The 56,538-nt window shown below is 71.6% G+C and carries 50 protein-coding genes (2 of these 50 only partly in view); 25 read left to right on the forward strand and 25 right to left on the reverse strand.

The features are described from left to right. Positions 1 to 1,026 carry the 5' portion of a helix-turn-helix domain-containing protein gene (locus ABZS37_RS01540; RefSeq protein ID WP_355164840.1) on the reverse strand. 204 nt of this gene lie to the left of the window's left edge, so 1,026 of the gene's 1,230 nt are visible here — the first part of the coding sequence; its start codon is at positions 1,024 to 1,026; the stop codon falls past the left edge of the window. 257 nt (positions 1,027 to 1,283) lie between these two features. On the opposite strand from ABZS37_RS01540, the gene ABZS37_RS01545 reads away from it, so the two are divergent. From ABZS37_RS01545 to ABZS37_RS01565, 5 genes are all read left to right on the forward strand, one after another. Continuing rightward, positions 1,284 to 2,201: a dihydrodipicolinate synthase family protein gene (locus ABZS37_RS01545; protein ID WP_355164841.1), complete on the forward strand. Its 918-nt coding sequence runs from the start codon at positions 1,284 to 1,286 to the stop codon at positions 2,199 to 2,201. A gap of 176 nt (positions 2,202 to 2,377) precedes the next feature. Beyond that, positions 2,378 to 4,423 (forward strand): M6 family metalloprotease domain-containing protein, encoded by a 2,046-nt coding sequence (locus ABZS37_RS01550; protein WP_355164842.1) that lies wholly within the window; start codon positions 2,378 to 2,380, stop codon positions 4,421 to 4,423. Between the two features lie 85 nt (positions 4,424 to 4,508). Beyond that, a complete protein-coding gene (locus ABZS37_RS01555; protein ID WP_355164843.1) occupies positions 4,509 to 4,955 on the forward strand; it encodes a hypothetical protein in 447 nt (148 codons plus the stop codon). Beyond that, complete coding sequence (locus tag ABZS37_RS01560; RefSeq protein WP_355164844.1) at positions 4,952 to 5,533, forward strand: TlpA disulfide reductase family protein; 582 nt, start codon at positions 4,952 to 4,954, stop codon at positions 5,531 to 5,533. The genes ABZS37_RS01555 and ABZS37_RS01560 overlap by 4 nt, the downstream gene beginning before the upstream one ends. Positions 5,534 to 5,759: 226 nt before the next feature. Further along, entirely contained in the window at positions 5,760 to 7,655 is a 1,896-nt protein-coding gene (locus tag ABZS37_RS01565; RefSeq protein ID WP_355164845.1) for a CocE/NonD family hydrolase, read from the forward strand. Between the two features lie 179 nt (positions 7,656 to 7,834). Here the strand turns inward: ABZS37_RS01565 and ABZS37_RS01570 are convergent, their stop codons facing one another. From ABZS37_RS01570 to ABZS37_RS01590, 5 genes are all read right to left on the reverse strand, one after another. Then, the gene (locus tag ABZS37_RS01570; RefSeq protein ID WP_355164846.1) at positions 7,835 to 8,449 is read right to left on the reverse strand and encodes an OmpA family protein; all 615 of its coding nucleotides are present in this window, start codon (positions 8,447 to 8,449) and stop codon (positions 7,835 to 7,837) included. Then, the gene (locus ABZS37_RS01575) at positions 8,433 to 9,035 is read right to left on the reverse strand and encodes a hypothetical protein (protein WP_355164847.1); all 603 of its coding nucleotides are present in this window, start codon (positions 9,033 to 9,035) and stop codon (positions 8,433 to 8,435) included. The genes ABZS37_RS01570 and ABZS37_RS01575 overlap by 17 nt, the downstream gene beginning before the upstream one ends. A 317-nt stretch (positions 9,036 to 9,352) precedes the next feature. After that, a complete protein-coding gene (locus ABZS37_RS01580; protein WP_355164848.1) occupies positions 9,353 to 10,030 on the reverse strand; it encodes a DUF2306 domain-containing protein in 678 nt (225 codons plus the stop codon). Between the two features lie 119 nt (positions 10,031 to 10,149). Beyond that, positions 10,150 to 10,812: a response regulator transcription factor gene (locus ABZS37_RS01585; RefSeq protein WP_355164849.1), complete on the reverse strand. Its 663-nt coding sequence runs from the start codon at positions 10,810 to 10,812 to the stop codon at positions 10,150 to 10,152. After that, the gene (locus ABZS37_RS01590; RefSeq protein WP_355164850.1) at positions 10,809 to 12,107 is read right to left on the reverse strand and encodes a sensor histidine kinase; all 1,299 of its coding nucleotides are present in this window, start codon (positions 12,105 to 12,107) and stop codon (positions 10,809 to 10,811) included. Before ABZS37_RS01590 ends, ABZS37_RS01585 begins: the two co-directional genes overlap by 4 nt. 72 nt (positions 12,108 to 12,179) lie before the next feature. Here ABZS37_RS01590 and ABZS37_RS01595 point away from each other — a divergent pair, with 72 nt between their 5' ends. From ABZS37_RS01595 to ABZS37_RS01610, 4 genes are all read left to right on the forward strand, one after another. Beyond that, positions 12,180 to 13,244, forward strand: coding sequence for an N-acetylmuramoyl-L-alanine amidase (locus tag ABZS37_RS01595; protein WP_355164851.1), 1,065 nt, complete (start codon positions 12,180 to 12,182; stop codon positions 13,242 to 13,244). Between the two features lie 477 nt (positions 13,245 to 13,721). Beyond that, on the forward strand, positions 13,722 to 14,465 hold the full coding sequence (locus tag ABZS37_RS01600) for an alpha/beta hydrolase (protein ID WP_355164852.1): 744 nt from the start codon (positions 13,722 to 13,724) through the stop codon (positions 14,463 to 14,465). Between the two features lie 209 nt (positions 14,466 to 14,674). Next, positions 14,675 to 15,910, forward strand: coding sequence for a low temperature requirement protein A (locus ABZS37_RS01605; RefSeq protein WP_355164853.1), 1,236 nt, complete (start codon positions 14,675 to 14,677; stop codon positions 15,908 to 15,910). Between the two features lie 70 nt (positions 15,911 to 15,980). Continuing rightward, positions 15,981 to 17,348, forward strand: coding sequence for a pyridoxal-dependent decarboxylase (locus ABZS37_RS01610; RefSeq protein ID WP_355164854.1), 1,368 nt, complete (start codon positions 15,981 to 15,983; stop codon positions 17,346 to 17,348). Positions 17,349 to 17,385: 37 nt separating this feature from the next. On the opposite strand, the gene ABZS37_RS01615 is transcribed toward ABZS37_RS01610, so the two are convergent. Then, positions 17,386 to 17,976: a TetR/AcrR family transcriptional regulator gene (locus tag ABZS37_RS01615; RefSeq protein ID WP_355164855.1), complete on the reverse strand. Its 591-nt coding sequence runs from the start codon at positions 17,974 to 17,976 to the stop codon at positions 17,386 to 17,388. Between the two features lie 68 nt (positions 17,977 to 18,044). Here ABZS37_RS01615 and ABZS37_RS01620 point away from each other — a divergent pair, with 68 nt between their 5' ends. Beyond that, positions 18,045 to 18,818, forward strand: coding sequence for an oxidoreductase (locus ABZS37_RS01620; RefSeq protein WP_355164856.1), 774 nt, complete (start codon positions 18,045 to 18,047; stop codon positions 18,816 to 18,818). Between the two features lie 29 nt (positions 18,819 to 18,847). Further along, the gene (locus ABZS37_RS01625) at positions 18,848 to 19,216 is read left to right on the forward strand and encodes a VOC family protein (protein ID WP_355164857.1); all 369 of its coding nucleotides are present in this window, start codon (positions 18,848 to 18,850) and stop codon (positions 19,214 to 19,216) included. A gap of 118 nt (positions 19,217 to 19,334) precedes the next feature. Here ABZS37_RS01625 and ABZS37_RS01630 read toward each other — a convergent pair whose 3' ends face one another. After that, complete coding sequence (locus ABZS37_RS01630) at positions 19,335 to 19,943, reverse strand: TetR family transcriptional regulator (protein WP_355164858.1); 609 nt, start codon at positions 19,941 to 19,943, stop codon at positions 19,335 to 19,337. A 105-nt stretch (positions 19,944 to 20,048) separates the two neighbouring features. Between ABZS37_RS01630 and ABZS37_RS01635 the strand changes: the two genes are divergently transcribed. Then, a complete protein-coding gene (locus tag ABZS37_RS01635) occupies positions 20,049 to 20,609 on the forward strand; it encodes a hypothetical protein (protein WP_355164859.1) in 561 nt (186 codons plus the stop codon). 81 nt (positions 20,610 to 20,690) lie between these two features. Here ABZS37_RS01635 and ABZS37_RS01640 read toward each other — a convergent pair whose 3' ends face one another. After that, the gene (locus ABZS37_RS01640; protein WP_355164860.1) at positions 20,691 to 21,950 is read right to left on the reverse strand and encodes a glycoside hydrolase domain-containing protein; all 1,260 of its coding nucleotides are present in this window, start codon (positions 21,948 to 21,950) and stop codon (positions 20,691 to 20,693) included. A 185-nt stretch (positions 21,951 to 22,135) separates the two neighbouring features. Here ABZS37_RS01640 and ABZS37_RS01645 point away from each other — a divergent pair, with 185 nt between their 5' ends. Further along, positions 22,136 to 23,314 carry an aminotransferase class I/II-fold pyridoxal phosphate-dependent enzyme gene (locus tag ABZS37_RS01645; RefSeq protein ID WP_355164861.1) on the forward strand — a complete coding sequence of 393 codons (1,179 nt, stop codon included), beginning with the start codon at positions 22,136 to 22,138 and terminating at the stop codon, positions 23,312 to 23,314. A gap of 257 nt (positions 23,315 to 23,571) precedes the next feature. After that, a complete protein-coding gene (locus ABZS37_RS01650) occupies positions 23,572 to 25,653 on the forward strand; it encodes a PQQ-dependent sugar dehydrogenase (protein ID WP_355164862.1) in 2,082 nt (693 codons plus the stop codon). A gap of 142 nt (positions 25,654 to 25,795) precedes the next feature. Here ABZS37_RS01650 and ABZS37_RS01655 read toward each other — a convergent pair whose 3' ends face one another. Both ABZS37_RS01655 and ABZS37_RS01660 read right to left on the reverse strand, forming a co-directional pair. Then, entirely contained in the window at positions 25,796 to 26,458 is a 663-nt protein-coding gene (locus ABZS37_RS01655) for a response regulator transcription factor (RefSeq protein WP_355164863.1), read from the reverse strand. After that, positions 26,455 to 27,597, reverse strand: coding sequence for a sensor histidine kinase (locus ABZS37_RS01660; protein ID WP_355164864.1), 1,143 nt, complete (start codon positions 27,595 to 27,597; stop codon positions 26,455 to 26,457). The genes ABZS37_RS01655 and ABZS37_RS01660 overlap by 4 nt, the downstream gene beginning before the upstream one ends. Before the next feature lie 202 nt (positions 27,598 to 27,799). Between ABZS37_RS01660 and ABZS37_RS01665 the strand changes: the two genes are divergently transcribed. Further along, positions 27,800 to 28,309, forward strand: coding sequence for a DUF1772 domain-containing protein (locus ABZS37_RS01665; protein ID WP_355164865.1), 510 nt, complete (start codon positions 27,800 to 27,802; stop codon positions 28,307 to 28,309). A gap of 14 nt (positions 28,310 to 28,323) precedes the next feature. Here the strand turns inward: ABZS37_RS01665 and ABZS37_RS01670 are convergent, their stop codons facing one another. Further along, positions 28,324 to 28,908, reverse strand: coding sequence for a DUF899 family protein (locus ABZS37_RS01670; protein ID WP_355164866.1), 585 nt, complete (start codon positions 28,906 to 28,908; stop codon positions 28,324 to 28,326). Positions 28,909 to 28,947: 39 nt separating this feature from the next. Then, complete coding sequence (locus tag ABZS37_RS01675) at positions 28,948 to 29,652, reverse strand: AAA family ATPase (protein WP_355164867.1); 705 nt, start codon at positions 29,650 to 29,652, stop codon at positions 28,948 to 28,950. Between the two features lie 260 nt (positions 29,653 to 29,912). On the opposite strand from ABZS37_RS01675, the gene ABZS37_RS01680 reads away from it, so the two are divergent. Beyond that, entirely contained in the window at positions 29,913 to 31,310 is a 1,398-nt protein-coding gene (locus tag ABZS37_RS01680) for an FAD-dependent oxidoreductase (protein ID WP_355164868.1), read from the forward strand. Positions 31,311 to 31,386: 76 nt separating this feature from the next. On the opposite strand, the gene ABZS37_RS01685 is transcribed toward ABZS37_RS01680, so the two are convergent. After that, positions 31,387 to 32,205: an NAD(P)-binding domain-containing protein gene (locus ABZS37_RS01685; RefSeq protein ID WP_355164869.1), complete on the reverse strand. Its 819-nt coding sequence runs from the start codon at positions 32,203 to 32,205 to the stop codon at positions 31,387 to 31,389. Positions 32,206 to 32,502: 297 nt separating this feature from the next. On the opposite strand from ABZS37_RS01685, the gene ABZS37_RS01690 reads away from it, so the two are divergent. The 8 genes from ABZS37_RS01690 (at position 32,503) to ABZS37_RS01725 (ending at position 44,815) form a co-directional block, all read left to right on the forward strand. Further along, the gene (locus ABZS37_RS01690) at positions 32,503 to 34,116 is read left to right on the forward strand and encodes a hypothetical protein (RefSeq protein ID WP_355164870.1); all 1,614 of its coding nucleotides are present in this window, start codon (positions 32,503 to 32,505) and stop codon (positions 34,114 to 34,116) included. A gap of 71 nt (positions 34,117 to 34,187) precedes the next feature. Further along, the gene (locus ABZS37_RS01695; protein WP_355164871.1) at positions 34,188 to 35,216 is read left to right on the forward strand and encodes a DUF916 domain-containing protein; all 1,029 of its coding nucleotides are present in this window, start codon (positions 34,188 to 34,190) and stop codon (positions 35,214 to 35,216) included. Then, entirely contained in the window at positions 35,213 to 36,409 is a 1,197-nt protein-coding gene (locus ABZS37_RS01700; protein ID WP_355164872.1) for a hypothetical protein, read from the forward strand. Before ABZS37_RS01695 ends, ABZS37_RS01700 begins: the two co-directional genes overlap by 4 nt. Beyond that, positions 36,406 to 37,764 carry a hypothetical protein gene (locus tag ABZS37_RS01705; protein ID WP_355164873.1) on the forward strand — a complete coding sequence of 453 codons (1,359 nt, stop codon included), beginning with the start codon at positions 36,406 to 36,408 and terminating at the stop codon, positions 37,762 to 37,764. The genes ABZS37_RS01700 and ABZS37_RS01705 overlap by 4 nt, the downstream gene beginning before the upstream one ends. Next, on the forward strand, positions 37,751 to 39,844 hold the full coding sequence (locus ABZS37_RS01710) for an ABC transporter ATP-binding protein (protein WP_355164874.1): 2,094 nt from the start codon (positions 37,751 to 37,753) through the stop codon (positions 39,842 to 39,844). Before ABZS37_RS01705 ends, ABZS37_RS01710 begins: the two co-directional genes overlap by 14 nt. Beyond that, positions 39,841 to 42,660, forward strand: coding sequence for an ATP-binding cassette domain-containing protein (locus ABZS37_RS01715; RefSeq protein ID WP_355164875.1), 2,820 nt, complete (start codon positions 39,841 to 39,843; stop codon positions 42,658 to 42,660). The genes ABZS37_RS01710 and ABZS37_RS01715 overlap by 4 nt, the downstream gene beginning before the upstream one ends. Further along, positions 42,657 to 43,430, forward strand: coding sequence for a neocarzinostatin apoprotein domain-containing protein (locus ABZS37_RS01720; protein ID WP_355164876.1), 774 nt, complete (start codon positions 42,657 to 42,659; stop codon positions 43,428 to 43,430). Before ABZS37_RS01715 ends, ABZS37_RS01720 begins: the two co-directional genes overlap by 4 nt. Next, on the forward strand, positions 43,427 to 44,815 hold the full coding sequence (locus ABZS37_RS01725; protein WP_355164877.1) for a hypothetical protein: 1,389 nt from the start codon (positions 43,427 to 43,429) through the stop codon (positions 44,813 to 44,815). Before ABZS37_RS01720 ends, ABZS37_RS01725 begins: the two co-directional genes overlap by 4 nt. Before the next feature lie 70 nt (positions 44,816 to 44,885). Here ABZS37_RS01725 and ABZS37_RS01730 read toward each other — a convergent pair whose 3' ends face one another. Genes ABZS37_RS01730 through ABZS37_RS01770 form a run of 9 tightly spaced genes read right to left on the reverse strand, consistent with a single transcriptional unit; the run spans position 44,886 to position 53,577 of the window. Continuing rightward, positions 44,886 to 45,629 carry an arylmalonate decarboxylase gene (locus tag ABZS37_RS01730; RefSeq protein WP_355164878.1) on the reverse strand — a complete coding sequence of 248 codons (744 nt, stop codon included), beginning with the start codon at positions 45,627 to 45,629 and terminating at the stop codon, positions 44,886 to 44,888. After that, a complete protein-coding gene (locus ABZS37_RS01735; RefSeq protein ID WP_355164879.1) occupies positions 45,626 to 46,309 on the reverse strand; it encodes a hypothetical protein in 684 nt (227 codons plus the stop codon). Before ABZS37_RS01735 ends, ABZS37_RS01730 begins: the two co-directional genes overlap by 4 nt. Positions 46,310 to 46,328: 19 nt before the next feature. After that, positions 46,329 to 47,153 carry an SDR family oxidoreductase gene (locus tag ABZS37_RS01740; RefSeq protein ID WP_355164880.1) on the reverse strand — a complete coding sequence of 275 codons (825 nt, stop codon included), beginning with the start codon at positions 47,151 to 47,153 and terminating at the stop codon, positions 46,329 to 46,331. Next, positions 47,150 to 48,151 (reverse strand): hypothetical protein, encoded by a 1,002-nt coding sequence (locus tag ABZS37_RS01745; protein ID WP_355164881.1) that lies wholly within the window; start codon positions 48,149 to 48,151, stop codon positions 47,150 to 47,152. Before ABZS37_RS01745 ends, ABZS37_RS01740 begins: the two co-directional genes overlap by 4 nt. Beyond that, positions 48,144 to 48,866 carry a hypothetical protein gene (locus ABZS37_RS01750; RefSeq protein ID WP_355164882.1) on the reverse strand — a complete coding sequence of 241 codons (723 nt, stop codon included), beginning with the start codon at positions 48,864 to 48,866 and terminating at the stop codon, positions 48,144 to 48,146. Before ABZS37_RS01750 ends, ABZS37_RS01745 begins: the two co-directional genes overlap by 8 nt. Next, positions 48,863 to 50,134, reverse strand: a complete 1,272-nt coding sequence (locus ABZS37_RS01755) for an aromatic ring-hydroxylating dioxygenase subunit alpha (protein ID WP_355164883.1) — start codon at positions 50,132 to 50,134, stop codon at positions 48,863 to 48,865. The genes ABZS37_RS01750 and ABZS37_RS01755 overlap by 4 nt, the downstream gene beginning before the upstream one ends. A gap of 6 nt (positions 50,135 to 50,140) precedes the next feature. After that, positions 50,141 to 51,130: a dienelactone hydrolase family protein gene (locus ABZS37_RS01760; RefSeq protein ID WP_355164884.1), complete on the reverse strand. Its 990-nt coding sequence runs from the start codon at positions 51,128 to 51,130 to the stop codon at positions 50,141 to 50,143. Then, positions 51,127 to 51,933, reverse strand: a complete 807-nt coding sequence (locus tag ABZS37_RS01765; protein WP_355164885.1) for an oxidoreductase — start codon at positions 51,931 to 51,933, stop codon at positions 51,127 to 51,129. Before ABZS37_RS01765 ends, ABZS37_RS01760 begins: the two co-directional genes overlap by 4 nt. A gap of 3 nt (positions 51,934 to 51,936) precedes the next feature. Then, positions 51,937 to 53,577 (reverse strand): nitrilase-related carbon-nitrogen hydrolase, encoded by a 1,641-nt coding sequence (locus tag ABZS37_RS01770; protein WP_355164886.1) that lies wholly within the window; start codon positions 53,575 to 53,577, stop codon positions 51,937 to 51,939. A gap of 79 nt (positions 53,578 to 53,656) precedes the next feature. Here ABZS37_RS01770 and ABZS37_RS01775 point away from each other — a divergent pair, with 79 nt between their 5' ends. Beyond that, entirely contained in the window at positions 53,657 to 53,932 is a 276-nt protein-coding gene (locus ABZS37_RS01775; RefSeq protein WP_355164887.1) for a Dabb family protein, read from the forward strand. 27 nt (positions 53,933 to 53,959) lie between these two features. On the opposite strand, the gene ABZS37_RS01780 is transcribed toward ABZS37_RS01775, so the two are convergent. Together ABZS37_RS01780 and ABZS37_RS01785 are read right to left on the reverse strand one after the other, a co-directional pair. Beyond that, complete coding sequence (locus ABZS37_RS01780) at positions 53,960 to 55,420, reverse strand: aldehyde dehydrogenase family protein (protein ID WP_355164888.1); 1,461 nt, start codon at positions 55,418 to 55,420, stop codon at positions 53,960 to 53,962. After that, positions 55,417 to 56,538, reverse strand: partial view of an NAD(P)/FAD-dependent oxidoreductase gene (locus ABZS37_RS01785; RefSeq protein WP_355164889.1) — the 3' portion only. The gene runs 72 nt beyond the window's last position; 1,122 of the gene's 1,194 nt are visible here — the last part of the coding sequence; its start codon lies beyond the right edge, outside the window — the gene reads right to left on this strand; it ends in the stop codon at positions 55,417 to 55,419. The genes ABZS37_RS01780 and ABZS37_RS01785 overlap by 4 nt, the downstream gene beginning before the upstream one ends.

Consider the following 56,538-nt stretch of genomic DNA (forward strand, 5'->3'; position numbering starts at 1 on the left):
CAGCAGCACCTGGTGTGCGTCGTCGCGCAGCAGCCGCTCCAGCCCAGGATGGACGCCCGCGACGTCGAGGTGCTGGCTGTCCAATTGGGACAGCACCCGGTAGATGCCCAGGCCGGCCCAGGAGACCACCCGGCCCAGCGCGGGCAGTTGCGTACCGACCCGGGCCGCCTGCGCGGCCTCCTGGTAGGACTCGACCGCGCTGGACAGCCCGGCGCGGGGCTGGCCGATCCCGGTCACGGTCCGGTCGACCGAGGCCAGGCCCCGGGTCGCGGTGCCCAGCGCCTCGTTCAGGTGCCCGGCGGACGCCTCCGGCGAGGGGCGGCCGGCGACCCGGTCGCCGCAGACCAGCAGCACCCCGTGGTCGTGCCAGACCAGGTGCAGCGTCTCCCGCACCCCGATCCACCGGCGGGTGGTGACCAGTGCCTGTTCCAGGGCGATCCGGGCCACCTCGTCGGGCTGCCGTCCGCCGGCCGGCACGAGCTGGGCGACGAGCGCGACGGTCGACCCGTCGGCGGCCACCATGCCCTCCTCCAGCAGCGCCCGCGCCGCGTGCTCGCGCGCCTGCCGGCTCTCCACCAGTAGGGTGCGGGTGGCCTCGGTCTCCCGCTGCGAGGCGAGCTCACCGAGCAGGTTCTCCCGGTACAGGGCTAGCGACAGGTCGGTGAAGGCGCCGGTCGCGGTGGCGATGTCGGCGTCGGTCATCGAACCGTCCGCGTCGATGAACCAGACGAACCCGAGCAGCAGGTCGTGGTGCCGGATCGGCACGCAGACCCTTGCCAGCAGGTCCAGCTCGGCGCACGCGGGGGTGCGGACCGGCGCGCGTGCCGTGAGCACGCCCATGCCCCGGAACCAGGCGATCACCTCCGGCGTCGTCTGCCGGCGCAGGATCGACATCCGGCGGACGTCGTCCATCGGCCCGTCGTGCTCGCTGTAGGCGACCACCCGCTGCCGCCGGTCCTCGATGAGGGCGGGTCGCCCCACCCGGGCGGCGACGGCGTCGACGATTCGCTGGAGCTCACCGTGCATGTATCTCCCCTGGTTGCGCTGCGTCACAGGGGTCGCGCGACCGCCAGTCCTTACCCTCCGGTGCGGGTGGGTCATCGCGCAAGGTCCACTGTCGAAGTCGCGACAAAATGACGGGCGGCGACGCGACTGTTCCGGCAACTGTCCGAAGACCGGAGGCGACAGACGTTCCTAAGGTTCCGGTATGGACCGCGCCAGCGGCACTGCGCACAGTGCGGGTGGGATGACGGGCGGTGCCGGCGCGGAGAGGGGATTCCCGAGTGGGAACTGGTAGGCCCTGGCGGGGCGTGCTGGTCGCCATCACCACGCCGTTTCGCGCCGACCTGTCGGTCGATTTCGACCAGCTCCAGGAACACGTCCGTTGGCTCGCCGCCGAGGGGTGCAACGGGGTCGCGCCGTGCGCATCGATGGGGGAGTACCGGGCCCTCTCCGACGACGAGCGGGCCGCCGTGGTGCGGGCGACGGTGCAGGCCGCGCCGTCCGGCTGCGCGGTGGTGCCCGGAGTCGGCGGCTACGGCAGCAGGCAGGCCCGCCGCTGGGCGGAGCAGGCCGCCGATGCCGGCGCCCACGGCGTGCTCGCGCGGCCACCCGACGGGCCCGCCGCCCGCACCGCCGACGTGGTCGCCCACTACCGGGAGGTGGCGGCGGTCGGCCTGCCGGTGGTCGCCCACAACGAACCGTACGACACCCGGCTGGACCTCACGCCGGACCTGCTGGCGACCGTCGCCGAGATCGACGGGATCGTCGCGGTCAAGGAGGTCACCGGCGACGTACGCAGGCTGCACCGCCTGCGGGACCTCTGCCCGCACGTCGACGTGCTGGTCGGCGCCGACGACGTGGTGCTCGAACTGGTGCTGTGCGGCGCCACGGGATGGGTCGCCACCCTGCCCAACGCGCTGCCCCGCCAGGCCGTGCGCCTGTACGAGCTGTGCGTCGCCCGCGACCTGGGCCGGGCGCTGCCGCTCTACGCCGAGCTGCACCCGATCCTCGGCTGGGCGTCCCGGCCCGAGTCCGTGCAGGCCGTCAAGCTCGCCATGGAGTGCGCCGGGCGGTTCGGCGGCCGGTGCCGCCCACCGCGCGGACCCCTGTCCGGGCCCGCCGCCGACCAGGTGCGCCGGGACGTGCTGCGGGCCCTCGCGGCGACCACCGAACCGGCTTCCGGGGCCCGCGCTGGCTGATCCGCCGGTGGACGGTCCTTCAGGTGTCGGAAGTCGCAGGCCCACCTGCCGACATCTGCACGGTGACCGGCACCGGCCCGCCCTCCTAGATTCGCTGCGTGGCTTGCTGACAGGTGTTCCGCGATACCCCCCACCGGGACGCCAGCGCCGCGTTTCCTCCGACGAGAGGTGGTTCCGTGCACCGTGCTACCCCCAACCGAACCCGACTGAGGCGGGCCGTGCTGGCCGCAGTCGTGGTGACCACGCTCGTGGCGACCGGGGCGGCGCAGGCCGCCGCGGCCCCGGCCAACCCGGCCGGCGGCACCGCGCCGTTCCAGGTCCTCGACCCGCAGGCCTGGCAGAACCCGGACACGATGACCTGGAACGACTACAAGGCCGTGCCCGGCAGGAACTGGGCCGACCCGAGCGTTTCGGGCTCGGTCCGCAACTTCAAGATCGCCCTGGTGGCGCTCGACTATCCCGACCAGACGTTCGCGGTCTCCCAGCGGGCCCGCTCGACGGTCTTCGGCAACCCCCAGTCCGTCGCGACCAACATCCCCCGGGCGGACGTGCCGACGTTCTACCAGGACTTCCTGAACACCCCGAACACCCTGAACAAGGGCCACACCCTGCACGAGTACTGGATGCAGGACTCCAACGGCCGCTACGGCGTCGACCTCGCCGGGTTCGGGCCGTACGAGATGCCGGCCAAGTCCTACCAGTACGGGCTGGACAACGGGTTCAACCCGGGCGCCTGTCCGAGCGGGGACGTGTGCGGCAAGAACATCCGCACCGACGGCCTGGGCGCCTGGCGGGCGGCCGTCGGCGAGGAGGTCGCCAACCAGTACGAGTTGGTGTTCATCCTCAGCGCCGGCCAGGACGAGTCGTCGACCTGGCAGGAGTTCGGGCAGATGATCTTCCAGAACAAGGAGGACGTGCCGGACGCCTGGGGCCCGCCGGACCCCAACCTGCCCAACTGGGCGAAGACCCGCTACGTGGACTGGACCTCGTGGAAGGCGGCGGCGACGCTGTGGCCGAACGCGGGCGGTGGCTCCTCGACGCAGGGGGAGAGCTCCGGCATGGGCGTCTACGCCCATGAGTTGACCCACCTGCTGGGCATCGGCGACAACTACAACAACCCGTACGGCGAGCCGCTGCGCAGGGCGTACACCGGCATCTGGAGCATGATGTCGCGCGGGTCGTTCAACGGCCCGGGCGGTCCGCACACCCGCTGGCAGATCCCGCCGACCAACGGCGGCTCGATGGGTTCGCTGCACACCGTGCGGGACAAGATCAAGATCGGCCTGCTCGGTGAGGAGCACGTGCTACGGCTGTCCCGGGAGTCGCTCGCCTCGTCGGGCATGGTGGTCGCGCAGGTCACCGCCCGCGCGGTCGACGCCGGCCCGAAGGGCCTGACCGGCGTGAACATCGCGCTGAACAAGGACCTGTCGCCGACGTGCGGCGTCAGCACCGACCCGCTGTGCGACGGCGGCAACTTCAACAACTACACCGTCGAGGTCGTCGACCGGATGGGCGCGGACTCCTTCACCCCGGACAGCGGCGTGCTGCTGAGCAAGACGAAGAACGCCGACAGCGCGCCGTTCCAGTGGGTGGTGGACGCCAACCCGCAGGACATCGACATGATCGACTTCTACCGTCCGGACGGCACCCCGCAAAAGATCACCATGGGTGACTACCGGCAGCTCTCCGACGCGCTGTTCCACGCCGGCGCGGACACCGGCAGTCAGTACGAGTACGTCGACGAGGCCAACCGGCTGCACTTCTACATCATCGACCTCAAGCGGGACTCGGCCGGCTCGCTGTCCTACACCGTGGCGGTGCGCTCGCTGGACGGCACCGGCGGGCCGAGCAGCCACGGCGTGACGCTGGGCAAGGGCGAGGTGACCAGCGGCGGCAAGCCGACCAACCGTGGGGCGACCTGCTCGTTCGAGCTGACCAACACCGGTTCGTACTCGGCCGGCGGGCAGCAGCACCCGGAGAACGTCAGCGCGTACCTGAAGTCGGACGTCTACCGCCTGTCAGCGGAGGTGGCCGGCAAGGGCTGGCGGACCTGGCTGCCCAACCAGCTCGCCACCGCGCAGTTCGGCAAGGCCACCACGGTCAAGGTGTCGGTGGGCGCCACCACCGCCGCCGCGGACACCGGCTTCGTGAAGCTCACCGCGACCTCGGAGAGCGACCCGACGAAGACGGTGACCAAGCAGTGCCGGGTCGAGAAGTCCTGACCGGCGCCCGAGGTTGACCCCGTTCCTGCCGGGTCCGCGGCGGCCTGCCGCCGCGGACCCGGCAGGCGGACGAGAGGAGGACGACGTGCGGCGAAGCACCATGACACTTCTGCCCCTGCTTCTGCCCCTGCTGCTGGCCGGCGCGACCGGCTGCGGCGCCGTCGGCGCCGCCCAGGAGGCGGTCTCCCCGACGACCGTCCGGGTTCTGGTACGCGACATCAACATCCGGGCCGCCGGCGTGGACTGCGCCGGCACCGGCCCGTACCTGCACTTCCACAACCAGGCGCCGTTCCGCGTGCTCGACCCGGACGGTGCGGCGCTGGCCACCGGGCAGCTGCCGGCGGGCACCGCGGTGGCCGCCTTCGCCGAGGACCTCGGGGTCGAGCGGGTACCCACCTACTGCGAGTTCGCCGTCGGTGTGCGGGTGCCGCAGCGGGCCTCCTACCGGCTGGAGGTGGACGGCCGGCCGGCGCTCGACCTGACGCCGGACAGCAGCGAGGGCCCGGCGCTGGTGGCGGTGGTCCCGTCATGAGGCAGGCCCTCCTGCCGCTGTTGCTGGCGGCGGCGCTGCTGGGCGGATGCAGCACGCGTCCGCCCGAGCCGCCCGCGCCGGCGCCCGCCGGAGGCGCGGCGGGCCTGCCCGGGCCGGTCCCCGCCGACCTGGTGTTGCGCCCGGCGCCCGGCACCGCCCCGGCCGCCCCGGCGTTCACCGGCACGCTTACCGACGGCACCCCGCTCGCCGCCGCCGAGCTGTGGGCGCAGCGTCCGGTCGTGCTCACCTTCTTCAGCTCCTGGTGCACCACCTGCGCCAGCCGCCAGGCCGCCCTCAGTGAGCTTGCCCGCAGCTATCGGGACCGGGTGGTCTTCGTCGGCGTGGCCGGCGCGGACCAGGCCGACGAGGTCCAGGACTATCTACGCGCTCACCAGGTGGAGTATCCGGTCGTCCTGGACGACCAGCAGACGATCTGGCGTTCGTACGCGGTGCGGGAGCCGCCGGCCGTCGTGCTGGTGGCCAAGGGCGGCGCCCTGCTGCGCGGCTGGCCGGGCGGCCTGGACGCCCCGGCACTCGACCAGCGGCTGCGGGAGCTGGTGCTGGCTGACCAGCCGTAGTCCCGTCGCCCAGGCACCTCGGTGCGGCCCGACCCGGCACCGGTCGGCGTCGCACCGAGGCCTCCCGAGTCGCCGCGACAGGGGGGCTACCGGGACTGCCCGCTCGCCGCCGGGCGAGGGGCCGCACCCCGTCGAACCACACCCGGTGAAGTTCCTACACGTGCAGGTGGTGCCACAGGCCACCGGCTCGTAGCGTACGCAGCCTCGGACACATCAAGGAGACTGCATGGCTACAGTGGGAACGCGTTTGCGCACAGGCGTGGCCGTACTGTCCGCGACAGTGCTCGCCGCCCTCGGCGCGGCGCCGCAGGCGCAGGCGGCGGACGGCCCGCCGTCGATCGTCGTCCAGGACGGCGTCACCCAGCCGGTGTTCGGCTACGCCGACGCCATCCGGGAACGCCTCTTCATCGACTCCACCTTCGACAGCGACAACGACGGTCTGCGCGACATCATCGCGTTCGACCTGATGCGGCCGGCGGCCACCGCGCAGGGTCTCAAGGCCCCCGTGGTGATGGACGCCAGCCCCTACTACTCGACGGTCTGCCGAGGCAACGAGTCCGAGTGTAAGGCGGACCTCGACGGCGACGGGCTGCTCGACAAGTGGCCGTTGTTCTACGACAACTACTTCGTGCCACGCGGCTACGCGGTCATCCTGCTGGACATGGTCGGTACCAACAACTCCACCGGCTGCCCGACCACCAACGCCAACCAGGACAACCTGAGCGCCAAGCAGGCCATCAACTGGCTCAACGGCCGGGCCACCGCCCGTAACGCCGCCGGTGAGATCGTCAAGGCGGACTGGCACAACGGCAAGACGGGGATGATCGGCAAGTCGTACGACGGCTCGCTGGCCATGGCCACGGCGGTAACCGGCGTGAAGGGCCTGACCACGGTCGTGCCCATCAGCGGACCGACCGAGTACTACGACTACGTGCGCAGCAACGGCGTGGTCACCCGTGGCAACAGCTACGTGGCGTCGCTGGCCAACACGGTCACCAACCCCGAGCGCCGGGAGTACTGCAAGCCGGTGCGCGACGCGATTGCCGCCGCCGACGGCGACGAGCACGGCGACTACACGGCCTTCTGGAACGAGCGCAGCTACGTCAAGAAGGTCCCCAACGTCACCGCCAGCGTGCTGCTCTACCACGGCCTCAACGACGACAACGTCCGGCCGGACCACTTCAGCAAGTTCTGGTACGCCCTGGCGGAGAACAACGTGCCGCGCAAGCTGTGGCTGTCGCAGGAGGGCCACGTCGACCCGTTCGACTCGCGCCGCGCGGTGTGGGTGTCGACGCTGCACCGGTGGTTCGACTTCTGGCTGCAGGGCGTCGCCAACGGCATCATGGACGAGCCGCGGGTGGACCTGGAGCGGTCCGCCGACGTGTGGGAGACCCACGCCGACTGGCCGATCCCCGGCAAGGCCGACACCGAGGTGTTCCTCCAACCGGGCACCACTGGCGCGGGCGGTCTCGGGCTGGTGCCCACCGCGAAGCCGGCGACCGGGGCGTTCCAGGACAGCCGCACGCAGAGCCAGAACACCATGATCCTCAACCCGGACGTGGTGCAGCCCAACCGGCTGGCCTTCCTCTCCGCGCCACTCTCCGCGCCGCTGCACATCTCCGGCACCCCGACCGTGCAACTGCGGGCCTCCGCCGACCAGACCGACACCAACCTCGGGGCGATCCTGGTCGACTACGGCACCGACGAGCGGGTCGCGCACCGGGCCTCCGGCGAGGGAATCATCACCCTGACCACGGAGGACTGCTGGGGCGAGAGCAGCCCGACGGACGACGGCTGCTACAAGCAGACGACGAAGCGGGTGGCCACGGCCGACTACGAGCTGGTCACCAAGGGCATCATGGACGCCCAGAACCGGCAGTCGATCCGCGTCGCCGTGCCGCTGGTGCAGGGGGAGTCGTACAACTTCAGCTTCCCGCTGCTGCCGGAGGACTATGTCTTCAAGCCCGGCCACCGGATCGGCGTGATCATCGTGGCCAGCTACCCGCAGTACTCCAGCCAGGCGGACACCACCGCCGCGAACCTGCAGGTCGCCCTGAAGAGCAGCAAGATCGTCCTACCCGTGGTCGGCGGCACCACCGCCGCGCACGCCGCCGGCCTCTGACCGGCTGATCGGCGGGCCGCTCAGCGCGGCTCAGCACCGGGGCGGCCCGGCGATCGACCCTCCGCGGAGGAACGTCGATCGCCGGGCCGCCCCGCTGCCCCGCACCTGGCTAACCTTGCCGGGGAAGCCAGGTGCGGGGAGGGCTCAGCCGAGTGCGACGAGCCGAGGGATGCGCTGGCTCATTTGTCGAACCGGATTTCGACGCGTCGGTTGCTGGCCCTGCCCTTCGGGTTGTCCTTGCCGTCCACGGTGTTCGCCGCGACGGGTCGGGTCTCCCCGAGGCCGTTGATCTCGTAGGTGATCCCACTGTCGGTGAGTGCTGCGGTCAGCGCGTCTCGGACCGCCTGGGCCCGTCGGCGGGACAACGTCAGGTTCTGCGCGTCGTCACCGACCGAGTCGGTGTGCCCGTCGATCTGAACCTTGCCCTTGGCCTGGCTACGCAGCCGTCCGGCTATCTCATCCAGCCGGGCACGGGCAGCCGGGGACAGATCGGCCTTACCGAAGGCGAAGAGCACATCCGCCGCGAGAGTCAGCTCGATCCGCCTGCTGGACTCGGCCTGCATGCTGGTGCCGTCAGGTTCCTCGGTGAGCAGAAAGATGTCCTGCACCGGCCCCTGGATGTCCACGATCGGTGCGCTCACCTGCTCGCCGGACACGATCTGTGGTCCAGGCACGACGGTCGGCGGCGGTGGCGTCGGTATCGGCGCGGACCAGGCGACCGCCGGTTCGCTGACCAGCAGACAGATGGTCAGCGTGGCGGCCAGCGCCGTCCGCCGGCTAACCGACCGGTACATTTTCGAAGACCGGCACGCGGGGGATGACGACATCAACGGCGGTGACGTCGTCCGGTGGGGCTCCGAGCATGGCGTAGAGGTCGACCGACTGGCCGGCCTGGACGAACACCGAGGCGAGGCCCGACGAAGCGAGATAGTTCACCTGGCCGGGCCTCGCGTCCTGGTCTCCGCTCCGGGCCACCAGGTGTCGCTTCCGGTTCTTCCGGTCGATCATCGTCACGCCGGAGAAGGCCAAGGAGATCGTGTCACCTTGGAACGCGCTTGAGATCTGCCAACGGCCCGAGTTGCCGGTGGTGTCCGTGCGGGTCAGCCGGACGTTGACAGTCACAAAACCCTGGTCGCGTCGGAGCGGGTACAGCTCGACCTTGACCAGGAAAAGCTTGCCACTGTCGCTGATCTGAATGTCCCGGCTCCCAATCGGTGCACCGAGTTTCTCGGGCGCGCCCGCTGTGGCGGCAACGGTCTCCTTCAACTCCTTGGTGCCACCTCCGGGATCGCGCGACCTGCCGAGGCTGCCGCACGCCGTGAGGGCCATCGTCACCGCGATCGCGAGCGAACCGGCGGTGATCGTGATGCGTGAACCCACGATTTTCTCCGTTACTGGTCGCGGTCTGCCAGACACTCCGCACCGCCCGGCAGCCACAAACCACGTCCGATAGATCGGTCAAAAGGTTTCTGAGCCAGGGCCGCTGGCCGCTGCCAGCGGGAACCGACTGACCGACTGTCGGCGGTACCGCCTGCAAATCGTCTGCAGGGTACTTGCAGCGGACACATCGGTGAGAGGGCCGCGACGACATTCATGACGCTGTGCTGGTCCAGTCCATGGTGGTCACGCGGAGTGCCAGCAGAGGCGGCGCCGACATCGGCAGAAGGTCCGCTCGATCCTGGTCTTCGCGTAGCGCTCTAACCTGTCGTCACATTCGGTGATGATCGTCTGGGCTGCTGTGGCGAGTGGTGGTGGTTGGTTCGGTGGCTGGGCCGACGCAGGTACCACTCGGCCACGGCAAGGTTGATCAACCAACCGGCGAGCACCAGGCCGGCCCGAACGTTCCCCTCGGGCTGTTCGCCGGTGGCGGCGAAATACGGCGCGTGCGTGAACGCCTGGGTGCCGGCGCCGAGGCCGATCGCGTAGCCGCGCACCATCCACGCACGGTGGCGGGGGAAGTGCCGGCGTAGCGCGGCGGCGAGGCCGAGCAGGATCGAGCCGGCCATGGCCGAGCCGAAGACGAGCCGCATGCCGGCGAGCACGTCGTTGTCATGGGCCGGCAGGTCGTACGCGAACGTCATCCACAGGCCGGAGAGCGCGACCGTCAGTCCGCAGGGGACAAGCACCCGGCCGGCGAGGCGGTGCCAGCGGCGGCGGCGCAGACTGGGTACGAACTGGAAGGCGCCGAGCGTCGTGTAGACCACCGCGCCGACGATGTGCAGCACCACCGGCAGCGGCTCGGCGACGAAGCGAGCGTTCGCCGGGGTGACCTCCGGTCCGGTGCCCAGTTCGGCAAGCCTTCCCGCACCAGCGATCATCGGTATCAGGCCCAGCAGGATCAACGCTGCCGGTAGCCGCCACTCGCGCATTGTCATGCCATCGATGGTGGACGCCGGACCCGCCCCGGCTCATCGGCACATGGGCCGCAATCGGGCCGGCCCATGGTCGTACGCCGTCGTCGTACTTATGCCGGTCATGGGTCGACGCCCACCCCTCACCAGCGGGCCCGTCTGCGGTTGGTCTCGTACGCCCACATCGCCACCTCGACCCGGTTACGCACACCGAGCTTGGTCATCAGGCTGGTGATGTGCGACTTGACCGTGCTCAACGTGATGTAGAGCTCGTCGGCGATCTCCTTGTTGGTGCGTCCCCGCGCGACGGCGACCAGCACCTGCTCCTCCCGGTCGGTGAGCGCCTCGATTGGCTGCTTCCGCGGGGCGGCCGGACCCGCGTCGGCGAACGCCTTCAGCAGCCGCGTGGTGACGCTCGGCGCGATCAGCGCATCCCCGTTGGCGGCCGCGTGCACGGCCTGGCTGAGCAGGTCGGGGCCAGCCTCCTTGAGCAGGAAGCCGCGGGCGCCGGCACGCAGTGCCGCGTACACGTACTCGTCGAGGTCGAAGGTCGTGATGACGACCACCGCGAGCGGCTCCGGGACCGATGGCCCGGCGAGCGCCCGCGTGGCCTCGATGCCGTCCATGCCGGGCATGCGAATGTCGAAGAGGCACACGTCGGGGCGGAGCCGCTGGGCGAGCTCGACCGCCTGACGGCCGTCGCCAGCCCCACCGACGACCTCGATGCCGGGTTGAGTGTTCAAGATGATGGTGAGGCCGGTACGGACGATCTCCTGGTCGTCCGCGATGAGCACACGCACCGTCATGCGCCGACCCCCTCGCGCGGGAGCACGGCCGTGACGGTCCACCCACGGTCGGGATTGGGGCCGGCCTCGCAGGTGCCACCGAGCAGATCGGCGCGCTCCATCATGCCCACGAGGCCGAAACCGTGCGAGCCGCTCGGGCGGGCGGTGCCGGCCTCGCCGTCGTCGCTGACCCGCAGGCGTACGGAGGTGTCGTCGGCAGCGACGCTGACCTCGATGCGGGTGGCGTGGCGGGCGTGGCGACGGGCATTGGTGACCGACTCCTGAGCCAGGCGGTAGAGCGCGGAGCCGACCGTGGGCGGAAGGTTGCCGAAATCGCCGCGGAAATCCACGTCGATGGCCGGCCCGGTGCGGAAGCGGCCAGCGAGCCGCTCGATGTCGGCGACCTGCGGGCTGGGCCCCAGGTCGGCGGGCTGGTCGCGGCGCAGGACGCGGACCATGGCGCGCATCTCGGCAAGCGCACGGGACGCCTCGGCCTCGATGACGCGGAGCGCCTCGACGGCGGCGCCCGGTTGGCTCGCCGAGGCGGCGATGCCGGCCTGGGCGCGGATCGCCATGGCCGACACATGGTGGGCAACCGTGTCGTGCAGGTCACGGGCGAGCCGCTCACGCTCCAACAGCTTCACCTGATCGAGCTCGCGCAGCCGGGTGGCGGCGCGGAAGCGGATCGCGACGCCCAGCGTGGCGGCCGCGAACATCACCGCGAAGCCGGCGACCAGCTCGCCGCCGTTGATCGAGCCGGCCAGGCCGGCGGCGGCCACCTTGGCCACCACGAAGAACGAACCGATCACGGCATCCCGGCCGGAGCCCCAGCGGAACAGCGCGGAGACCAGGAGGACCAGGAAGCTCGCCGTGAACATCTGGCAGGCATCGCCGGGCAGCACGAATGGGCCGACCGTCGTGAAGCCGAAGGCGATCGCCACCATCGCGAGCGGCTTCGTACGCCGCCACAGGAGCGTGGGCAGCAGTGCGAGCGCGACGACGACGCAGCCCACCCGCCACGGCAGATCGGGCCGGAGGATCCCTTCCACCACGATCGCCGGCGCGATGACTGCGATCAACGCCCAGTCGCGCCACACGCGGGACGGGACATGTGGGACGCGCGGCTCGGCCAACACTGCGTGCAGGCGAGAGTGCATAGGACCATCGTACGAACGGTGATGCGACTCCAGATCGTCCCAAAGTACGACTGATTTGTGACTCCTGTCGGAGACCGCCTCGTTGGGGTGGACGGAGGCGGAGGGCCGGGCGGCGCGGCGGCAAAAACCTCCGGCGATCAGATCGCGAGGCGTAGACATCTTTCAACACCATCGATGGTCCGCTATATTTCGAACATCGTTGATCTCTTCGGTTTCCCTTGAGAGGTGCACATGTTCGACGACTTGGCGCTGCGGCGGCGTACCCTCCTGGCGGCCCTCGCTGGTGCCGCGGCGGTCCCCATTTTCGGAGGCCCCGCGTGGGCCGCGTTGCCCAAGGTCTACATCGACCCCGGCCACGGCGGCACCGACTCCGGGGCGGTCGGCAACGGGTTGCAGGAGAAGGCCCTGACGCTCGACATCTCCCTGCAACTGCGCAGTATCCTGCTGGCCAACTGGAACGTCGACGTCCGCATGTCCCGAACGACCGACATCACTCGCAGCCTGGCCTACCGCACCGACGACGCCAACGCCTGGGGCGCTGACCTCTTCGTCAGTGTGCACATCAACTCCGGGGGCGGCACCGGCTTCGAGAGCTACCGGTATCTGACGGCGGACGCCGCCAACATCAACCTGCACAACGCGTTGCATCCGAGAGTGATCGCCGGTATGCGGTCGGTCGGTTCAGTCACCGACCGAGGGCTGAAGAGCGCCAACTTCCATGTGCTGCGCGAGACGACCATGCCCGCGGTGCTCACCGAGAACCTCTTCATCGACACCGTGGCGGACGCGAACCTGCTCAAACGGGCCGACTTCATCACTGCCACCGCCCGCGCGCACGCTCAGGGCATCGCCAGCTATCTGGGGCTGGGCAGCACCACCCCGCCCACCTTCAGCGTCATTGTGGACAACGCCACCGCAGGGCGGTTCACGGCGAGCACCAACTGGGGGAGTTCGGCCTACTCCAGCCAGCGCTACGGCGCTGACTACCGTTTCGCCAGCCCCACCCCCGCCAGCGACGCCGCCTGGTTCAAGGTCGACATCCCGGCGGCTGGGACCTATCGCATCGAGGTGCGGCACCCGGCCGACCCGGGTTACAACAGCACCACCCCGCACGTCATCGTCACCGCCTCGGGCAACCAGACGCTCAACCTGGACCAGCGCTCCAGCGGTGGCGTATGGCGTTCGCTCGGCACCTTTGCGCTCGCTGCCGGTGACCGCAACCTGGTCGCGGTGAGCCGGTGGACCAGCGCCGCAGGCTACGTCGTGGCCGACGCCGTCCGGGTCACCCGAGTCTAAGGCGTGTTTCGTAAGTCAGGCCGGCAGCGCCGAGGTCACGGGCCTGTTCCGCCGATGGCGGAGGACGGGACCTGGGACAAGATCCTGTCCGTGTTGCAGGCGGCTGGCGACGCGACCGGCCGGCGCCGTTCCCTCAGGCCGAGGTGGGAGCCAACGCCTGGTTGGACGGCGGCAAGCGGACTCCCGGCCGGACCGTCCAACCGCGTGATCGGATGCGCGGGAGGTGCTCAGCGGTAGTTGGTGCACGGGGCCTTCTCGGGCCGCTGCCCGTCGGCGAGCGTCTCGCGGAACGCGGGGTCGCCGGATCGGCACCGACCGGGCATGATTCTCTTCGCGTCGAATCCGGCGGACCCTTCACGCGCGACGAGATATGCGAAACCCGGCTCAACTGGCCTGGCGAAATCTCGGCCGCGCCGCTCAGGAGAACACACCGATATCCCCGCGCCTGAGCGCCGCCCGTGTGGGAGGCTCGTCGCCATGGGGCAGTTGATCAATGTGAGGGACGGGTCTGTCTGGGCCGAGGACACCGGGGGCGACCTGCCACCGGTCGTGCTACTGCACCCGGGCGTGGGCGACTCTCGCATCTGGAACCCCGTCTGGGAGCGACTCGCCGGGCAGCACCGGCTGATCCGGTACGACGCGCGGGGCTTCGGCCGCTCCGCGCCGCCGGCCGGGCAATTCTCCCGGGTGGACGACCTGCGTCGGGTGCTTGACCGGCTCGCCGTCGGGCCGGCATTGTTCGTCGGTTGCAGCATGGGCGGCGGTACAGCGCTCGACCTCGCCCTCGCCGAGCCGGATCGGGTTCGCGGGATGGTGCTGGCATGCCCCGGCATTTCCGGCGCCCCGCCCTCCCACGATCCCGACGACGAGCCGGACAGCGCCGACCCGGAGACCTTCGTCGAGCAGGGTGTCGCCCGGTGGGCCCGGGCCGGCCGCGACCCGCTCGTCGTCGATCTGCTGCGTTCGGCGGTCCGGTTCTGGCTCAACTGGGGCGATACCTTCGTCGATGACGGCGACGCGTGGTCCCGGCTCGAGGACGTTGCTACTCCCTGCGTGCTGCTGCTCGGCGATCTCGAACGCCGGTCGTTCGTCCCGTCCTGCGTCGAGGCCGCGCGGCGCATTCCCGGCTGCCGCCTTGTGCGAATACCCGGCGCCGACCACTTCGTGCCGCTGCGGGCGCCCGACGCCGTGGTGGATGCGCTGCGCTCGCTGCCGCGCTGACCGGACCGGCTACCAGTTGCTCAGATCGCCCGACAGGGCTGCGGGAAAGCGGGTCGCGATCAAGATCCTAGCGATGGTCCGTGCCCAGTTGAGGTTCCGGTGGTTGGCGAGTGTCGATGCGGCGCGGGCGAGGGGGACACCGTCGTGGACTGACGCAACTCCCTTGGCGCCGGCTCGTTGGTGCGGCAAGGGGCGAACGGAGGCGGACGATGGCGGCGGGGAGGGGTGCCGAACTGCTGCGCCCTCCCACGAGTTCGGGCCGCGCAACGTTCCTGGAGCTCTTCTTCGACCTGGCCTTCGTTGTGGCCCTCACCCGGGTCACGCAACGATTCGCCGACCTGAGCGATGACACTGGCTGGGCGCTCGTCACAGGGTTCGGTCGTACCCTGCTGCTCTTCTTGGCACTCTGGCTGATCTGGTCGCACACCGCCTGGATCACCAGTCGCTACGAACCAGAGCAGCCGATCATCCAGGCCGTCGTGGTCGGCACCATGTTCGCCGGCCTGGTCATGGCGGTGACGCTGCCCCGCGCCATGGAGGAGCGAGCACTGCCGTTCACGGTCGCATACCTGATGGTGATGGTGGTGCGGCCGCTGGTGGTCGCCGCCGCGCTGCGTGGCCATCCGCGACGGCTCGTGCCGATCCGGCTTGCCGTATGGGCTTCGGCGAGCGCGCCGCTGTGGCTGGCCGGCGCGTTGGGTCCGGACCATCTTCGCCTGCCGCTGTGGGCGGCCGCCCTCGCTGTCGACTACCTCGCCTGGGCCCTGGGCTGGCCGCTGCCGTGGCTCGGGGCATCCAGGGTGGGCCGCTGGCGGATCGCTGGGACGCATCTTGCCGACCGTTACCAGCAGATGTTTCTCATCGCACTCGGTGAGTCGATTTTGGTCATCGGTGTGGTTTTCGGCGGCACGGACTACTCGGGGGAGCGGGCCGCCGCCTTCGCGGTCGCGTTCGCCACCAGCGCGCTGCTCTGGCGGATCTACTTCCACCGCGCCGGTCTGCTGCTGACCGAGGCGTTCGATCGGGCGGGTATGCCCGGCCGGCTGGGCGCGGTGTCGGAACGGACGCATCTGCTGATCGTGCTCAGCGTGCTCGTCACCTCGGTTGGCTACGAGCTGGTGATCGATCAGCCGTACGGGCCGCCGCGGCCCAGTTGGCTTCTGTTCGTGGTGGGCGGTCCAGTGCTCTTCCTCGTCGCTCGTATGCGGCTGGAACACGAGATCTTCGGTCGGGTTTCACGACCCCAGATGATCGGCTTGGCGGCCATACTGCTGTTCACGCCAGCGTTGGCCCACTGGGCGCCGATGGTCGGGCTGAGCGTGGTGGCCGGAGTGCTGGCGCTGGTCACGCTGCTCGACGCGCTGCGAAGCCGGGGACGGCCGCTCGAGACGTCCGCCTCGCCGATTGGGCGGGAGGCATCCGGCGATCGCGACTCCGAGGCGTGATCGCGCGGCTGTGCACCGCTACCAGCCCCGGCGACTCGATGGCGCGATGGCTCCGGGATAGGTTGGGTCGGTGGCAGACTTCGGGCACCTGTTCCGCTCGGCCGCCGAGCATGTAGCCGACTACCGAGCGTCGCTATCGGAGCGCCCGGTCGGAGTTCCCGTCGACCAGGCGGCGCTGACCAGGGCCTTCTCCGGCCCACTGCCCTCCGCGTCGCGCCCGCCGGAGCAGGTGCTTGCGGACCTGATCGCCGCGGCCGAGCCGGGGCTGGTGGCCAGCGCCGGCCCGCGGTACTTCGGGTTCGTGGTCGGCGGCGCGTTGCCGGCGGCGACCGCGGCGGACATCGTCGCCGCTGGTTGGGACCAGCTCGCGACCAACGCCGTCACGTCGCCGGCCGCCATCGCGGCCGAAGCTGCCGCCGGTGGTTGGTTGAAGGAATTGCTGGGGATCCCGGCGTCGGCGTCGGTCGGGTTCGTCACCGGTGCCCAGGCGGCCAACACCGCCGGGCTCGCCGCCGCCCGGCACCAGGTGCTGGCGGACGCGGGCTGGGACGTGGAACGGCGCGGGCTGCTCGGGGCGTCACCGATCCGGGTGATCGCTGGTCAGGAGCGGCACGGGACCATCGACCGGTCGCTGCGTCTGCTCGGCCTCGGCACCGACGTGGTGCACCAGGTGTCCCCAGGGCCTAACGGCGCCATCGACCTCAACTCGCTACGGGAGGCGCTGCGGGCCGGCTCGTCCGGCCCCACCATCGTGTGCCTGCAGGCCGGGAACGTGAACACCGGCGCCTGCGACCAGCTCCGGGAGGCCTGCGAGCTGGTCCAGCGGCACGGTGGATGGGTGCACGTGGACGGGGCCTTCGGGCTGTGGGCGGCGGCGAGCCCTGCGACCCGGCATCTGGTGGACGGGCTGGAGCTGGCGGATTCGTGGGCCTGCGACGGCCACAAGTGGCTCAATCTGCCGTACGACTCGGCGTTCGCGTTCTGCTCCCGGCCGGACGTACACGCGGCGGCGATGTCCTACAGCGCCGCGTACCTGGTCGGTTCCGGTGGCGCACCGGCAGGAGCCGATTTCACTGCCGAGTCCTCACGGCGGGCCCGTGGGTTCGCCGTCTGGGCCGGGCTGCAGGAGCTGGGCAGCGACGGGGTCGCCGCGCTGGTCGACCGCTGCTGCGAACTGGCTCGCCGGTTCGCAGCTGGCCTGAGCAGGGCCGGGTTCGAGGTGGCGAACGAGGTGGTCCTCAACCAGGTGCTGGTCGGCTTCGGCGACGACGCGCGCACCGACCGGGTGGTGGCCGCGGTCCAGGCTGACGGCACCTGCTGGGTAGGCGGGACAACGTGGCGAGGACGGCGGCTGATGCGAATCTCGGTATCGAACGCCACCACGACCGAAGCAGACGTAGACCGATCGATCGCCGCGATCGCCCGCCTCGCCGCGTAACACCGACGCGCACCTCGGCAGCGCGGTGTGCGTCGACTCAACCTGGATTTCTTACGCCACACCGCAGCCCGTCGAAGAGGATCGCCGTGATGCGCACGGCTTCGTCCGTCCAGCCGTCCGTGGCGTGCATTCCGCAGATGGCGCCCAGCGCACGAAGCAGGGTACGCCCGCCGACATCGCCGCGGATGGAACCAGCCACCGAGCCTGCGTCGAGCAGCCGATCGAGAGCTTGTGCCATCTGTCGGCGGGCGTCGTCGAAGACTGGCGAGTCCGTCGCCATGATGCTCCCCAAGGCGACCGCCATCCCCTTGCCGACGGCGGCATGCTCTACCAGTAGCAGTAGGAAGCGCCGCAGGGCCTCGTCCGGGGCGTGCCGGTCAAGGAGCTCCGCGGGCGCGGCGCAAAGCTCGTCGACCTCCTGGCGGTAGACCTCCTCGATGAGGGCTTCACGGGTCTCGAAGTGGCGGTAGAGCGTTCCGACCGCAACGCCGGCGCTGCGGGCGATGTCCTCGACGTGCGCGTCGGCCTCCTTGCTGAGGAACGCCTCGCGCGCCGCGGTCAGGAGAGCTTCGCGGTTACGCCGCGCATCAGCGCGCAGCGGACGTGACGACGACAACACGGCCTCCATAAGATGAGTCTGACTCCGCTTATGCTAGTTTTCCGGAGTCAGCTTCACCTTACTGGACGGGATGACTCATGACGTTCTCGGACGACGGCCTCAGCGGCCTTCGAGTGCTGGTCACCGGCGGCAGCCGTGGCCTGGGCGAGGCGACGGCCCGCCGCTTCGCGGCAGCCGGCGCGACGGTGCTGACCGCCTCCCGCAGCACACCCCCAGCGGATCTGCGGGCCACCTTCATCCCCGCCGACCTCGCCACCGAGGAAGGTGTCGCGCAGCTCGGCCGGCGAGTCCTCGACAGCGTCGGCGGGGTGGATGTCCTGGTGAGCAATGCGGGCGCTGCCAGCGCCCCGGCGCCGACGCTGCAGCGGTCCGACGGATCGTGGCATGCCGACCTGGCAATGAACCTGTTGAGTGCCGTCCGGCTCGACCGGGCACTGGTCCCGGGAATGGTCGAGCGCGGGTCCGGTGTCGTCGTGCACGTCTCGTCGATCGCGAGCCGCCTACCGCAGCGCGCCGAGGCGTCCTACGCCGCAGCGAAAGCAGCCCTCAACGCCTACAGCCGCGAACTGGCGACGGAGGTGGGCGAGCACGGGGTGCGAGTGGTGTGTGTCCTGCCGGGCTTCGTGGTCACCCAAGGTGCCGCAGAGCACCTGCAGCAGATGGCGGACCAGCAGGGTATCGCCGTGGAGCAGGTCAAACAGCAGATCGTGGATCGCCTGAACGTGCCAATGGGCCGCCCCGGCGATCCCGAGGACGTCGCGGAAATGATCGCGTTCCTTGCCTCCAGACGTGCGAAGTGGCTCACGGGAGCCGAGTTCCGCGTCGACGGCGGCATCATCCCGGTTGTGTAAGCCGAACCCGAACAGATCGGACGAGCAGCATGAACATCAACCTCAGCGCCATCATCATCGATGCCGGCGAACTGCAACCCGAGAGCGCGTTCTGGCACCAACTGCTGGGCGGCTCGATCGTGAAGACCGCAACCCACCACTTCCTGCGCATCGAGGGGTTTCCCGCGGTAGTGATCCAGTTGGCGCCGGGGCATGTCCCCCCGACCTGGCCTGAGGGCAACGCCCAGCAGATGCACGTCGACCTGACGACCGACGACCTCGCCGCCGCGGACATGCTGGCACTCCAGGCCGGTGCGCGTCGGCTGCGGCCCACCGATGACGTCGACCCCGCTGCACAGAAGGGCGGCCGGGTCTATGCCAGCCCGGCCGGGCACCCCTTCTGCCTCCGGTCGGCCTGAGTTGCGCGACCGCCCGGACCGAAACAGGGATCGGGGTCCGTCGTGCCCATCGTTGAACCGAGCCTGGTCGACCGTGCACCTCGGAGCTTCCGGGTGGCGTGGCGTCTCTCTTGCAGTACTAGCGGGCGGATTCGGTTGACTGGCGCTCCGCATTGATCCGGAGTAGTCCTTCGACCCCGCGGAGGAAGGTCTCGGACACCAGCGAGGGGTCGAAAAGGCATCCGGCTGCCATGGCGCCGTCGCGGAGCATGACGAAATGGCGGGCGGCGGGATCCGCCGTCTCCTCGTGGACCTGCGCCATCAGCACGGTGAGCGTGTCCAGGAACCATTGCCGGTGGGCGATGATCTCCTGGTGCACGGGATGGTTCGGGTCGGGATACTCCGCTGCGGCGTTCAGGAAGGCGCACCCACGGAACCCGGGGGACTGAATGTTCTGAGCGATGGAGCCAGCAATGGCCAGGAGGGGGTCAATCGGCGATGTGTTGGTGGCGATGGCCGCGTCGACCGCGCCGCGATCCATCTGATGCACCTCACGCAGGTAGGCGAGAATGAGGTCTTCCTTGCCGGGGAAGTGCCGGTAGAAGGTGGCCCGGGTCACTTTCGCCTCGGCGATGATCCGGTCAACGCCGACGGAATGGATGCCCTCCGCGTAGAAGATCCTGGTTGCCGCGGTGAGGAGCCGGAGTCGCGCCTCAGAGGGCCGGGTGTCGGGTTCGCCGCGCGTCATACACCCCACCTTAGCAGATAGAACGTTCGGTCTTGACAGTGTGAAGCTGGCTTGCCATGCTGGGTCGACAGAACGTTCGGTCCCCCTCTTGTGAAAGGGTCACCCGTGACCACCATTGCTGCTTCGCCCGGCATCTCCCAGGCCGCATCCGCACTGCGGCGGCTGTACTTCACCCGCTTCGCGTTCGCCATCGTGTGGGCCGGCGTGACGATCGCTACCGCCAAGGAGATCGGCCCGCTCACTGTGGTGCTGTTCGTGCTCTACCCGCTGTTCGACGTGGGCGCTGCCATCTACGATCTTCGTTTCTCGCGTACCGCAGGCTCGCCGGCCCTGCTGTACGCGAACGTCGCGGTCAGCCTGATCGCCGCCGTCGGCGTGGGTGTCGCCTCCGCGTCCGGTATCCCCGCTGTCCTGCGGGTGTGGGGCGCCTGGGCGATCGTGGCCGGTCTGGTCCAGTTGGCCGTGGGTGTCAGCCGTCGCAAGATGGGCGGCCAGTGGCCGATGATCATCAGCGGTGGCATCTCGGTCCTGGCTGGTGGGTCCTTCATCGCCAATGCTGCTGCGGACAACCCGTCGCTGACCAACGCGGCTGGCTACGCCATTCCCGGCGCCATCTTCTTCCTCATCGCCGCCTTCCGCCTCGGCCACAGCGCGAAGGGCAACTGACATGACCGCCATCGTCGGTGAGGTCCCGCTGGATCGGTTGTGGCACGCGGTTCCGGCGTACCCGACCGTCGGCGAGGGGGTTCAGACCCGGGTGATCCGCACCGCGTCGGCGACCACGATTCCGGTGCCGCTGGTCCAGCGGCTCACGCCGACCTTGTTGCCCGTGCCCGCGGACAGGGCGAACACGCCGATGGAGACCCACCGACCGCCGTTGGCCCGCTGGTCGACGGACACGGACCTGTTCCCGGTTGTGGTCGCTACAAGGTATGGCGTCTGGTTGTTGTAGCCGGCGTCGGCCGGGTACCAGACCGAGATCTCGTAGTTTCCGGTGGCCGGGATGGTCGACCTGTACCAGGCGACGTCGCTGGAGGACAACGGGGTGGCGAATCGGTAGTCGGTGCCAAACCGTTGGCCGGAGTAGGCCGACGTGCCCCAGTCTGCGCTCGCCGTGAATCCGCCCGAGGTGCTGTTGTCGATGGTGGCGGTCCACTGCTGCGGCGGGGTCTGGGTAACCCTCACGTCGAGGTAGTTGCGGTCGATGTTCATCGTCACGCCGCCCCACGTCTCGGTGACGTCGCCGGCGTACTGGTGCAGGCGCTGGTGGTTCGCGTAGTAGGCATCGGCGCAGTAACTTCCGGCGTCCGTGTCAGCCACCCCGTTCCACCAGGCGATCCAGATCTGGTCGAGTCGCGTGTAGGTCGGGTTGCCGTACGCGTCGCAGACGTCCTTGATGCCGGACGAGCCGCTGGAGTACATGCCAGCGAGGTAGCCGCGTACGTGCAGTTGCTCGACCCAGCCGGACAGGAACGACAGGACGGCTGCCCGGCACGACGCGTTCGACGGGTACTGCTCGATGTCGTTGTAGATGGTGCTCGCACTGCCAATGCCCAGTGCCTGGGCTGCGTTCGCGGCGCTGTTCGCCGCGGAGGCGCCTTGTGACCGGGCGACGGTGGCATCGGCGGACATCTTCGGCGTGCGGGTGCCACACGGTGCCTGGTACCCCAGTTCGATGGGGATCAGCCGCCATCCGTTGCTCGTCTGATTGGCCACCCAGGTCGCGCTGAGGTTGGGCTGGGCGCAGGAGCGGCTGGCCCCGCTGATGTAGATGCCGACCGCGCCGTAGGGCGAACTGGCCCGCCACGCGTTCATCGCAGCCGGTGACGGGGCAGCGCAGGTGTCGAATCCCCGGCCAGTGAAGGTGCCTGGTTGCGGGCCGGCGGCCAGCTGCGTCGCTGCGGTGGATGCCTGCGCGGGTGTCGCGGCCACAGCAGTCGCGGTGGCCGGTGCCACCAGTCCTGCGGCAACAGTGAGCCCCGCAAGCCAGCCAGCGATGATCCTCATCGTCGCCTCCGTCTGAAAGAAATCTTGCTAGAGAGTGAGCGCTGCGAAGATTATTACCATCAATCGATGATTGGCGATAGAGGGTCGGGGCTCGCAACGTCAAGAGGCACCGCCTGGGCGCGTGGGTGCCACCTCCACCCTCAGCCGTGATCGCGAGGTGGCCGGGAGCGGAATAGGCTTCGGCCATGAGTGGTGTGCTCAGTGGTGCCCGAAACGCCGTGAATCCGCTTCGCCAGCTCACGATCGACCAGCTTCGGCAACGGACGAGTCTCAAGTGGCGGGAGTACCCCGACGACGTGCTGCCGCTCTGGGTGGCGGAGATGGACGTGCCGCTGGCCGAGCCGGTGGCGCGGGCGATCACCGACGCTGTCGCGCGCGGTGACACCGGCTACACCGCCGGTACGGCGTACCCGCGGGCGCTGGCCGAGTTCGCCCGGCGTCGGTGGGGTTGGGACGGGCTGGCCGTGGAGCGCACGGCGCTGGTGCCCGACGTGATGCACGGCGTCGGCGAGGTGCTGCGGCTGGTCACCGAGCCGGGGGACGCGGTGGTCGTCAACTGCCCGGTCTACCCGCCGTTCTACGAGTTCGTGGCGCACGCCGGCCGCCGGATCGTGGAGGCGCCGCTCGGCGAGGACCTGCGGATCGACTTCGGCGCACTGGAGGAGGCGTTCCGGCAGGCTCGGGCCGGTGGGCGGCCAGCGGTGTACCTGCTGTGCAGCCCGCACAACCCGACCGGCGTCCTGCACTCCGCGGACGAGTTGGCCGCCGTCGCCAGTCTGGCCGAGCGGCACGGGGTGCGGGTGGTCGCCGACGAGATCCACGCGCCGGTGGTGGTGGGGGGAGCGCGGTTCGTGCCGTACCTCTCGGTGCCCGGCGCGGAGAACGGCCTGTCGCTGATGTCGGCCTCCAAGGGGTGGAACCTGGCCGGCCTGCGCGGTGCGCTCCTCATTGCCGGCCCGGCCGCGGCCGGAGATCTCGCCCGCGTTCCGTTCGGGGCGAGCGTCAGCACCAGCCACCTCGGCGTGATCGCTCACACCGCCGCCTTCCGCGACGGCGGCGAGTGGCTCGACGCCTTGTTGACCGGCCTGGACGACAACCGTCGGCTCCTCGCCGCGCTGCTCGCCGAGCACCTGCCGGCAATCCGTTACCACCCCGGTCAGGCCACCTATCTCGCCTGGCTCGACTGCCGTGCCCTGGGCCTCGGCGACGACCCCGCCGCCGTGTTCCTCGACCGTGGCCGGGTCGCGCTCAACTCCGGTCTGGCCTTCGGCACCGGCGGCGGCGGCCACGTCCGGCTGAATCTGGCCACCGCCCCGGAGCTGATCACCGAGGCGGTACGCCGGATGACCACCGCCGTCGCCTGATCCGCTCCCGACGATGCACCCGGTCGAGTGACATCGTTGACAATCGATTAATGTACGTATCTGATTGGCTCTATCGGCCTATGGTCGACCTCGCTCCGGCTGGCCGTGCCGGGGGTGAACGCGGCGCCCGCACCGGTGCCAGCGCTCGTCCGCACCGGGACGCTTCGTCGAACTCCAGGAGCGCAACAACACCAGTGCCAGCGCTGGTCTGTGCGATGAACCGGCATTCCTGCCACGACTCAACCCCTGGAGGACGAATGCGAATGTTCGCGTGGACCGAACGGTGGCGCTCGCGTCCACGGATGTTGGCGGCAGCGGTGGCCGCGGTGACGCTGCTGACGGTGGCCATCGGTGTGCCGGCGTCGGCCGCCGGCCCCTCGACCGTGGTCGGTGCCGCTTCGGGTCGCTGCCTGGATGTGGTGGGCAATTCCAGGACCGCCGGTGCGGGGGTCAACATCTACGACTGCAACGGGCAGGCCAACCAGGCGTGGACCCTCACCGCGGCCGGCGAGTTGCGGGTGTACGACGCGACGATGTGCCTGGACGTGGTCGGCCGTGACACCACCGCGCCGGCCGCGTTGCAGATCTACGGCTGCAACGGCGGTGACAACCAGCGTTGGCGAATCAACGCCGACGGCAGCATCATCGGCGTGCAGTCGGGCCTGTGCCTGGACGTGACCGGCGCGGGCACCGCGAATGGCACCCTGGTCGGCCTCTGGACCTGCAACGGGCAGGCCAACCAGCGCTGGACGACGTCCCTGGGCAGCGCCGACAGTCAGCCGCCGTCGGTGCCAGGCAGCCCACGGGTGAGCGGACTCACGTGCAACTCCGTGACGTTCGCGTGGAACGCCTCGACGGACAACGTCGCGGTGGCGTTCTACGACATCTACCACGACGGCCAATTGATGAAGTCGGTGAACGGCGGCACGCTGTCCACCGGTCTCACGGTGGTCCCAGGAGCGACGTGGGGCCTGTACGTCAACGCACGCGACGCCGCCGGCAACGTGTCGCAGGCCAGTGCCACGGTGACCATCACCCCACCGCAGTGCCAGGCCGACACGGTGCCGCCGACGGCGCCGACACAGCTCACCGGATCGGCCTCGGGCACCACCGTGACGGTGCGATGGATCGCGTCGACGGACAACATCGGGGTCCGCGCCTACGACATCTTCCGGGATGGCGCGAAGGTCGGCACGGTCACCGGCGCCCCTCCGTCCACCACCTTCATCGACAGCGGGCTGGCCGCCAACCGGAGCTACCAGTACCACGTGGTGGCTCGCGACGCGCAGGACAACGCCTCGGCGCGTAGTAACACCATCACGGTGACCACCGGCGCGGCGTGCGGCAGTGCGGTGTGCACGGTGCGACAGGTCACCACCGACACCGACATCCCCTGGGGGCTGGTGACACTGCCCGACGGGACGGTCCTGTACAACCGCCGCGACGCGCACGACATCATCCATCTCAACCCCACCACCGGGGCGAAGACCACGGTGGGCACCGTGCCGAACGTGCAGAGCACCGACGGCGAGGGTGGCCTCCTCGGCCTGGCGATCTCGGCCGGCTTCGCCAGCGACCACTGGCTCTACATCATGCACACCTCGCCGAGCGACAACCGGATCGTCCGGATCAAGATCGAGAACGACCGGCTCGATACCGCCACCGAGCAGATTCTGATCAGCGGAATCCGACGCAACAAGTTCCACGACGGCGGCCGCCTGCGCTTCGGCCCGGACGGCAAGCTCTACGCCAGCACGGGTGACGCGCAGAACGGCAACTACGCGCAGGACAGGTCCAGTCTCGAGGGCAAGATCCTGCGACTCAACCCGGACGGCGGCGTCCCCTCGGACAACCCGTTCGGCAACTACGTGTGGAGCTACGGTCACCGCAATCCGCAGGGCCTGGCGTTCGACTCACAGGGTCGGCTGTGGGAGCAGGAGTTCGGCAATGCGGTCATGGATGAGACCAACCTGATCACCAGGGGCGGCAACTACGGCTGGCCGGCGTGTGAGGGCACCAGCGGCACCTGCAACACGCCCGGTTTCATCGCGCCGGCGCGCACCTACCCCACCGCCGAGGGCTCCTGCTCCGGCATAGCTATCGTGCGCGACGCGCTCTACGTGGCCTGCGCGCGTGGCGCTCGGATGTACCGCGCGGTGATCAGCGGCGGCAGTCTGACGAATGTGCAGACCTACTTCAACGGCACCTACGGCCGCCTGCGCACCGTGGAACCCGCACCCGACGGCGGCCTCTGGCTGACCACCACGAACCTCGGTGACAAGGACAGCACCCCGAACAACAGCAACGAGAAGATCCTGCACGTCACACTCGGCAGTTAGCCAGGCGGCTGTCCGCTGGCGGTCCTCGGACGGTGCGAGGACCGCCGGTGGACAGAACCGTCCCGCCCCGGACAACCACCCAGGTGGCCTGTTCGTCACCGTGGCGACGGCGACTGATGACCCGATGCTCGCCGACCCGGGCTCAGCCGTCGCCGGGGCGGACCAGCCCGCTCTCGTACGCGATGACCACGAGCTGGGCGCGGTCCCGGGCGTTCAGCTTGTGCAGAAGGCGACTCACGTAGGTGCGGGCGGTGTCCGGGCTGAGGTGCAGGGCCGCCCCGATCTCCACATTCGACCGACCGGTGCCGACCTGCGCGAGGACGTCGCGTTCCCGTCCGGTGAGCCCGTCCAGCCGCGCCGGGTCCCCAACGGAGGAGCGGGCCGCCGCGGTGATCACCCGCCGGGTCACCGCCGGTGACAGCAGCGCGTCCCCGCCGGCCACCACGCGGACGGCGTCCCGCAGGGCGTCGGGCGGGGTGTCCTTGAGCAGGAAGCCGGCGGCGCCGGCGCGGATGGCCTCGAAGAGGTACTCGTCGTCATCGAAGGTGGTCAGCATGACCACCCTGACATCGGCCAGCAGCGGGTCGGTGAGGATCCGGCGGGTCGCATCGAGTCCGTCGCCGCCGGGCATCCGGACGTCCATCAGGACGAGGTCGGGCCGCTGCTCACGCACGACGGCCACACCGGCCCGACCGTCGCCGGCCTCGCCGACCACGGTGATGTCCGAGGCGCGCTCCAGCAGCGCGCGGAGTCCGGTGCGCACCAGGTACTGGTCGTCGACGAGGACGACCCGTACCTTGCTCACGCGGGGATCCCGGCCAGCGGCAGGCGGACCGACACCCGGAAGCCGCCGCCATCGACGTCGGCGGCATCGACGGTGCCGCCGAGCAGGGCGACCCGCTCCGACATACCGCGCAGGCCCTGACCGCGCTCACCTGCTACGCCGCCGGCGGACGAGCCACGGCCGTCGTCGACGACCTCCAGCGACAGCCGGGCCGGCGTCGCCCGGATCGTCACCGCGACGCGGGTGGCCCGCGCGTGGCGCAGCACGTTGGTCAGTGCCTCCTGCACGATCCGGTAGACGGTGCTGCCCACCACCGTGGGCAGCGCGTCGACCGGGCCGGCGAGACGCAACTCGACCGGCAGCCCACCGCGGCGGACGCCGTCAACGAGCGTACGCAGCTGGGCGAAGCCGGGGGCCGGCTCGCGCGGCCCGGGCTCGCGGCGCAGCGTGCCCAGCGTCGCGCGCAGCTCGGCCATGGCGCTGCCGCTCACCGAGTGGATCGCGGCCAGGGCGGTCTCGGCCTGCCCGGGCTCGGCATCGGCGAGTGCCTCCCGCGCCACGGCCGACTGCAAGGTGATCACCGACATCGTGTGTCCGAGCGTGTCGTGCACCTCCCGGGCGATGCGCAGCCGCTCCGCCTCGACCTGCCGGGCGGCCTCCCGACGGCGCTCTTCGGCCGCCGCGGCGGCCTGCCGAACCAGGGCGGCCCGCAGCGAACGCCGGTTGCGAACGGCGTCACCGAGTGCGATGACAGCGAGCATCAGAGCCGCCCCGGAGCCGAGATCAGCCCCGATCACGACGGAGATGTCGTCCCCCTCGATCAGCCGGGTGGCCACCGAAACGGCCAGCAGACTCCCGCCGACGGCGGCGGCCGGGACCACCCGGCCCCGCTCTGCGGCCACGTAGAGGATGGCGGCGGCCGGGGCGGCCAGGCCGACCGGCGGCAGCTCCAGCGCGTAGTAGCCGAGGATTCCGGCGGCCGTCGCCAGCAGCGCGGGAACCGGCCAACGCCGGGCCACCAGCAGCAGTACGGCCAAACCGACCCCGAATCCGCCGGCGATCGCCGCGCGGGCGGCCGACGCGTCATCGGTCACCACCGCCGCCGTGATCAGGCCCAGGATCGCCACGGCGAGCAGCGCCTCGGTTCGGGTGGGTGACATGGCCTGCACGTCCGTGAGCCTAAGTGGACGCGGGCCCGGGCCGCTGCCGTCCGCAGGCAACACCTCCGCCCCGGCGCGTACGTCGAGAAGCGATGCCAGCTCGCGCGGCTACGCGGCAGACGGTCCCGAATTGCCGACCTAGCGTCGACAGCGACAACACAGACCGTGTCCTCGAGGGGCAGAACCAAGGAGAAGTGCCGCTGTGTCCCGTACCAAGCTGACGTGGCTCGTCCTCATCGTGCTCGTCTGGACGGCGATGATGTCCTTCGGTGGGGTCGCCGCCGAGACCGTGATGCTCTACCCAAATATCTTCGGCGACGCGCCCGCGTCGCTGGACCGGGCCCGTGAGTTCCTGGTCGCAGGCGGTCCGAGCGACTACTTCCCGCCGCTGGGCGCCACGGTCGTGCTGAGCTGCCTCGCCGGGATTGCGCTCACCTGGCGCAACCGCCGGCTGCGCTGGTACGTCGCCGGCGCCGCCGCGGCCTTCATCGCCTGCGAGTTCCTGTTCTCCGTGGTCTTCTTCTGGCCGCGCAACGAGATCATGTTCGTCGACCCGGTCGGCACGCACTCCCCGGAGTACCTACGTCAGGTCGCCGAGGAGTTCGTCGCCGGCCACTGGGTACGCCTCGCCGGCGGAGCGGTGACGTCCGCGCTGGCGTTCACCGCGCTGCTGCGCTTCGCCCGGGATACCGCACCGGTGCGGGCGATGTGATCGCCCGGCGTCCGTCAGTGGCAGTGCTGCTGGTGCTGTGCCCCGACCCGCCCGGCTCCCGGCCTGGTCCACTGCGGTACGGGTCGGCCGTCGCTGCGCCACCTCGTGTAGGTCGGTTCCTGCGGCCAGCCCTCCGGTGAGTCCTCCCAAACCTCCTGCCGGCCGTAGGCGGTCATGTCGAGCAGCTTGTGCGACGACATGATCGCTTCGACGCCCCGGCCGGTCGTCTCGTACGTCAGGAAGAACCGGTCGTCCCGGTGCAGGAGGCACGCGATCTCGCCGCCGCCGGCGTAGGCGGGGTCCTCGATGCCGTATGTGGAATACCACGGGTGCGTGTAGCCCATGAAGTCCCGAAAGGGGGCCACCTCCTCGTACGGCCCCTCGCAGAAGACCGCGAAGGAGATGCCGCGCTCTTCAAGGTAGGCCGCATTCTGGAAGTCCCAGATGGTGGCGGTGCAGCCTTCGCACTGATCCTCGAACGGCTTTCCGAGGTGCCACATGTGCCGGTAGACGACGAGTTGGTCTCGGCCGGCGAAGATGTCCTGCAGTGGGGTCGGGCCGTGTGCTCCGATGAGCGAGATCGGTGTTACCTCGGTCATCGGCAGGCGGTCGACTCTGCCTGCCTGCTCCTGGCTGGGTCAGCTGTCGTCGTGGAACAGGTGGTGCAGGTACCGCTGCGGGTTGGCCAGGAACGATCGGGTCAGCAGCACCGGCTGTGCGTCGTCATAGTCGACGTGACTGATGGTGCCGCTGGGTTCGATCTGCAGGATCCGGGCGTGCGGAACGGCCAGCAGGATGGGGGAGTGGGTGGCGACGATGAACTGGGATCCGGCCTGGGTGAGGTCGCGGATGCGGGTGAGCATCGCCAGGCAGCCGTGCACGGACAGGGCGGCTTCCGGTTCGTCGAGCAGGTACAGGCCTCGTGGCTTGAACCGGTGGGTGGCGACGTCGAGAAACGACTCTCCGTGGGATCGTTCGTGCAGGCTGGTGCCGCCGTACCCGTCGACGACGCCGAGTCGGTCGATCTCGCTGGCCACGTTGTAGAACGACTCGGCGCGAAGGAAGAACCCGGTGCGTGGCTTCCTGATGCCGCGGACCAGTTGCAGGCGCTCGCCAAGAGATGATTCGGTGGCGCGCGTGCTGAACCGGAAGTTGGTGGATCCGCCCTCGGGGTTGAACCCCGCCGCTACCGCGATCGCCTCGATGAGCGTCGACTTGCCCGTGCCGTTGTCTCCGGTCAGGAAGGTCACCGCCGGATCCAGGGTCAACCGGCCGCCCGCCCGCAGTCCGGCGACGACGGGCAGCGTGAACGGATAGACGGACATGTCTCCGTCGCCATCCATCAGTTCCACCCATCGCAGAAACCCGCCGCTGTCTCGACGCGAGACCGACGCCTCGTCCCCGGTTGTCATCACGTGACCCCTTACGCCGCTGGTCTGCCCGTCGCCTCGACGGTAGGTGCCCAGGCGGCGACATGTCCGAGAGTTCTGCTTCGACGTCGGCGATCCATCAGCCGACAACGGTTGACGGCACGCGGATCAAATGGAAACACTGTTACTTCCATGGAAACGCGACTGGAGTGCCGGAGGCTGGTGTGCCGACCGTGATCGTTGTGGGCGCCGGGCCGGGTGGCCTGGCCTGTGCCATCGCCGCCGCCGACGCGGGCGGCACCGTGCTGCTGCTGGAGAAGGCGTCGGACGTCGGGGGCGCCCTGCCGTACTCGGGCGGGCACCTGTCCGCCGGCGGCTTCTCGCTGCAGCGTGCGCGGGGCATCAGCGACGACCCCGAGCGGCACTTCGACGACATCTGGCGGATCAGCCGGGGCACCGCGCGGGCCGACCTGACCCGGCTGGCGCTGCGCGAACAGCCGGCGGTGCTGGAGTGGCTGCTCGCCGCCGGGCTCATCGTCGATCCGGGCACCCCCCGCATCGTGTACGGGCACGAGCCGTACCGCACGCCGCGGACCATCCACGCCACCACCGTCCCCGGCGGTCCGGCGATCCTGGCCGCGCTGCGCCCGATGCTCGACGCGCATCGGGCCGCCGGCCGCATCGATCTGCGCTGCGGGGTGCGCGTCACCGAACTGCTGACCGAGGGCGGCGCGGTGGTCGGGGTTGCCACGGCCGACGGCGCGCGGTGGCGGGCGCCCGCCGTGGTGCTCGCCACCGGCGGATTCGGGTACGCGCCGGAGCTGTTCGCCGAGCTGGAGGGTGCCCCGCTGACCACCTCGGCGGCGCCCACGTCGACCGGCGACGGTCTGCTCATGGGCCGGTCGGTCGGCGCCGGCCTGCAAGGCCTGGGCCGCTACATCCCCACCTTCGGCGGGCTGCCCCCGATCGACGGCGACCTTCGGGTCGACTGGGCGCACCGGCCCAACCTGGTGGCGCCGGAGCGGCCGCCCTGGGAGATCTACGTCGACCGGGCCGGGCGGCGTTGGATCGCCGAGGACGACCCCAGCATCGACCACAAGGAGCGGGTGCTGACCACGATCGACCGGATGACCTTCTGGACGGTCTTCGACGCGGCCGCCCTGCGCGAGTCGTACCCGATGGTGCACGGCTGGAGCGCGGCCGAGCTGCACGCCCGGTGCGGCCAACGCCGGGGCGTGCACCGGGCTCCCGGGTTGGCGGAGCTCGCCGGGCTGGCCGGCGTCGACCCGGCGGGACTCTCGGCCACGGTGGCCCGCTACAACGGTTTCGTCGCCGACGGCCGGGATGCCGACTTCGGCCGGGCGTACCTGCCGGCGCCGATCGTCGAGCCGCCGTTCTACGCGCTGGAGAACCATCCGGTCACCCTGATCACGTTCGCTGGCCTGGACGTGGACGAGATGCTGCGGGTCCGCCGCGCGGACGGTACGACGATCCCCGGCCTGTACGGCGTCGGTGAGGTGATCGGCTCCGCCGCCGTCAATGGCAACGCATTCTGCTCCGGCATGTGCCTGACACCGGCCATGGCCTTCGGCCGGCTGGTCGGGCGTCGCCTCGCGGGGACCGCGAGCTGAGCCGCTGTCGGCCTGGCTGTCCACAACGGACGGGCGGCCCGACCGGAGGCGGCGGTGAGCCCGAGGTGCACCGCGTTCAGTGCGCGAAGGCGAAGCCCTCCGCGCGCAGCTTGCCGGAGCTGATCGGCACGAACGGGGTCCTGATCTCGCCCCGGTAGGTCAGCGCGGGCCAGCCCCCGGCGGCGCAGAGCTCGTCGAGGACGGCCTGGTTGGTCTGCGGCACGACCGCGTCCGGTACCACGTTGAACACGCCCGTGAGGTCGTGGCTCACCACGAAGTCGAGCGCGGCGGCGGCGTCGCGATAGTCGATGCGATAGTGCAGGGCCTCGGCCGAGAACGGCACGCTGCCGCCGAGCATCTCGTGGGCCAGCTTCACCCGGGTCGGATAGTCGAGGTCGCGCGGATGCCCGTACACGTCGGGGATCCGCAGCGCGGCGCCGCGTGGGGCGGCCAGCACGGCGGCCTCGGCGGCGATGAAGTTGCGGGGTGAGGCGTCCGGGTCGTCGGTGACCGGGGTGGCCTCGTCGACCAGCGCGCCACGGCCGGCCCCGTAGACCGACACCGAGCTGGTGAAGACCACCCGGGGGTGCGCGGCGGCAGCGGTACGCGCGGACGCGGTGAGCGTGTCGGCGTACTCGGCGATGCGCTGGTCGGCGTTGAAGGCTCGGGCGATGCGCGGGCTCACGGTGAGCACGACCGCGTCGGCGCCCCGGGTGGCCTGTTCGACGGCCGCACGGTCGCTGCCACGGAGGACCGCCACCTCGGTGCAGACGGGCGTCAGCTCGGGCACCCGCTCGGCGGAGGTGGTGGTGCCGACCACGTGGTGGCCGGCCGAGATCCAGCGACGGGCCAGCTCCATGCCGACGTTGCCGCATCCGATGATCACGTAACGCACCTGGACCTCCTAAGGGAAACAGCGTTTCCCACTCTGCCCCATGCCCCGTCGCCCTGCCAAGGCCGAACCCGCCGACGACGCCGCAGTGCCCACCGAGTCGATCGGATCGGCCGGCGTCAAATTGGCTGTCGGGCTATTGACAGGAGGGCGGGCCGGCTGCCTTTATGAGACCTATCCAATTTTGGAAACCGCCGTTTCCATCAGCGAAACGACGGCCAGGGGTGCACCGTTCCCCACAGGAAGGAGAGCGGGACCGCAATGGGATTGCTCAGAACTACGGCTACAGCGGTTGGTGCGGTGGCGTTGGCCGCCGTCGCGACCGCGGTCTGCGTGTCCCCCGCGCAGGCGTACGGCCCCACCCCGGGCAACCTGGGCTGCCGGCTGTACTTCAACGACGCCGGTACCGGCAGCTCGCCGACGAACTGGGCCGACTCGTTCGGGCTCACCCAGACGCCGGCGACGCCGAGCCCGGGGCAGACCGTGACGGTGACGTTCACCGCGGCGACCGGTCCGAACAACGGCCCGGTGGTGATCAACCCCGGTGAGGTGCCGATCGTGGTGGAGGTGGCGCGGGGCGGCTCGCAGAGCGGCCCGGTCACCCTCAATCAGGCCAACTACCCCGCCAGTACGATCCCCGGCAACGCGCCGACCGGCCCGATCACCGCCACCGGCACGTACGTGGCCGGAGCGACGGGCGCCGCGACGCTGACCGTCAACCGGGTGATCCTCAACAACCCGACCGCCAAGACGTACTGCTCGGCGGCGGGCGACCGGGACCACAAGGCAGCGCCGGCCCCGACGCCCATCGTGGAGAGCTTCACCGTCTTCGGTGGCGCGGTCTCGGTCACCTCGGTGACCGGCCAGACCGTGACCGGGTCCGCTCGGGCCGGCAACGTCATCAACTACGCGGTGAGCGGTCTCGCGCCGTCCACCGCACTGACCGCGAACCTGCGCGCGGCCAACGGCACCGGAACGGGCGAAGGTACGGGAACGGGCACGACCGACGCCACCGGCGCCGGCACCGGCACGCTCACGGTGCCCAGCGGTGCCACCACGGGAGCACGTACCCTGGCGGTCTCGGACGGGACCAACACGGTCTCCGTTCCGATCACGATTCTCGGCTCGCCGGGCATCGCGATCACCCCCGGCGGTGGCGGCTCCGGCACCGTGGTGACGGTCACCGGCACCAACTGGAACCCGGGCAGCACGGTCACGATCCGCGGCTACCAGGCGCTCACCGGCGCCCCGCCGCCGCCCGCGACGAGCGACCCGGCGACGACGGCCACGGCCGGCGCCACCGGTGGGATCAACGCCACCTTCACCGTTTCGGACAGCACCACCGCGTACGTCGGCGCGCAGGCAGGCGCCCTGTTCGCGATCTCCGCCTGGACCGGGTCGGCTGACTCGTGCGTGGCCAAGACCGGCTCCGCCACGACCGGCAACTGCACCCTGTCGTACAACCTGTCGCAGACCGTGACCGCCGGGAACCTGTCGATGGCTCGCGCCGCCGGCAGCGGCAACATCGCGTTCTCCGGCGTCACCGTCGGTGGCAGCGTGCAGACGACGACGGGCAACCTGTCGACCGTCACGGTGACCGACTACCGGGGCAGCACCTTCGGGTGGAGCCTCGTCGGCACGGTCACCGACTTCACCGGCACCCCGGGCGGAACCATCGCCAAGAGCAACCTGTCCTGGACGCCGGCCTGCGTCGGCACCGCCGGCGCGACCAACGCGGTCACCGCCGTGGCCGGTACCCCGGGCACGGTCGACGCGGCGACGCTCTGCTCCGCGCCGACCAGCGCCACCGGTACGGGCGGCAGCTTCGACGCCTCGGCCGGGCTGTCCCTCTCCGTGCCGGCGAACCAACTCGCCGGTGCCTACGCCGCGACCCTCACGCTCACCCTGAGCTGAGGATTGCCCTGAGGTTGGGGCGGTCGGCCGAGCCGGCCGCCCCACACCGACCAGTCGAAGGGTGGAACCGCGTGCGTCACCCCCTCTGGCCACGTCGCCTCCGCACCGGTGCGGCGGCCTTTGCCGCCGCTGTCGCCGCTGTCGCGCTGACCATCGTCCCGGTCGGGCCGGCCGCTGCGGCGGACAACGGCGAGTGGGCCGTCGTGCCCACCCCACCGGCCAACGCCGGGCCCACCCCCCGGCTCTACTTCTTCCTCGAGTCACCCGCCGGCCGGACCCTCACCGACTCGGTGCGGGTGATCAACCGCACCGACACCGAGCGCACCTTCACCGTGTACGGCGCGGACGCCTACAACACCGCGCGCGACGGCGGGTTCGCGTTGCGCCAGTTCAACGAGAAGCAGTCGGACATCGGGGTGTGGACGGCGGTCGGCGCCGGCACGGTGGCGATCCCTCCCAAGGCGCAGGCCGACATCCCGTTCTCCATCACCATTCCGACGAACGCCAGCCCTGGCGACCATGTCGGCGGCGTCGTCGCGATGGAGGCCGTCCCGGGCGGACGGAGCGAGCGCGACGGCGTGGTCATCGCGGTGCAGCGGGCCGTCGGCGCTCGCATCTACCTGCGGGTCGCAGGGCCGGAGGTGCCCGGCCTCAACGTCGCCGACCTGGACCTGACGCACCCGACGCCGTGGCTGCCCACGCCGGTCGACGGTGCCCTGGAATACACCCTCGCCAACACCGGCAACCTGCACCTCGCCCCCACCCTCACGGTCACCGCCTCCGGCATGTTCGGGCATCAGATCCGTCAACGTGGCGCTACTCCTCAACTCGACCTGGTGCCGGGCACCGAGGCGCGGATGCGTGCCCAGTTCACCGGGCTCTGGCCGGTCGACGTCGTCACCGCCACCGTGACGGCGAAGGCCGACGGTGGCGTGCTGGCGGTGCGGAGCACCCGTACCGTGGTGGTCTCCTGGACCGGCCTCGCCGCAGTCGCCGCGCTGGTCGCCGCCGGGGTCATGGCCTGGCGCAGTCGCCGCCGCGCCCAGGTGGCCCGCCCCCGGGGCGTCCGGCCCGTCCGCGCGCCTGCGGAGGTCGGATGACGAGGATCGCGCGCACCCTGACCGCCGTCGCCTGCGCGCTGGCCTGCGGGCTGGCACTGCCCACCGGCCCGGCGTGGGCCGCCGAAGGACTCACCCTCGCCGCCCCGGCAGCGGCACCGGGCGACCGGCTCGGGGTGACCGGCACCGGCTGGCCCGGCGGCGCGCTGGTCCAGCTCGTCACCTGCGGGCAGCTTGCCATCGCCGGCTCGGCCTCCTGCGACACGCGGGCCGCGCTGGCCGTTCCGGTGCGCCCGGACGGCACCTTCGCGGTGCAGTACGTGGTCGGCACCCCGCCGGTGCCCTGCCCGTGCGTCGTACACGCCACGCTGGTCGGCGGCGCTGCGCGCGGCCAGGTCGACGCGCCGCTGGAACTCACCGGGCACGCCATGGGGGAAACCCCCACGGTCTCGGCCGCCCCGGTCCGGCTCGACCTGGTCGAGGCGAAGATCATCGGCCGGCCTGGCTGGCGGAGCCTGGTCGGCGCGGCGGCGACCCGGACCCTCGTCTACACCGTGCACAACCCCGGGCCGCAGCCACTGCCCAACCCGCCCCTCAACGTCCGGGTCGGCCGGGACGGCAGCGGCGACCGGGTCAGCACGCCCGGCACCGACGCCATCCGGCCGGGCGAGACGCGCACCTACCGGGTGCCCGTCACGACCCCGTTCGCCGCGTTCGGCCGGTACACCGTGCAGGCCGACCTGGGCGGGTTCGGCCCGGCCGAGGTGACGCTCCGGACGTACCCGTGGGGCCTGTTCGTGGTGCACCTGCTCGGCGGGGTGCTGATCGTCGTGGGCGTCGCCCGCCGCATCAAGAACCATCGCGACCGCCCGCCGCTGCCCGCGATGGCCGCCGCCCCGGCCGGCACGCTGCTGCCGTCCGTCGTGCGGGTCGGGTCGCTCGGGGCGTATCTCGTCTTCGACGACGCGCCCGGTGTCGGTCAGCTGCGTCGGCGGGCTGGTGCCCACCTGAGCGTCGCCGCGCTGCGGGACCTGCTCGGCGACGCCGGACTGCCGAACGGATCCGGCGCCGATCCGGCCGCCGGCGCCGCGATCGTCGACCTCGCCGCCCTCGACGCGGTGCTCGCCGCCCGCGCGGGCGCGGACACGCAGGCCGGAGCACGCGGCGGCAACCAGCCCGCTGCCGCCGTGATCGATCTGGCCGCGCTCGACACCTACCTCGGGAGCCCTCGATGAGCCGCGATCCTGGCAGCCACGCCGCCGGCGGGGACCGGACTTTGACGGTACGGGCGGCCGTCGCCGCCGTCGCCGCGTTGCTCGCCTTCGTCAGCTGCGGCGCGGTGCTGCCCGGCGCGGGCGGCGCGGACGGCACCGGCGTCGGGCCCGGCGTCACCGACGACGCGGTCACCGTCGTCTTCGTCGGCACCGACCTCACCAGGACGGCGAGCCTGACCGGGTTCAACACCGCCTCGGCCGGCGACCCGGCGCGTCAGATGCGGGCGCTGGAGAGCTACGTCAACGCCAACGGCGGCATCGCCGGCCGGCGGATGCGGGCGGTCTTCCGCAACTTCGAGGCGAGCGACGACTCACCGGCGGCCGAGGAGAAGCTCTGCAACCAGATCACCCAGGACGACCGGGCGTTCGCGGTCGTACTCACCGGTCAGTTGCAGGCCAACGCCCGCCCCTGCTACGCCCAGCGGCGCACCCTGGTGCTGGACGCCACCCTGATCACCATCGACCAGGCGACGAACGAGCGGCTCGCGCCGTACCTGTTCGCCCCGGCCTACCCCCTGTACGACGACTTCGTGCGCGCATACCTGCCGGCGCTGGCCGCGCAGGGCTTCTTCGACGGGGCGCGGCAGGCGGGCATCGTCGCGGTGGACGCACCGGCCAACCGGGCGATGTACGAGCAGCACGTGGTGCCCTACCTGAAGCAGCGGGGAATCACCCCGACCTCGGCCTGGATCGACACCACCGACCTGGGCACCCTCAACACGGGGCTCAACCAGGCTGCCGTCGACCTGCGGGCCAAGCGCGTCGAGCGGGTCTTCTTCCTCGGCGGGACCCGGTTGGCCTCCTTCTTCCTCACCTCGGCCGCCGCGCAGGACTTCACAGCCCGGTACGGCATCTCCAGCTACGACAATCCCAGCTTCCTGATCGGCAACCCGGACATCATTCCGCGTGAGGCGCTGATCGGGGCGGTGGGCATCGGCTTCAACCCCAGCCAGGACGTCGCCGACCGGGAGTACGCCTTCCCCGCCACCGACGCCGAACGCACCTGCCTGGGCATCTTCGCTGCGGGGGGCGAATCGTTCGGCACCCGCGAGAACGCCCGCGTGGCCTTCCCGTACTGCGACGCGGCCCTGCTGCTGCAGGCCGGCGCGAAGGACCTCGGCGGGGATCTCAACGCGCACCGGTGGCTGGCTGCCGTGGGCAGGCTCGACACGAGTTTCCAGCCGGCGACCGGATTCTCCGGGCGACTCGGCCCGGCCCGGTTCGCCGCCTCGAACGGCTACCGGGCGTTCGGCTACGACAGCGGCTGCGCCTGCTTCACCTACCGCGGGGAGGACGTGTCCTTTGCGACCCGATGACAACACCCGCCGGAGCATCCTGCCGGGCATCGCCCGCGACGGTGCGGGGCCATGGCGTTCCCGGAGCGCGGGCTGGGCCGCGGGTACGGCCGGCGGCCTGCTGACCGGGGTGCCCCTGCTCGGCGCCGCGGGACTTGCCCGGGGTCTCGGTGTCGACCTGACCAGCGTGCTGGCCGCGGTGATCGCCGCCGCGGTGGTCGGCGCGGCCGCGACCGTCGCGGTCGTGCAGCGGGTACCGCACCGCCATCCGGTACGGGCCGCGCTGCTCGCCGGTGCCGGGTTGGGTGCCGCGCTGCTGCTGGTGGTCGACGTCGCCGCCCCGGTGCCGGGGCTGGTCGCGCTCACCGCGCTGGGGCTGCCCTGGGCCGTCCTGGTGGTGGCCGGCCGCGCGGTCGCCGCCGGGACGGCGACCCTGCGGTACTGGCACGTGGGGCTGCTGAACGGGCTCGGCCTGGCCGCGTTGCTCGCCAGCGGAACCGGCGGTGGCGCCGGTTACCACTGGGCGGCGGCGGGCGTCCTCGCGGCGCTCGGCGCGCTGGCCGGAGTGACCGCCGCGGAACTGCCGGGCGATGCCGGCTGGCCACCGGCGCTGCGCATCCTGTTCGACAACGCCACCCGTCCACCCACCGCGCGTGTCACCGTGCTGGCCCAGTCCGGCCTCGGCCTGGTCGTGCCCGGCGCACTGATCTTCGCCGTCGACGTGCTGCGCGCCGAGTTCGGCCTCGGTCCGCGCGGCGCCGTCGGTGTGGTTGGCGACGCGCTGCTCGCCGGGGCCGCGCTCGCGGTGCTGCTGCGGGGCGAGCGGGCGAGACGCCTGGCCGTCGCCGCAGCCCCGGCCGGGCTGCTCGTCGCCGCCGGTGCGGTGCTCGTCGGGACCGCACCGGCCGCGATCGGCGTCGTGCTGTTCGCATCGGGCCTGGCCGTGGCCGCCGGTGCGCTGGTCGCGCTCGCCATCTCGGGCGAGCGCGTCGCCACCGAGGTGCTCCACCCGGACGCCCGCCCCGCGTTCGCGGCGGCGGCGTCGGTGCTGTCCCTGGCCGGTGGCCTGGGCGGCGCCGGCCTGCTCGCCCTGCTCGGTACCCGCTACGGTGCCGGTCCGGCGTTGGCGGTGGCCGCGGCGGCGGTGCTGGTCGGCGCCGGCTACGCCCGGCGGCTCCAGCGCACCGCCGCGGCCGACGCCGAGCGGCTGGCCCGGGTGCTCGCCGACGAGGCGGAGGTCGCCCGGCTACGGCACAGCGGCGCGCGCCCGGCCGCCCTCTCCTGCTCCGGGATCGACGCCGCGTACGGTCCGGTCCGGGTCCTCTACGACGCGGCCGTACGCGTCGACGACGGCGAGATGGTGGCGATCTGCGGCCCGAACGGGGTCGGCAAGACCACTCTGCTGCGGGTGCTCTCCGGGCTGCACCGCCCCGCCGCCGGGGTGGTCCGGCTCGGCGGGGTCGACGTGACCGCGCTGACCGCGCCCCGCCGGATCGAGCTCGGGCTCTCCACAGTGGTCGGCCAGGCGGTGTTCGGCTCGCTCACCGTCACCGAGAACCTGCGCATGCACGGCTACGCGCTGGGTCGGCGCAGCGACGCCGTGCACCGGGGGGTCGATGCGGCGTTCGCCGTCTTCCCCCGCCTCTACGAGCGGCGGGACCAGGTCGCCGCCACCCTGTCGGGCGGTGAGCGGCAGCTGCTCGTGCTCGCCAAGACGCTGATCCAGCGCCCCCGGATGCTGCTGGTCGACGAGCTGTCGCTCGGCCTGGCCCCGGTCGTCGTCGGCGGCCTGCTGGAGATGCTGCGCCGGCTCAACGCGCGGGGCACCTCGCTGCTGGTGGTGGAGCAGTCGGTCAATGTGGCGCTGTCGCTGGCCGACCGGATCTATTTCATGGAAAAGGGTGCGATGGTCGCCGAGCACACCGCGAGCGAGCTGGCCGGCCAGCCGGACCTGGTCCGGGCCCTGATGCTCGGCGGCCACGCGCCGGCCGAGGGTGCCGAGCCCGCGCCCCGGGCACCGGACACCGAGCCCGCCCTTCAGGCACCGGACACCGAGCTTGCGCCCCAGACTGCCCCGGCGGACGGGGCGGTGCTCCGGTGATCGGCGGTTTCGACTTCGGCCCGGACCGCATCGTGCTGGGTCTGTTCACCGGCCTCACGTACGGGCTGCTGGCGGTCGGGCTGGTGCTGGTCTACCGGTCCAGCCGGTTCGTCAACTTCGCACACGGCGCGGTCGGGGTGTTCGGCGCCGCCGTGGTCGGCCGGCTGGTCGGTGACGGTGTGCTGTCGTACTGGCTCGCCCTGCCGGTCGGGATGCTCACCGCCGCCGCGGTCTCCGGCGCGATCGAGCTGAGCGTGGTCCGCCGGCTGCGGCACCGGCCCCGGGTGATCGGCATGATCGCCACCCTCGGGCTGTCCCAGTTCGTGCTCGTGCTCGCCCTGCTGGTGAACAGCTCGGGGGCCAGCGGCCCGGCATTCCCGGCGCCGCCCGGCATGCCGTCGTTCACCGTCGGCAACACCCCGGTCGGCCCGGCGTTCACCGCGATGCTGCTGCTCACTCCGGTGCTGCTGGTCGGGCTCGCCATGTTTCTCAAGCGCAGCCGGTTCGGGCTGGCGATCCGGGCCGCCGCCGACGCCCCCGACGCGGCCACCCTCAACGGCGTCACCGCGGCCCGGATGGCGACCCTGGCCTGGTCGATCGCCGGTGCCGTCGCCGCCTTCTCGGCGATCCTCGTGGCACCGACCCAGGGCACCCAGTCGATCGAGTCGCTCGGCCCGGCCCTGCTGGTGCGGGGCCTCGCCGGCGCGGTGATCGCCCGGTTCTCCTCCGTACCGATCGCGTTCGCAGCCTCGTTGGGCATCGGGGTGGGGGAGCAGATCCTGCTCTCCGGTCAATCCAGCGGCGGCCTCGTCGAGCTGGCCCTGGTCGGGGTCATCCTGGTCGCGCTGCTCGCCCAGCCGGTCCGCGCGCGCCGCGACGGCGAGGACGGTGGCTGGGGCCGGATCGGCGCACCGCCGTTGCCTGCCGCGTACCAACAGGTCTGGCTGCTGCGCAACCTGGGCCGGGTCGTCGCCGGGGTGGGCTTCGCCCTCGCCGCCGTGCTGGCCTTCGTGATCAGCAACGAGAGCGCCTCGGTGCTCATCGCGATCATCGGCTTCACCCTGGTCGGCCTGTCGATCGGGCTGGTCACCGGCGTGGCCGGCGAGTTGTCCCTGGGCCAGTTCGCGTTCGCCGGCATCGGCGCCGCGGTGTCGGTGCAGGTCTCCGTGCGGACCGGCAACCTCTTCCTGGGGATCCTCGCCGGCTGCGCGGCGGCGGCGCTGGCCGCAGTCGCGGTCGGGGTGCCAGCGCTGCGCCTGCGCGGGCTCGCCCTCGCCGTCACCACGCTCGCCTTCGCGCTGGCCACCAGCGCGTTCCTGCTGCGGCAGGGGTGGCTGCTCGGCGACGGTGCCCAGGTGCCCAAGCCGCGCATCGGAGGCCACACCTTCGAACTGGCCACCGACTACTACCTGTTCGCGCTGGTGGTGCTGCTGCTCGGCCTGTGGGTCACCGCGAACCTGCGTACCGGTGCCTTCGGGCGGATCCTGGTGGCGCTGCGCGACAACGCGGACGCCGCCCGGGCTTTCACCGTCGCGGTGCCGGTGCGGGTCCTACAGGCGTACGCGGTCGCGGGTGCGCTGGCCGGTCTCGGCGGCGCGGTGATCGGCCACGGGCAGACCCAGCTCACCGTGAACACGTTCCCGGCCTCGGCCAGCATCGACGTCGTCGCCATCGTGGTGGTCGGCGGGATCACGCTGCTGGGCGGCCCGCTGCTCGGGGCGTTCCTGATCGTCGGCGTGCCCGGCTTCCTGGAGTTGGACATCATCGGCCAGGCCGCGCTGACCCTGGTCTGGCTGGTCGTGGTGATCGCCTTGCCGGCCGGGCTCGGGGGGCCGGTGCTGTGGTTGCGTGACCGGTTCGCCGCGCTGATCGTCCGCGGCGCACCGGCGTCGTCCGCCGCCGATCAGGTGGCCGAGCCCGTGGCCGGGCCGGCACCGGCCGCCGCCGGATCCGGTGGCGCGATCACACTGCCGCCGCGCACCGTCCCGCTGCGAGCGGCGGTGACCGGCGAGCCGCTGCTCTCGGTGCGCGGGGTGGCCCGCTCCTACGGCGGCGTGCGGGCCGTTGCCGGGGCCAGCCTCGACGTCACCGCCGGCGAGGTGGTCGGCATCATCGGCCCGAACGGGGCCGGCAAGACCACGCTGTTCGAGATCATCGCCGGCTTCACCCGCCCGGACCGGGGCGCGGTCCTGTTCGCCGGCCGCCCGGTCACCGGGCTGTCGCCGCAGCGGCGGGCCGGCCTCGGGCTGGTGCGCTCGTTCCAGGACGCCCGGCTCTTCGCCACCATGACGGTGCTGGAGACCGTCATGGTGGCCGGCGAACGCACCGCGCCGACGAGCCTCTTCGCCGCGGCGCTCGGTGCAGGCGGCCCGGACCGGGCCAAGCGCCGCCGGGCCGAGGAACTCGTCACGCTGATGGGTCTGGCCCCGCTCGCCGATCGGTTGGGCGGGGAGCTGTCCACCGGTACCCGCCGGATCGTCGAGATCACCTGCCTGCTGGCGCTGGAACCGGCGCTGCTGCTGCTCGACGAACCCTCGTCGGGGGTGTCCCAGACCGGCGGCGTCGCGCTGGGCGAGGTGCTGCGCCGGATCCACGACGAGCTCGGGGTCACCATGGTCATCATCGAGCACGACCTGCCGCTGCTCGCCCGGCTCGCCGACCGGCTGGTCGCGATGGACGGCGGCCGGGTCATCGCCGACGGCACCCCGCAGGAGGTGCGCACCCACCCCGACGTGGTCCGCTCCTACCTCGGTACCGACCACGCCGCCGTCAACCGCTCCGGCGCGCCCGCCCAGCGCGCGACGGTGCCGTCGTGAGCCCTACCCCCGTGGCCCCACCCCTTGCCCGTGCCGGCCTGCGCCGAACCTGTCAGGAGATCGCCGTGCGAACCTTCCGCCGCCGGGCGCTCACGCTCGCCGCCCTGCTCGCCACCAGCAGCGGCCTCGCCGTCGTGGGGGCACCCCCGGCCGCGTTCGCCGCGCCGACCCTCACCGTCACCGTGACCACCGGGCTGTCGGACAAGCAGCAGGTCGTCGTCAACGGTTCGGGCTTCACCCCGAACCTGAAGCAGATCGCCGTCGGTCAGTGTGTCGCAGGCTTCAAGGGACCGACCGACTGCAACCTCGCCGGCGGCGCCGCGTTCGTCAACGCCGACGGCAGCGGGAAGCTGCCCACGGTCACCCTGAAGCTGGCCCAGAAGTTCGGCGCGTTCGACTGCACCAAGCGGGAGTGCGTGGTCGCGGCGCAGATCCTGCCCACGAGCGGCAACGCCGACCAGGTCGAGGCCAACAAGGTCTCGGTGGCGTTGACGTTCGGCAAGAAGCCGGCGCAGAAGCCCCCACCGGCGACCCCATCCGTCACTCCACCCACGTCCGCGGCACCGCCGGCCACGCCGGACGCCACCACGTCACCCTCGACCGGGCCGGCGGGCGCCGCCGGTACGTCGACCCCGTCGCTGGTAAACGCCAACCCGGTGAGCGCCGGCCCGGACCGGTACGCGGTCACCGTGCTGGTCGGCTCCGGCCTGCTGTTGCTCTGCATCGGCCTGCTCGTGCTGATGCCCTACCGGAACCGGAGGTCCCAATGACCCGACGTCATTATCCCGTCCGGGCGGCAGCGCTCGCGCTCGTCCTGGCGCCGCTGCTGCTACTCGCGATCCCGGCGGCGGTCCCCGCCCGGGCGATGCTGCCGGCCGGGGCGGTCGGCCCCGCGGCCGGAACGCTGGGCTGCCGGCTCTACTTCAACGACGCCGGCACCGGCAGCTCACCGACGGTCTGGCAGGACACGTTCACCCTGACCCAGTCACCGGCCGCGCCGAAGGTCGGCGACACGGTGACCGTCACGCTCACGGCGAAGACCGGCCCCGACAACGGGCCGGTGGGGCTGACCGCCGGGGACGTTCCGGTGAACGTCGTGCTGGCCCTGGGCGGCTCCCTCTCCGGCAGCGCGACGCTGCGGATGTCCTCGTACCCGGCGGGGGCCGTCGCCCCGGCGACGCCGCTCGGCCCGATCACAGCGACCGGCACCTACTTCGCCGCCGCCGCCGGAGCGGCGACGCTCACCGTCGGGCGGGTCACGTTCACCAACGCCTCGGCGACGACGCACTGCTCGGCGGCCGGCGACCGCGACCACAAGGCGGCACCGGCGCCGACCTCCATCGTGGAGAGCTTCACCGTCGGCGGTACCGGCACCGCGACCCCACCGCCGAGCCCGTCCGCCTCCGCGACGCCGTCACCGTCCGCGTCGCCGTCGCTGCTGCCGCCCACGACGAACGCCCCGACGCCCACGACGAACGCCCCGGCGCCGACGGCAACCGAGGAGGTCGACACACCGGCTCAGCCGTTCGGCCCGAAGAGCGTGAAGCTGAACTGCAAGACGCTGAGCAGCCTCTCGGCGTGGACCGCCACGCACACGCTGACCATGTCGCCCAGCAACCCCGGGCGGGGTGCCAAGGTGACGGTGAGCCTGAAGTTCTCGGCGGGGCCGAAGAGCGGACCGGTGGCGGTCGGCGCCGGTGATCTGGTGCCCAAGGCGACCGTCAAGGTCGGCGGGGTGGGCAGCGGCACGGTGAACCTGCGGAGCTCGGCGTACGGCGCGATCGGCGCCTACGCCGTGCTGCCCGGCGCGACGCTGACCGGGACCTATACCGCCTCGCAGGCGGGGCTGGTCACGCTGACGGTCACCAACTTCGTCTTCGACCACGCGCAGGTCGACACCGAGTGCAACGCGGGCGCCGACCCGGTGACCGGCCCGGCGGCGACGTCGATCGTTGCCAAGTTCACGGTGAAGTCGCGGGCCGCGACCGGCGACGAGGGCGATGGCGGTGGCGGTGGCAATGGCGATGGGTCGCTGCCGACCACGGGCGAGGGGGGCGTGACGGCGCTGCTGCTGCTCTGGTCCAGCGCCGTGCTCCTGCTCGGTGTCGGCCTGGTCGTGGTGCTGCCGAGGCGTCGCGGAATCCTGCGGAGCTGAGTCAGCAAATGGCGCGGGCCGGGGATGCGTCCCCGGCCCGCGCCGTTGTGTATCGCCGGCCGCGCCGGTGTCAGTACTCGCGCAACAGGGAACCGGCGCCATACACCTTGTCGGCGATCCCGTTCTCGCGCAGCGCCATCCACCAGGTCGCCGCGTTGATGGCGATCACCGGCTTGCCGAGCCAGCGTTCGGCCTCGTCGGCCAGCCCGACCATCGACAGGTTGGTGCCGCACTGGACCAGGGCGTCCACGTCCGGGCCGTCCACCGCCAGCAGCGCCCGGCGCAACTCGTCCTCGGTGACGTGGGCGATGGAGACCGCGGTCGGGCACTTGAGCCCCTCGATCGCGGTCACCTCGAAACCGATCTCGGAGAAGAACTGCACGACGTTCGTGTCGCCGATCGGCTGGTACGGCGTCACCACGCCGATCCGGCGCGCGCCGTAGAGCCGCAGTGCCCGCTCGCACGCCTCCGCCCCGGTCGCCACCTCCAGCCCGGTGGCCGCCTTGATCTGGGCGACGAATTCCCGGTTGCCCTCGACACCGCCCCAGAACGTCTCGGCGGACATGCCCATCACCATGTAGTCGGGCTCGCAGGTCAGTACCCGCTCGCAGGCCGCGCCGATCTCGTCGCGGATCTGCGTCAGGAGGTTCTCGAAGTTGCTGTCGCTGGACAGGTCCTGGTTGCGGATGTGGATCCGGGAGAAGTGCGCGGTCACACCCGGCACCGTCATCCGGTAGAAGTCCGGCTCCACGATGGTGTTGGTCGACGGGGCGATGACGCCGAACTTTCGGCGCCAGCCGAGCGCGTCGGTCATGACCTGACGGCTCCTTTCTCGGTGGGGTTCGGGTGAGGGCTGGCCGGGGCCAGCGTGTGGGCGCGCGCGGTCAGCCACGCCGCGACCAGCAGTGCCGCCTGGCCGAGGGTGTTCGTGCCCTGCTCCACCCACTGCATGGCCAGGGTCTCGTGATCGGGGTGGTTGCGCAGCGGCACCAGCAGTAGCACGCAGGTCAGCCCGACGACGTAGAGCGCCACCGCGCCCCAGGCGCCCCGTCGGCCGGCGATGACCGCGGCCAGGACGCTGATGGCGGTCACGCCCGTGGTGGCGAGGGCGAAGACCGGTGCGAAGATGGCGTACGCGGTCGCCACGCCAGCGGTAACGGCCAGCACGGCGGCGAACGGCCACCACGGCACGCTGCGTCCGCGGAGCGCACTGGCAAGGCCCCAGAGCAGTCCGACCGCGCCGACCGCCATCAGCGGGAACAGCGCCGCCTCCAACCAGGGCAGGTCGACCGAGAACCCGGCCAGCAGCAGTTTCCAGGTCGACTTGGCCAGGCCGCCGAGGCCGATCAGGACGGCGCCGACGCGGGCGACCGGGCCCACCCGGGGCACGATCCGACCGGACAGCCCGGCCAGGATCAAGAACCCGACCAGCGCCAGACCGGTCGGCACGAAGTCCTCCAGCGCGAGGAGGACGGTGTAGTCGCTGCCGTTCACGGTAGGTGCTCCCGCCGGGTCATCCGGGGCCGCCGACGGAGTCGCCGAAGAGGTCGCGCTTGTGGAAGCCGGCCGCGGCGAACCGGGCGGCGGCCTTGCGGCCGGTCAACCAGGCGGCGCGGCTGCCGTTGCGGCCCCCGGCGAGGACCCGGTCGGCCAGCCACGGGGTGACCGTCTCCACCCGGTCACCGAGGATGTTGAAGATCTTCTTGGCCTTCGCCAGCTCGTCCGGCGGGTAGTCGTGAGTGAGCAGGTCGGTCACGACGATTCCGGGCGAGAGGTGGTGCACGGTGACCTTGTCGGCGAGGCCGGCTGCGGCGAGTTCCTTGGCCAACCCGTCGGTCAGGTAGGTGACCGCACGCTTCGACGCCCCGTACCCGGTCAGCCCCGGCCGGGCCTGGCCGTTGGAGCCGAAGCCCTCCATGTTCCACAGCGCGCCGTGGCCCTGCTCGATCATCGCGGCGAGCACCACCGCGCTGGCCCGGGCCACCCCGCCGAGGTTCGCCGCGAGCACCCCGTCCAGCTCCGCCGGTGCCAGCTCCCACAGTGGGCGGCGGGCATGGTTCGTGCCCGCGTTGTTGATCCAGATGTCGACGCCGCCGAACGCCTCGGTGGCGGCCGACCACAGAGCGGACACGTCGACGCGGTCGGTGACGTCCGCGCGTACCCCGAGCACCTGAGCGCCGGAGGGCGTCGAGGCGTCGGAGGGCAGCGCGGCGAGCGCCGTGGCCACCGACTCCGCGCTGCGTCCGCAGAACGCGACCCGGGCGCCGCGGGCCAGCAGCGCGCGGACCAGTCCTGCGCCGATCCCGCGGGTGCCGCCGGTCACCACCACCGCGGTCATCCGGTCGGCTCCCAGGTGAGCAGGCCGTGCAGGACGCTGTCCAGCACGTTGCCCCGGAACAGCTCGTACACCACGGCGAGGCGACCGCCGGCGGACATGCCAGGCTCGGCGTCGATGGCGAACTCGCGGCCCTTGACCTTCCACACGTCGCCGCCGTCGGCGTGAAAATGCCAGGACGGGTAGCTGGCCCGGCCGAAGCCCTGCGCGTTGCCCCAGGCGTCGGGGCCCTCGAAGAACAGCCGGTCGCCGTCGCGGCGCTGCTCGACCACGTACCGCCGGTCCAGGCCGGCGCCGGTCCAGTCCACCACCCGGCGGGTACGGAGCAGGTTGATCGGCTCCAGACCGAGGCGCACCGCGACCGTGCCACGCAGTTGCTGGTCGGCGCCCCACAGCTCGCAGCTGCCGGTGAACGCGCCGGCCTGCTTGGTCGGCAGGATGTACGGCACCGGACCGCGCCGCTCCTCGGCGGACAGGAACCGCGCCACCCGCTCCCGGGTGTCCGGGTTGGTGTCGTGGTCGAAGCTGCGGGTGTAGACGCCGTTGAAGCAGCCCACGACCGTCCAGCCCTGGTAGAGCACCGACGAGTAGACCTGGGTCTCCCCGTCGGGCAGCACATGGTTCCAGGTGTTCAGGTCGACCTGCCAGCCGGGGCCGTAGTAGTGCGCGTCCACGAAGGACCCGTACGGCTGGCCGGTGCCGAAGAAGTCGGGACCGGTGTAGACCCGGTTGGCGTCGGAGTCGAGCACGCCGAAGGCGAAGGGCGCGCCCAGCCGGTAGCGCCCGGCCAGCTCGCCCCCGCCGACCAGCCCGCCGTCCATGTAGTACGTGGTGACGCCGTCGGCGAAGACCGACGAGCGGTGGATCTCCTCGAAGCCCTGCCAGACGCCGGTGGCGGTGAACAGCGACGGGCGGCCGTGCCATTCGCCGGCGATCCGCTGCTGCCACGCGCTCTGTTCGACGGCCGCCGGTGCGGTTGTCGGTGCGGTCGGTTCACTCATTGCCGATCAGCTCCGCCCGGATCCGGGCGGTTGCCGGCTCGCCGATCAGCTGGGTGACCCGGGCCCAGACCGGGTCGACGTCGGGGCTGAACAGGTTGACCCGCACTGCGGTGTCCCGGGCGGCCAGGTCGGTGTCGGCCAGGCCGGCCACGACGTCGGCCGGCAGGCCGTCGGTCACCAGCGCGGACCAGTGCTCGACGTACGCGGAGACGGCGGCTCCGATCTTCCGGAACGCCTCCTCGGTGGCCCGGCCGACCAGCATCCACGGTGACATCAGCGCGTACTGGCGGGGCCTGATGTCGGCCCGGCTCAGCCCGTCCATCGCGCTGGCCTCGGTGAAGACCTCGGTGAGCGGCTGGTACGCCGCGTCCATGTAGGGCAGGTGACTGCTCAGCTCGGCCCGGGGAATCAGGTCGAGGTGGTACGCGTAGTAGTCGCCGCCGTACACCGAATCCAGGGTGAAGTGCGGGATCGCGCTGTCGGCGGCGGTGAAGGCGAAGACCATGTGGCTGTCGAGGCGGATCATCGGGACGACCAGCCCGACGTAGACCACCGTGGCCACCGGCTGGCCCGGTGCGCCCTTCCAGACCCGCAGCGAACCCACCGGGTCGGGCGACATCGGGCTGCTCAGCGGCTCGTCGATGACCGTGGTGAGCGGGTGCCGGGTGGTCAGGTGGGCCACGGCGTTCTCGCAGAGTTCCAGCGGGAGGCTCATGCCTGCTCCTTCGTCGTCGCGCCGTTGCTCGGTTCGGGGCTCGCCTGCGCCTGCGCTCCTGCGGCGGCGTCGGCGCCCTCTTCCTCGGTGATGCGCTTGAGCCCGATCCGCTGGGACTCCGCCACGGTCGGGTGGTCACCCTTGGCCTTGTGCACCCAGGCGCGGGCCAGCTCCGGGTTCTCCCGGCGGGCCGGCGAGGGGATGACGGTTGCCTCCCGACGCGGCACGTCGCCCGTCACCCGGTCGGAGTCGGAGAGCATCCAGCCCTGCTCGGCCAGCTCCTGTCGACGTCGCCGGTAGTGCACCGCGATGAGGTCGCTCTTGACGTGCAGCTCCGCGCCGAGGTCGAACGGGAGCAGCTCGGGGCGGACGTTGTTCACCACCTCGGCGTCCTGGTAGAAGATCTTGAGGACGCGCTGCACGGCGTTGCGGTTGGCCCAGGCCCCGGTGAAGAAGGTGCGCAGGGCGACCCACTTGACCAGTGTGGTCGTCTCGTCCACGGGGATGTTGGTGTCGTAGATGATCAGCTCGCCGATCGGCAGCCGGACGTGCAGCTTGATCATGTTGGGCAGCATCCAGCCGGCCGAGGTGACCACCGGCGGGCGGTTGGCCAGGTCCGCGTTGTTGCGACTGATCAGCGACCAGAGGCCCTTCGAGCGCGGCGGGTGCAGGCTGACCGTGGCGTACGCCGACCACTCGTCGGGCACCTCGAGCTCGTACTCGGGAACCTCGGGCTTCTCCCGATTGCCGAACACGCTGCCGTGCACGAAGGGCGCGTGCGCGATGTCGCAGCCGTTCTCCAGGATCCGCTCGTAGTTGGCCTTCCACAGGAACTCGCCGGTCACCGCGCGGTACTTGCCGCCGTTCTCCACGAGGTTGTCGAACTCCGGCCAGACCGGGATCGGCGGTCGCTCGGCCTCGGGCAGGTCGCCCATGAAGACCCAGACGAAGCCGTAGCGCTCCTGCACCGGGTACGAGTCGACCCGGGCCTTGTTCGGGATGCCCCGGCCGGGCTGGTTCGCCGGGATCTTCGTGCACGCCCCGCCCGGCTCGAACTCCCAGCCGTGGTACGGGCAGACGATGTTCTCGCCGGCCGTCGAGCCGCCGGAGAGCGCCGCCCCCCGGTGCACGCACAGGTCGGACAGGGCTACCACCCGCCCGCTCGGGGTGCGGTAGAGGGCCAGGAACTGGCCGAGCACGGTGATCCGGGCCGGCTTGGTGGTGACCCGGTCGGAGAACTCGACCGCGTACCAGAAGTTCTTGAGCATGGTGGCTTACCTCCGACGGAACGAGGCGATCGAAGAGGTGGTGTCGAGCTCTGTCAGCAACCGGTCGAACTCGTCGGCCGGTTCGCCGCGAAGGTGGACGGCGAGGAACCCGGACAGCAGGTCGACCAGGAGTGCGCGTGTGGTGTCCGGGTCGGCGGTCGCCTCCTCGTCGAGGAAGGCGCGCGCCGAGGTGGGGTCGAGCGGGTGCACGATGCCGAAATGGTTGGCACCGGCCAGCCGCACCAGCAGGTTGGTGCCGCCCGCGTCGGGCAGCGCCTCGTCGAAGGTGCGGGTGATCGGGTCGGCGCGGGTGGCCGCGTCCTCGCCATATCGGTCGGCCGAGCCGTTGATCACGCCGTCGTTGGTGCCGGCGAGCAGCATGACCGGGCAGTTCACCTGGGCCGGCAGCACGGTGCCGGCCGGCCAGCCGAGCATGGTCGCCACCATGGTGTGCGCCCCGTAGGTGGCCACCGCACGGACCTCGGGCAGGAACCGCGCCGACTGCAGCGCCACCGTGCCGCCGGCCGAGTGGCCCACCAGCGCCACCCGGTCGAGGTCGAGCAACCCGTCGAGCGGCCCGGTGAGCTGCGCCAGCGCGTCGAGCACCGGGCGCAGCGACGGGCTGGTCGGCCGGCTGCCGTAACCGTCCGGCCGGGCCGCGTCCAGGTCGACGCCGGGCGTGATCCCGTGCAGGCCGGCGAAGAGCACCCCGACCCAGTCGTAGGTCACCGCGACGACGCCCCGCGCGGCCAGCTCCACCGCCAGCCAGCGGTAGGCGTCCTGCCCGACGTTGACCCCGGAGACCAGCAGGACCACCGGGTACGGCGCCCCGGCCGGGTCGGCCGCCAGCACCCCGCTGAGCCGCTCGGCGTCCGAGCCGGTGGGCCGCGCCGGGTAGTAGACCCGCAGGTGCGCGGTGTCGAACGGCGCCGGCGCGCCGGGGATGCGCGCGGCCCACCAGAGCGATCGGACACCGCTTCGCTGCGGGCCGCTCATGCCGACGGCCGGGGGAGTTCGCGGTCGCCGCCCCAGAGCGCGCGGACGAGCTGGTTGGTGGTCTCCTCGCCGAAGTAGCGCACGCCCATCACGTTCGCCGGGTCGCGGTCGGCGATGTTGCGGCGGATCCGCAGGTCGGTCTCGGCGAGCGCGGCCTGCTCCTCGGCCGGCACCGGCTCGGCCTCGTCGACCCAGCGCAGCCACCGGTCCACGTGGGCGTGGGTCACCTGGCTGACCTTCTCGATGTTCTCCGGGCTGCGGTCGAAGGAGTAGCAGTACGCCGTCGGCGACAGGCTGGCCCGGATGAACCCGGCCCGGCTGACGAAGTAGTCGAACGCCGGGTCGGCGCGCAGTTGCAGCCACTCCTCGTTGACCGGCTCGTAGTACCGGTCGTAGTAGTCGCCGTGTTCGACCATGTTGACCCGGGGTACGGAGTCGATGTAGAACCAGCCGCCGGGCCAGACCAGCAGGGCCAGCCCCAGGTGCGGCACCCTGACCTGGGGGCCCAGCCAGCACGTGAGGTGCAGGTTGGCGAAGCTGGCCGCCGGGTTGCCCAGCCAGGAGTGGACGAGCCAGTCGACCTCGGGCCCGGTGTACGCGGCGAGCGAGCCGCCCGGCCCGTTCGGGTAGTCCCCGTAGTGCTCCAGCGGCTCGGTGGACGGGTCGCGGGTCAGCTCGAACCGTGCGTCGATCTTGGCCTTCAGCTCATCCAGGAGTATCTGGTAGCGGTGGAACGTCTCGTGGACGTCGACCGTGGGGGAGTCGTCGAGCATGTCCTCGACGGGTTTCAACGTGTCGGCCACGGGTCAGCGCCTTTCGGTGAGGGCCTGGACGAGCCGCCACGGGCGGCCGTCGACGAGGTCGGTTCGGCGGGAGACGAGTCGGTTCGCCGCCTGCGCCGGGGCCACCACGGCATGCGTGACGGGCCGGTCGGCGGCGATGTCGGTGCGCAGCGGGCTGCTGATCCGGCCGGTGAACGGCCCGGCCCAGGTGGTCCAGAGGGTGAAGTCGGCGCTGAGCGCGAAGACCGCGGCGCCGGTGCCGAGGGGCCCGGCGGCGATCACGTTGAGCCGGTTCTCGGCGGCCCGCTCCGGCAGGCCCAGCGCCAGCTCCCAGGGCTCGCGCGGAGTGAACGGCACGGCGACCACATCGGCGTCGGCGAGCGCGGCGAGCCGGAACGTCTCCGGGAAGATCGCGTCGTCGCCCACCACGATCGCCAGCCGCCCCCAGGGCAGGTCGAAGGTGCGCAGCGCGTCGCCGGGTCGCGCGGCGTCGCGGGCCGCACCGGCCCGATGCAGTTGTGGCTGCTCGCCGACCACGCCGGACGGGCCGATGAGCAGCCCGACCGGGCCGTCGGGGCCGTGGGCGGTGGCGACGGCGTACCCGTCGGTGCCGTGCAGTGCCGGTGCCAGCGCCGCGGCCACCTCGGCCGGCCCGACGTGCGCGCCGAGGGCGTTCTCGGCGAGCACGGCGAGCAGCGCGCCCTCGGCCATCGCCTTGCCGAGCAGGTCGGCCGCCTGGCCGGGGTCCCGTGGCCGGACCACGGCGACCGGCAGGCTCGGCGCGCCGGGCGGCCGGCGGCGGCCGGTCGGCGCGTCCCCGAGTGGGCCGTAGAGTTCCGGTCGGCGGGCCGCGAGGATGTCGGTGCCGTCCGGGCGGTGCTTGTTGCCGGCGCGCTCCGGGTCGATGTCGGCGATGACGACGGCCTCACCGGTGCGCGGGCCCCTGGCCACCACCGTGCCGTCCGGTGCGACGATCTGCGACTCGCCGGCCCCGTGCAGCCACTGCTCCGGCACGCCGAGGCCGCGGCTCATGGCCGGCAGGTGCTCGGCGGGCAGCAGCGGGCCGACCTTGTTGGCGGCGATCACCCAGGCCCGGTTCTCCGCGGCCCGCACCGGGATGTGCAACGCGGCCTCGTCGGTGGCGAACGAGTTCAGGCTGTTCAGCAGCACCTGCGCGCCGCGCAGCGCGAGCCCGCGGGTGACCTCGGGAATGACGCCCTCCATGCAGGCGTACATGCCGATCCGGCCGATCGGGGTGTCGAGCACCGGTCCGACCTCGGTCGCCGGGTCGAGGTGGTCGTTCTCCGCGCCCATCAGGACCTGCTTGTCGCAGCTGCCGAGCACCGCCCCGTCCGGTCCAAAGAGGAAGTTGGTGCCGCCGGTGCGTCCGTCGGGGTACGCGTGCGTGACATTGATCTTGATGTGCACCCGGTGCACGGCGGCGCTCGCCGAGATCGCGGTGAGGAACGTGTCGCCCGGCCGGGTGGCCAGGGCGTGTGCCTGGGCGCGGTCGGTGTACCAGGCCAGGTGGTTGCAGAACTCGGGCAGCACCACGAGCTGCGCGCCCTGTCCGGCGGCGTCGGCGACCAGACGCAGGCAGGTGGCCAGGTTGGCCTCGATGTCCTGGCCGGCCTCGAACTGTACGGCGGCAACCCTGATGGTCATTCCCGCTCCGGTTCCCCTAGCGAAACGCTGTTTCCAGAACATACACTCGGGCGACGCTGGGGAACAGGGGGACGAACAGGTGTTTACGCACGTGGTGCTGATGAAGTTCGCCGATGCGGCCGATGCTGCCAAGGCGAAGTCGCTGCTGGAAGGTCTGGCCAGCACAATTGATGAGATCGCGACGCTGACGGTCGCCCTGGACACGCTGCGGACCGCGGTCTCCTACGACCTGTGCATGATCAGCACACACACCGACGCGGACGCGTTGCGCGCCTACCAGGCCCACCCCGCCCACCTGGAGGTGGCGGGCTGGCTCAAGCCGCGCCTCGCGGCCCGCGCCGTCGTCGACTACTGAAACAGGTCCCGCCCGCGCGGCCCGGCCTCAGCCCGGGTACGCGTTGGCGGCCAGCCCGGCGCCACCGGGCCGGAACGGGCCGGGGGCGTGCACGACGCAGGTCTGCGCGTACTCGGCCAGCCCCTCCTCGGCGTACTCCCGGCCGTAGCCGGAGCGCTTCACCCCACCGAACGGCGCCCGCAGCGACAGCCCGGTCCGGTTGTGCGTGTTGACGAAGACGAAGCCCGCCTCGACCCGGCGGGCCAGCGCGAACGCCCGCTCCTCGTCGGCCGACCAGACGGAGCCGCCCAGGCCCAGCTCGTCGGCGTTGACCCGGGCCAGCAGTTCCTCCTCGTCGTCGTAGACCAGCAGCGGCACCGTCGGCCCGAACTGCTCCCCGGCGACCACCTCGGCGTCGTCCGGTGCGTCCAGCACGAGTGTCGGTGCCACGAAGTACCCGCCGGCCAGGTCGGTGCCGCCGTCGACGGTGCCCAGCGGCAGCGCGGTGGCTCCCCGGTCGACGGCCGCCGCGACGATCCGCTCGATCCGGCCGGCTGCGCCGGCCGAGACGACCGGGCCCATGCTCACCCCGGGCGTGAGCGCGTCACCGACGCGCAGCACCTTTGCGGCGGCCGACCGGTAGGCCGCCACGAAATCGTCGCGACGGCTGCGGTGCACGTACAGCCGCTTCGCCGCCATACACACCTGACCGCTGGTGGCGAAGCTCGCCAGGACCAGCCGGCGCATCGGCTCGGCGCCCAGGTCGGCGTCGGGCAGGAAGATCGCCGCGTCGTTGCCGCCCAGCTCCAGCACGACCGGCGTGGTCTGGGTGGCAGCCGTCGCTGCCACCTGCCGGGCCGCCGCGCTGCCACCGGTGAACGCCACCTTGCGCACCAGCGGGTGCCCGACCAGCGCGGCTCCGGCTACGGCGTCGCCGTGGACGACCGCCAGCGTCCCGTCCGGCAGCGCCCCGGCGAGCAGGCGCAGCGCCTCCGAGACCGCCAGCGGGGCCAGCGGCGAGGGCTTGACCACCACCGCGTTGCCGGCGGCGAGGGCCGGGGCCACCTTGAGCACGGTGAGGATGATCGGCGCGTTCCACGGCGTGATCGCGGCGATGACCCCGTAGGGCCGGGGCAGCCGCAGCAGCCGGCCGGCCGCGTCGTCGATCTCCCGCTCCGCGTACGCCGCCGGGGCGTGCTCGACGACCCAGCGCAGGTACGTGGCGGCGAACCCGACCTCGCCGCGGCAGTCGGCGAGCACCTTGCCCGACTCCCGGGCCAGCAGCTCGGCCAGCGGTTCGAGCCGTCCGGCGATCGCGTCGGCGCCGGCGGCCAGCGCGGCGAGCCGCCGCGCGATGCCGGTGGCCGCCCAGCCCCGCTGCGCGGCGTCGGCCCGGCGGACCAGGGAGTCCACCCGGTCGGGCCCGCTCACACCGACCGTGCCGACCAGCTCGGTGACCCTGGACGGGTTCTCCCGCTCGATCACCGGGCCGTCGCCGGGTGCCGTCATGCCCGCGCCACCGGCTGCCCGGCGTCGGGGCGCAGCGAGGCGATCATGGAGCTGCGCAGCAGGTACGCCCGGGCAGCCGCCGGATCCTCGGCCAGCGCGCGCAGGCCGGCCAGGTGCGCGGAGCGCAGCTGCGGATCGGTCACCCGCATCCGGCGGTAGTTCTGGTCGGATACCTCCTGCACGTACGTCAGGGCGATCCGGCGCCGCTCGTCGGCCACCGTCGTCACCGCCCGGTCCAGCTCCCCGCCGTGCGGTGCCGTGCGGTCTGCGGCCAGCACCTCCGCGTAGGCGACCGCGTCGTGGATGCCCGAGTTCATGCCCAGCCCGCCGAGCGGGTTGTTGACGTGCGCGGCGTCGCCGGCCAGCAGCACCCGCCCCTGCCGGAACGCCGCGGCGACCCGCTGGTGCACCCGGTACAGACTGGCGTGCGCCACCCGCCACGGCCGGCCCGGGTCGGCGATCGCCCGCAGCCGCTCGTCGAGCCGGCCCAGCTCGTGGGCGTCGGGGGTGTCCTCGGGGGTGGGCAGCAGCACCCGCCAGTGCTCCGGCGTGCGCAGCAGCACCGACCACTCGTCCGGGTCGAAGACGTAGTTGACGTACGCCAGCGGGCCGAGCAGCGCCGGCAGGTCCTCGTCGGTGGAGGCCACCAGGAACCGTTCGGGGTAGGTGATCCCGTCGAACGGCAGCTCCAGCGCCCGCCGTACCGCGGAACTGGCGCCGTCGGCCGCGATCAGCCAGTCGCCGGCCACTTCCCGGCCGTCCTCGGCGACCGCTACCACGCCGCCGTCGGCCTGCCGTACCGACTCCACCGGCCAGCCGAAGTGGACCCGGGCTGCTGGGTGCCGGGCCAGGTGGCCCAGCAGGATCTGGGTCAGCTTGGACTGCTCGCACTGCACCCGGTACGGGTACGGAGTGTCGGCGGCGAGCACCGAGAGGTCCAGCTCCGCGATCAGCCCCTCCCGGCGGTCCCGGTAGGCGAACGTCGGCGCGACCAGCCCGCGCGCCAACAGGTCCGCGCCGACCCCCAGCGCGTCGAGCATCTCCAGCGTCGGTGGGTGGAACGTGGAGGCGCGGGACTCGGCGGCGAGCTGGTCGCCGGCCTCCAGCACGGTCACCTC

This window comes from Micromonospora sp. NPDC005413, from assembly GCF_040606435.1.
Lineage (GTDB): Bacteria > Actinomycetota > Actinomycetes > Mycobacteriales > Micromonosporaceae > Micromonospora.

What these genes read in the sequence shown, in the direction of transcription:
- ABZS37_RS01590 (WP_355164850.1), bottom strand. Translation starts at nt 12,107, where the DNA reads ATGTCTACGCCTCGCGATCTGATCGCCGGAGGTTTTTGCCGCCGCGCC.
- ABZS37_RS01650 (WP_355164862.1), top strand. Translation starts at nt 23,572, where the DNA reads ATGCGAATGTTCGCGTGGACCGAACGGTGGCGCTCGCGTCCACGGATG.
- ABZS37_RS01565 (WP_355164845.1), top strand. Translation starts at nt 5,760, where the DNA reads ATGGCTACAGTGGGAACGCGTTTGCGCACAGGCGTGGCCGTACTGTCC.
- ABZS37_RS01620 (WP_355164856.1), top strand. Translation starts at nt 18,045, where the DNA reads ATGACGTTCTCGGACGACGGCCTCAGCGGCCTTCGAGTGCTGGTCACC.
- ABZS37_RS01570 (WP_355164846.1), bottom strand. Translation starts at nt 8,449, where the DNA reads ATGTACCGGTCGGTTAGCCGGCGGACGGCGCTGGCCGCCACGCTGACC.
- ABZS37_RS01605 (WP_355164853.1), top strand. Translation starts at nt 14,675, where the DNA reads ATGGCGGCGGGGAGGGGTGCCGAACTGCTGCGCCCTCCCACGAGTTCG.
- ABZS37_RS01585 (WP_355164849.1), bottom strand. Translation starts at nt 10,812, where the DNA reads ATGACGGTGCGTGTGCTCATCGCGGACGACCAGGAGATCGTCCGTACC.
- ABZS37_RS01580 (WP_355164848.1), bottom strand. Translation starts at nt 10,030, where the DNA reads ATGACAATGCGCGAGTGGCGGCTACCGGCAGCGTTGATCCTGCTGGGC.
- ABZS37_RS01660 (WP_355164864.1), bottom strand. Translation starts at nt 27,597, where the DNA reads ATGTCACCCACCCGAACCGAGGCGCTGCTCGCCGTGGCGATCCTGGGC.
- ABZS37_RS01700 (WP_355164872.1), top strand. Translation starts at nt 35,213, where the DNA reads ATGACGAGGATCGCGCGCACCCTGACCGCCGTCGCCTGCGCGCTGGCC.
- ABZS37_RS01750 (WP_355164882.1), bottom strand. Translation starts at nt 48,866, where the DNA reads ATGAGCCTCCCGCTGGAACTCTGCGAGAACGCCGTGGCCCACCTGACC.
- ABZS37_RS01640 (WP_355164860.1), bottom strand. Translation starts at nt 21,950, where the DNA reads ATGAGGATCATCGCTGGCTGGCTTGCGGGGCTCACTGTTGCCGCAGGA.
- ABZS37_RS01740 (WP_355164880.1), bottom strand. Translation starts at nt 47,153, where the DNA reads ATGACCGCGGTGGTGGTGACCGGCGGCACCCGCGGGATCGGCGCAGGA.
- ABZS37_RS01675 (WP_355164867.1), bottom strand. Translation starts at nt 29,652, where the DNA reads ATGGATGGCGACGGAGACATGTCCGTCTATCCGTTCACGCTGCCCGTC.
- ABZS37_RS01670 (WP_355164866.1), bottom strand. Translation starts at nt 28,908, where the DNA reads ATGACCGAGGTAACACCGATCTCGCTCATCGGAGCACACGGCCCGACC.
- ABZS37_RS01600 (WP_355164852.1), top strand. Translation starts at nt 13,722, where the DNA reads ATGGGGCAGTTGATCAATGTGAGGGACGGGTCTGTCTGGGCCGAGGAC.
- ABZS37_RS01705 (WP_355164873.1), top strand. Translation starts at nt 36,406, where the DNA reads ATGAGCCGCGATCCTGGCAGCCACGCCGCCGGCGGGGACCGGACTTTG.
- ABZS37_RS01560 (WP_355164844.1), top strand. Translation starts at nt 4,952, where the DNA reads ATGAGGCAGGCCCTCCTGCCGCTGTTGCTGGCGGCGGCGCTGCTGGGC.
- ABZS37_RS01630 (WP_355164858.1), bottom strand. Translation starts at nt 19,943, where the DNA reads ATGACGCGCGGCGAACCCGACACCCGGCCCTCTGAGGCGCGACTCCGG.
- ABZS37_RS01755 (WP_355164883.1), bottom strand. Translation starts at nt 50,134, where the DNA reads ATGCTCAAGAACTTCTGGTACGCGGTCGAGTTCTCCGACCGGGTCACC.
- ABZS37_RS01770 (WP_355164886.1), bottom strand. Translation starts at nt 53,577, where the DNA reads ATGACCATCAGGGTTGCCGCCGTACAGTTCGAGGCCGGCCAGGACATC.
- ABZS37_RS01760 (WP_355164884.1), bottom strand. Translation starts at nt 51,130, where the DNA reads ATGAGCGGCCCGCAGCGAAGCGGTGTCCGATCGCTCTGGTGGGCCGCG.
- ABZS37_RS01730 (WP_355164878.1), bottom strand. Translation starts at nt 45,629, where the DNA reads ATGACCGACGCGCTCGGCTGGCGCCGAAAGTTCGGCGTCATCGCCCCG.
- ABZS37_RS01745 (WP_355164881.1), bottom strand. Translation starts at nt 48,151, where the DNA reads ATGAGTGAACCGACCGCACCGACAACCGCACCGGCGGCCGTCGAACAG.
- ABZS37_RS01595 (WP_355164851.1), top strand. Translation starts at nt 12,180, where the DNA reads ATGTTCGACGACTTGGCGCTGCGGCGGCGTACCCTCCTGGCGGCCCTC.
- ABZS37_RS01615 (WP_355164855.1), bottom strand. Translation starts at nt 17,976, where the DNA reads ATGGAGGCCGTGTTGTCGTCGTCACGTCCGCTGCGCGCTGATGCGCGG.
- ABZS37_RS01625 (WP_355164857.1), top strand. Translation starts at nt 18,848, where the DNA reads ATGAACATCAACCTCAGCGCCATCATCATCGATGCCGGCGAACTGCAA.
- ABZS37_RS01645 (WP_355164861.1), top strand. Translation starts at nt 22,136, where the DNA reads ATGAGTGGTGTGCTCAGTGGTGCCCGAAACGCCGTGAATCCGCTTCGC.
- ABZS37_RS01780 (WP_355164888.1), bottom strand. Translation starts at nt 55,420, where the DNA reads ATGACGGCACCCGGCGACGGCCCGGTGATCGAGCGGGAGAACCCGTCC.
- ABZS37_RS01725 (WP_355164877.1), top strand. Translation starts at nt 43,427, where the DNA reads ATGACCCGACGTCATTATCCCGTCCGGGCGGCAGCGCTCGCGCTCGTC.